The organism is Pseudomonas sp. MT92 (genome assembly GCF_058792515.1).
In genome coordinates, this window is the sequence record NZ_JBXAFA010000021.1 from 56,278 (window position 1) to 98,738 (window position 42,461).

The window sequence follows — 42,461 nt, forward strand, 5'->3', positions numbered from 1 at the left end:
TGGCGGTCAGTGACGGTGCGTTGAAGAAAACCTATGAAGACTGGTTCGTCGATATCCAGAGCGCAGCGCGGGGCTTGCAATGCCTTGGGCTGCAACGCGGTGATCGACTGCTGGTTGCGATGCAGAACCGTTGGCAGATGGCGACCCTGCATTGGGCCTGTCAGTTTGCGGGCGTCGTCATGACCCCGTTGAACTGGCGTTCGACTGCCGATGAGCTGGGCTACTGCATCGAAGATGCGCAAATCCGCGCACTGGCTTACGACGACGCGACCGTGGCCGCGGTGGCCGGTTGCAGCGCCGCCACCAGGCTGCCTCGGATCGCCGCGGGACTCCGTGCCGCCGACACCGACCTGAGTTTCGAGGAACTGTGTTCGCAGACCCCCTCCGGCATCATTTTGCAGGCCGACGCCGAAGATTTTTCACTGCTGCTGTACACCTCCGGAACCACCAGCAAGCCCAAGGGCGTGCCCCGTCGGCACCGTAGTGAACGCGCCGCGGCGGTTGCCCACGTCGCGCAAAACCTCTACCGCCAGAGCGAGTGCACGCTGGGTGTCATGCCGCTTTACCACACCATGGGCGTGCGTTCGTTGCTGTCCATGGCGCTGATCGACGGGCATTTCGTCTGTGTGCCGAAGTTCGACGTGGAGGCCACGCTGCAGGCCATCGAGCGGGAAAAGGTCAGCAATCTGTACCTGGTGCCGACGCTCTACCACATGCTCATCGAACACCCGGCCTTTGCCCGCGAGCGAGTAGCCAGTGTGGAGAAAATCGGCTTTGCCGGCGCGCCGATGAGCGACGGCTTGATGCGTCGCGTCGAACAGGCGTTCCAGCCGCAATTGTTCGTCAATCATTACGGCAGCTCGGAAATCTACACCTTCACCATCGACCAGCAGGCCAGTCGCAAACCCGGCTCGTCAGGGCGCAGTGCAATGAACCAGCGAGTGCGCGTGGTGCCGATCGATGCTGAAACGGTGGACGTGCAGGCCAACCCATTGGAGGAGGGCCAGATCATCGCCGACCTGGCGAGCGACGAGGCGTTCGAAGGCTACCTGAACCGCCCTGAAGCGAACGCCAAGGCATTGCGTGACGGCTGGTATTTCACCGGTGACATCGGCTACTTCGATCTGGAGGGCGATCTGTTCGTCACGGGTCGCGTCGATGATTTGATCATCACCGGTGGCGAAAACGTCAGCCCGGCGGAAATCGAAAACATGCTCTCGCTGCACCCGGCGGTGGAAGAAGTGGTGGTCGTGGGTCTGCCGGACGAGCAGTGGGGCAAGATCATTGCTGCGTTCATCAAGCCGCGCGCCGAGGTTTCGGAATGCGACCTCGATGCCCATTGCATCGCTTCGGGCCTGGCCAAGTTCAAGCGGCCACGGCGCTATCAGTTCATCGATCAGATTCCCAAATCTCCAGTTGGCAAGGTGCTGCGGCGCGTGCTGCTGGCCCAATTTCAGGAACAGGCCTTGAAGGCCATCAGCTAATCACCCAGAGGACACTCCCATGCAACAACAAGCGATCCAGCAATTTCTCGACACTCGGTTCGATGGCTTCCAGGTTGAAGTCGATGTGTCCCGCGAGCGCGCCGACATCATCCTCGACCGGGCGCCGTTGAACGTCATTTCCATGGGCCAGCGCGATCAACTGCGCCTGGTCTTCGAAGCCCTCGATGCACACAAGGATGTGCGGGTCATCGTGCTGCGCTCGGTGGGTGAACACTTCTCCAGCGGCGGCGACATCAAGGGCTTCCTCGAAGCGTCGCCGGAGCACGTTTCGAAGCTGGCCTGGAACGTCGCGGCACCGGCACGTTGCGAAAAACCGGTGATCGTTGCCAACCGTGGCTACACCTTCGGCGTCGGTTTCGAACTGTCCCTGGCCTGCGATTTCCGCATTGCTTCGCAAACCACGCGCTACGCCTTGCCTGAGCAGAACCTGGGGCAGATCCCGGGCTCGGGTGGCTCCGCACGCCTGCAGAAAATCATCGGTATCACCCGCACCAAACACATGGTGATGCGCGCCAAACGCATCACCGGCGACCAGGCTTATGCCTGGGGTATCGCGACCGAGGTTGTGCCGGATACCGAACTGGAAAGCACCGTCGATGCGCTGGTCGATGAACTGCGGCGCTTCTCGCCGTTGGCTCAGCGCACGGCGAAAAAACTGATCAATGACAACGAAGACGCGCCGCTGACCGTCGCGATCGAAATGGAAGGCCACTGCTACAGCCGTCTGCGCAGTTCCAAGGACTTCAAGGAAGGCGTCGAAGCGTTTCACAGCAAGCGTGTGGCCGTGTTCACCGGCGAGTAAATGCGTACCGGCGAGCAGGTCCGGGAGCATGCCGGCAACGGCGTGCGCCCCTACGGAGCAGGGCCTGCCGCCCCTTCACTGAGACTGATAGGGCGCATCAATATTCGTTAATGGAAAACCTGTTGCGGGGCTCTTAGGGTGAGATCGGCTGCACCGAAATCCGTCCAATAAATATAAAAATCGGAGTTCCACTTATGGCTTCTAGCTGGCTGGTATTAACCATCGTGGCCGCCTACATGGTGGTCTTGGCGTTGATCAGTTTCTGGGTTCGACGCTCTACACAAAGCGCGAAAAACTTCACCACCGGAGGCAAGGACTTCCCGGCGGTGCTGATCGGTTTTCTGATGATGTCCGAGTTCATTGGCACTACCGCGAGCATTGGTACGGCTCAGGCGGGTTACACCTATGGCATTTCCGCTGCCTGGAACATCGCCGCCCTGGGCGTCGGTTTCGTGATCTTCTCCATGCTGTTGGCGAAGAAGTACAAGGACCTCGGCGAGAACACCATTTCCGGGGCGCTGGCCCGCACTTACGGCGAGCCGGTACGCTTCGCCACGTCAGTGATCATGATCTGCGCGCTGTCGATCGTTGCGGTCTCGATCTACGCCAGCGGTGGGGCAGTGCTCGCGACCTTGCTGGGCATCGAGCGGACGTCGGCGATCATCATCGTCGGTATTGTTTCGGTGCTGTACGTCGGCATCGGCGGCATGCGTTCGGTGATCTATACCAACGTCTTGCACGCGATAATGATGTACGCCGGGATTATCCTCGCCCTGGGTTTTGCCTTGAGCAAGGTTGGCGGCATGGGCGAGTTGGTGGCGCGACTGCCAGCGCCGATGTTCGAAGTCGACAACGTCGGTTGGCCGAAGATTTTCGCCTGGCTGGTGGCCGGTATCGGCGCGACGTTCGCCACCCAGTACGTGGTGCAGGCAGTGAATACCGTCAGTGACGGGCGCAAGGCCCAACATGCGAGTTTCTACTGTGCATTGATGTTGATTCCCTACGGCCTGATCGCTGCGATGGTGGGGATGTGCAGCGCGGTGTTGTTTCCGCAGATTCCTTCGTTGCAGGCCTTTCCGCAAATCCTCGGGCACATGCACGAATGGATGGCCGGGATCGTCGTCGCAGGACTGGCCGGGGCGCTGTTCGGCACCATGGCCGCGCTCACCATGGGCATCGCCACATTGTTGCTCAAGGACTTCTATCAGCCGTTCTTCAACCCCCGAGGGGATGATCGCAAGAATCTCAACTTTGCCCGGACCGCGACCATCGTCGCCGGCCTGCTGCCCATCACACTGGCGCTGTACGCCTCCGACGTTCTGGTGGTGACCTTCCTCGCCAAGGCCTTGCGCGCTTCACTCGCGGTGCTGGTGCTGATGGTGTTTTACGCGCCGACATTCGGCACGCGGCAGGGTGCGTTCATCAGCATCATCGCGTCACTGATCATCACCATCGGCTGGTTCCTGATGGGCAATCCCTATGGCATCGACAACGCCTACATCGCACTGGCCACGCCGCTCGTGATCATGACCCTGAGCCATTTGCTGCGCGGTGGCAAACCCGAACATGCCGACAGCACCAGGCCCGTCGGTGCGAGCACTACCGGAAACTGAATCCCGACGATTCAAACGGGCATGCCATCGGGGTGACCGGGCATGCCACCAAAACAATAATGACGAGGTAAGGCCATGCAGCCTGTGACTCTTTCCACCCCCGAAGCCGACAGGGCCGGGGACCTGCCAGCAGGCGCCAGCCTGCGTGGCTGGCTCGACCATTTGCAGCGCCGGCAGCGTTTGACAATGATACGTCCCGGCGTGGACCTGCGTTTCGGCGTTGCAGCGATTGCCAATCGTCTGGACGGCAAGAGCGCTTCACTGTTCCCCCAGCCGGGCGGCCATTCGATCGCGGTGGTGTCCGGTCTGTTGTCCGACCGGCAGTGGATGGCCGAGGCCATGGGCGTGGAGTCCGCTGAAGTGTTGGCGCGTTTCGAGGCGGCCAGCCTCAATCCCCTGCCGTGGCGCGAAGTCAGTGATGCAGTTTGTCAGCAAGTGGTGCATCGCGAGATCGACCTGAATCGACTGCTGCCAATTCCCACCCACAACGAGCACGACAGCGGCCCTTACATCACTGCTGGCCTGTTGATTACCCGCAACCCGCGCACCGGGGTGCAGAACGTTTCGATTCACCGTTTGCAGGTGAGCAGCCCAAATCGCCTGGGCGCGCTGCTGCTGCCACGCCATGCGCTGGCCTTCTTTCAGGAAGTCGAGGCGCTGGGTGAGGATCTGGAGGTGGCGGTGGTCATTGGGGCTGATCCGCTGACCTTGCTGGCATCCCAGGCCATCGTGCCCATCGATCACGACGAACTGGAAATTGCCGGTGCGCTGCATGGCCGTCCGCTGGCAGTAACGCGTTGTGTGACCAACCAGATTCGCGTACCTGCCGACGCCGAGATCGTCATCGAGGGCCGGCTGCTGGCCAAGGCGCGGGAGATGGAGGGCCCGTTCGGCGAGTTTCCGCAGTACTACGGCGAGCGCGCCGAACGCCATGTGATCGAAGTCGACGCCGTAACCCATCGTCACGACCCGATCTTTCACACCATCGTCGGCGGCGGCCTGGAACACTTGCTGCTCGGCGGCATCCCGCGCGAAGCGACCATGCTTGCGCACTTGCGCCGCAGCTTTCCGTGCGTGCGTGACGTGCACCTGAGCAAGGGCGGAGTGTGTCGTTATCACCTTTATGTGCAGATCGACAAACGCTCCGAAGGCGAGGGCAAGAACGTCATCCTCGGCGCGCTGGGCGGTCACTACGACATCAAGCACGTCACCGTGGTGGATATGGATGTGGACATTCATGACCCCATCGAAGTCGAGTGGGCTATTGCCACCCGTTTCCAGGCCGACCGCGACCTGGTGCTGATCCATGAATCCCAGGGCTCGAAACTCGATCCGTCCACCCGCGACGGTGTCGGCTCGAAGATGGGCTACGACGCCACGGTGCCGCTGTCGGCACCGACCATGCGCTTCAAGCGAATCCAGGTGCCGGGCCAACAGGAAGTCGAGCTCGACAAGGTGGCGCACGTGGCGCCGCAGGACTGGCAGTGCGTGCTCCAGAAGCACGATTGAACCCGGAGGTCGCTGGTGTTCAGCGGCCTGTTCCCGATAGTTCCAACCAGCTCAAGACACGTCTTGTGTGAGGCAATCATGACCACGACAACAACAACTGCACCGCCAACCAGCGCCGCTACCGATACACCGCAGATTCCACCGGGCAAGGCCTTGCTTGCGGCATTTGCCTCGACATTCGGCTGGGCGCTGGATTTGTTTGACCTGTTCATTCTGCTCTACGTGGCGCCGATCATCGGCCGTATGTTCTTCCCCTCGGACACCCCGACACTGTCGCTGGCCGCGGTGTATGCCTCGTTCGCCGTGGCCTTGCTGGTACGTCCGCTGGGCTCGGCGATCTTCGGCGCGTATGCCGACAAACACGGCCGCAAGCGTGCGTTGATGGTGTCGATGGTCGGCGTCGGTATTTCCACGGCACTGTTTGGCGCCTTGCCGACCATTCACCAGGTCGGGGTGTTGGCCCCGATACTGTTTTTGATCTTGCGGATCATTCAGGGCGTTTTCGTTGGCGGCATCGTCGCTTCCACTCACACCATCGGCACCGAATCCATCTCGCCGCGCTATCGCGGCTTGATGTCCGGGTTGATCGGTGGCGCCGGTGCCGGCATGGGCGCGCTGTTGGCGTCATTCACTTATCTGGTGTTGTCGGAGATCTTTCCCGGGGAGGAATTTGACGTCTGGGGCTGGCGCTTCATGTTCTTCTGCGGCTTGCTCAGCACGTTCTTCGGTCTGGTGATGTTCCGTTACCTGGAAGAAACCCCGGTCTGGCAGCAACTGCAACAAGCGCGCAAAACCAAGGGGCCGGCGGTGGTGGCCGTGTCGCCACTCAAGCGTCTGTTCGGTCGCGAGTACCGCGGCGTGATGCTGGTCAACCTGCTGATTACGTTCGGCGGCGGGGCTACGTATTACCTGGCGTGCGGTTATCTGCCGACCTTGCTCAACGTGGTCGCCAAAGTACCCCATACGCAGACTTCGCAGCTGCTCATGTACGGGTCGGTGGCAACCATTGTCGGAGCACTGGCCTTCGGCTACCTGAGTGACCTGATCGGCCGCAAGAAGACCTTCATGCTGCTGGGTGTGCTCAATCTGGTGAGCTTGCCGATGATGTTCCTCGGTGTCGCCGAGCCGGGTTCGCTGGCCCGCACTGCGCTGTATTGCGTGGGCATTGCCTTCATGGGCGGGGCGATCATCGCGCCGATCCTGATCTTCCTCAACGAACGCTTTGCCACCGAGCTGCGTGCCAGCGGCACCGGGTTGTCCTGGAACATCGGCTTCGCCCTCGGCGGAACCATGCCGACTTTTGTGTCCCTGTTCAGCAGCAGCCCGGCTCAAATCCCCATGGTGCTGGCGATGTTCGCTGCCGGCCTGTCGGTGATCTACCTGATCGGCAGCGTGGTGATTCCGGAAACCCAAGGCAACTTCAAGTAAAGGAAAACGCAATGAGCAGATTGAAGGGAAAAGTCGCGATCATTACCGGTGCCGCGCAAGGCATCGGTGCCACGTATGCCCAGGCCCTGGCGGCCGAGGGCGCGAAGGTGGTGCTTTGCGATTTGAAGGCGCCTGATGACACCGCTGCCGCGATCCGCAACAAGGGCGGTACGGCCCTGGCAATCGCTTGCGACGTGACCGACGGTGCCGCGGTTCAAGCCATGGTCGAGGAAGCCGTGGCGCAGTTCAGCGGTGTGCACGTACTGATCAACAACGCGGCGTTGTTTGCCACCCTGGAACTCAAACCGTTCGAGCAGACCAGCTCGGCGGAATGGGACCGGATCATGGCGGTCAACGTGCGCGGTTCTTTCGAGTGCGCGAAGGCGGTCATGCCGGTGATGCGCCGTCAGGGCTACGGCAAGATCGTCAACATTGCCTCGGCAACGGCGTTCAAAGGCGCGCCGATGATGGCGGCGTATGTCGCGTCGAAGGGCGCGGTGATTGCCCTGACTCGCTCGATTGCGCGGGAAGTCGGCGACGCCGGCATCCGCTGCAACTGCCTGGCGCCCGGCCTGACCATGAGCGCCAACGTCCAGGCCAATGCCGCCTGGGCCGGGGATATCGTGCGCAACAACATTGCCAGCCGTTGCATCAAGCGCGAAGCGGTGCCGCAGGATCTGATCGGCGCGCTGCTGTTTCTGTCCAGCACCGACAGTGATTTCATGAGCGGCCAGACCATTGTGGTCGACGGCGGTTCGGTGACCCATTGATTCAAGGAGGACTCATGCAAAGCCAACACTTCATCGATGGACAATGGACCGCTACGGATCGTTGGACCGACAGTCTCGACCCGGCAAACGGTGAGCTGATCGGACGCTTTGCCGACGGCGGCGAGGCCGAAGCTGAAGCGGCGGTGGCCGCCGCCGCCCGTGCCTTCAACGACCCGCAGTGGGCGCAGAATCCACGCCTGCGTCAGCAGCTATTGCTGGAGTGGGCTGCCGGCCTGACAGCGCGTCAGGAACAGCTCGCGCAGTTGCTGACCCGCGAGAACGGCAAGGCATTGGCGCAGTCCCGAGGAGAGATCGGCGGGGCGATTTCCGAGATTCTTTATTACGCCGGCCTGGCCCGGCACAACCCGGGGCACATGCTCGAAGTGGCACCCGGTGAGTTCTCCAGCATGCTGCGCGAACCCGCCGGAGTGGCGGGGCTGATCATTCCGTGGAATGCCCCGGCGGTGCTGCTTGTTCGTGCTCTGGCGCCGGCGATCGCGGCGGGTTGCACGGTGGTGATCAAACCCGCGCCACAAACCGCGCTGTTCAACGCGGCGATGCTCGAACCGCTGTTCGCGTTGCCGGGCCTGCCGGCAGGGGCGGTCAATCTGTTCACCGAGAGCGGGCATGCCGGGGCAGCGCATCTGGTGGCTTCGCCGCGGGTGGATGTGCTCAGCTTCACGGGCTCGACCGCTACCGGCCAGCGCATCATGCGCGACTGCGCGGCGACCATGAAAAAGCTCTCTCTGGAACTGGGTGGGAAGTCCTGCTGCCTGGTCTTTGAAGATGCCAATATTGCCGCCATCGCGCCGAAACTGGCCGCGGCAGCCACCATTATCTCTGGCCAGCAATGCACTGCCGCCCGACGCGTGCTGGTGCATGCCAGCCGCTTCGCCGAAATGAAAACCGCGCTGAGCGCCGCACTGGGGCGGATCCGCCTGGGCAATGGCCTCGATCCAGCGACGAACATGGGACCGCTGATCGACTGGCAATCCCGGGACAACGTCGAGCGACGCATCGGCGAGGCACTGGACAGCTGTGACGAAGTGCTGCTGGCCGGTGGTCGCCCGCAGGGTGAACTGGGCAATGGTGCATTCCTCGCGCCGTCGCTGATCGCCCATCGCGATAGCAGCGCGTTCTTTTGTCAGGAAGAAATTTTCGGCCCGTTGCTGGTGCTGGAGTCCTTCGAAGATGAAGCCGAGGCAGTAGCGCGCGCCAACCATACCGAGTTCGGTCTGTCCGCGAGTGTCTGGACCGGGCAGGGCGCTCGCGCCTGGCGTGTCGCTCGGGCACTGCGCAACGGTACGGTGTGGCTCAACGACCACAACAAATTGTTCGCCGAGGCGGAAACCGGTGGCTACCGCAAGAGCGGCCTGGGGCGCTTGCATGGCGTCGATGCGCTGCTGGATTTCAGCGAGCTCAAACACATTTATCAGAACGTCGGCACGCTCGGTTGAGCGCGCACGCGAGGGTGACTATGGAGCTGCGCCATCTGAAGTATTTCACCTGCCTCTATGAAGAGGGCTCCGTCACCCGGGCTGCACAGCGCTTGAATATCGTGCAACCGGCGTTGTCGATGCAGATCGCCAGGCTTGAGGAAGAGCTCGGGCAGACGTTGTTCGAGCGCAGCTCCAAGGGCATGGCGCCGACCGAGGCCGCAGATCAGGCTTATCGCTTGTTCATGCCGATTCTTGGCCAGCTGCTGGCGGCGCGGCAGGCCCTGATCGACCGTAGCGGCCAGATTGGCGGACGCATCAGCGCCGGGCTGATCGCGTCTGCCGCCAACAACGCGTTGGCGAGCACGCTGGCGCATTTCGTCGAGCATCAGCCACAGGTTGAATTGAGCGTCACCTCGGGCTACAGCCAGGAATTGATCGCGAAGGTCCTGACCGGCGTGCTGGATTTCGCGGTCATCAACCAAAGCTTTCAGCATGAGCACCTGATCGGCCACGACATCTTCGATGAGGAGCTACTGGTCGCCACCGGTGCAGCCAATCGCCTCAACGGAGCGTTGCCCTTGCCGTTGGCCAGTCTGGCGGGATTCAAACTGGTGCTGCCCTCGCGTCGTCACGGGTTGCGCAGGGTGATTGACCAGCACCTTGCTGCCCAGGGCATTGAAGTCACCCCGCAGTTGGAGGTGGACGATCTGGCGGTCATCGAGGACTTCTTGCGTCGCAGCGACTGGGTCAGCGTGCTGCCGGCAACCATCCTGCATCGCGGATTGCACGAAGGCGCGTTGCGCGCCTATCCGCTGGCCGCGCCAGGAATCAGCCGGCGCATGGTCTGTGTGCACGACGCCCGTCGACCATTGACCCCGGCGGCAATGCTGTTCATCGAGATGATCGGCAAAACCATGACCACCGCACTCGACACCATCCATTTCTACAAAGAAGGTCCGATAGAGGAAGGCAACCATGGGCACTCCCGGTAATAGCCGGCCGCAGCGGCTGATCGTAGGAATTTCCGGTGCCTCAGGCGCCGTCTATGGCGTGCGTCTGTTGGAGCTGTTGCGCGACACGCCGATTGAAACCCATCTGGTGGTCAGCAAATCGGCGCTGATTACTTTGGCCCATGAAACCGATATGTCCTGGTCCCGGATCAAGACCCTTGCGGACGTCAGCTACGTCAATCAGGACATTGGCGCGGCAATCGCCAGTGGCTCGTTCAAAACCATGGGCATGATCATCGCGCCGTGTTCGATACGCAGCTTGTCGGAGATTGCCAGCGGCGTGACTTCAACACTGCTGACTCGCGCCGCCGACGTGGTGCTCAAGGAACGCCGGCGCCTCGTGCTGATGGTTCGCGAGACGCCACTGCACCGCAATCACCTGCGCAGCATGACCGAGTTGGCCGAACTCGGTGCAGTGATCGCGCCGCCAGTGCCAGCGTTCTATGCCAAGCCGACCAGCCTGGAAGACATGATCGATCACACCGTTGGCAGGGTGCTGGATATGTTCGATATCGAACTGGGTGTCGTCCGTCGCTGGCGTGAACGGCCGGAGCGCGTAGCAACGCTGGATGAGGTGGTCGATGGTTGAGTCACGTTCGGTACATTCAGGCGGGGAGGCGCTCCAGGAATTCGCAGACCAGCTCCAAGGTCCGCTCGGTCGCTTCGGTCTGGGGAAAGTGCCGGCAGTCATCCAGCAACACACAGCGGCAGGGCCCAGGCACCTGTCGCTGGATGACCACCAGTTGCTCGGGCGTGGCGTAGAGGTCTTCGCGACCCTGAATGACCAGCAGCGGCTTTTCGATATAAGCCAACTGCGCTCCAAGATCGTCCAGGGAAAAGTCCGGGTGCAACCAGCTGTCGCTCCAACCGTGAAAAGCGCCGTCGACATTGGTCCCATGGTGGCGTGCCAGGCGTTCGCGCAAGTCACCCTGATGCCACACCTCGGTGGTGTGGCGAATGCCATCGAGGCTCTCGGTCTCGACAATCACGTGAGGCGCCAGTGCAATGCTGCCCAACACCCTTGGATCGTTGGCGGCGGCATAGGCGAGGACGATGGATGCACCGTCACTGTGACCGAGCAAGACCACGTGCGGCAGTTGCAGGGCATCGAGCAATTGCCGCAGTTCACGTGGACCGTCGCTGCTCAGGTAGTTCAGCGGACGCGGCAGGGTTACCGGGCTCGATTGCCCATAACCCTGACGGCTGTAGGTGACCACACCGCAACCGCTGGCCTGGGCCAGACGCAGGGGGAAGTCTTTCCATTGGTCGGCGCTGCCGAGGCCTTCGTGCAACAGCACAAGCGTCGGTCGCGATGGGTCAGCCGCAGGCAGGTGGCGGTATTCCAGACGCAGCGGCCCAAGTTGCAAAAATTGTTGTGGCGACATGTTGAATCAACGATTGGACAAGGTTGCTCGCAGGTTACCGTAAACGTAACCCTGCAGGCAGCACCACGCTTTGCTTGAGGTATAAAACATGCGTCATCTCGATGTTCAGGTGATCGACCAGGCACTGCAATGGGCTCGCGCCGGGCAGGCCCAGTGGCTGTGCACGGTGCTCTCCACCTATGGCTCTGCGCCGCGTGCGCCGGGTGCCATGCTGGTGACCAATGGCACGGGCGAACACGTCGGCTCGCTGTCGGGTGGCTGCGTCGAAGAGGAATTTCTCGAAAGCCTGGCGCGGGGTGAATTACGCGAACCGGCGCAGATCGTCAGCTATGGCGACAGCGTCGAGCAACGCCACCGTCTGCGATTGCCCTGTGGCGGCGTGCTGATTGTGCTGGTCGAGCACCGCGCTGCCAGTCTCGAATGGATCGCGCACCTGGAGAGCCTGCAAGCGGCGTTACTGGGTCAGCGGCGTCTGCTGCGTCACATCGAGCTGAGCAACGGTGCCTTGCGCCTGGACGCAGACACCGGGCACGGCAGCGAGCGGGTGCAAATCGTCGACGAAAGGGTGCGCATCAGTGTTGGCCCGGCGCTACGACTGATTCTGGCAGGACTCTCGCCGGTCGCTGAAGTTTGCGCCAGTTTCGCCCGAGCCATCGGCTGCGAAGTTATCGCCTGCGACCCCCGGGAAGAGATGCTGCATGTACATCTCGAAGGCGTGGAGATGCAGCGTGTACTGCCCTCGATGTTTATCGCCGCCGGAGGTTGCCACGCAGCGACCGCGGTGGTGGCGCTGACTCATGATCCGCGAATCGATGATCTGGCGCTGATGGAAGCGGTTCACACCCCGGCGTTTTACATCGGCGCCATGGGCTCTCAGGCAACCTCGGCCAAGCGCGCCGAGCGGCTCAAACGCATCGGTGGTCTGACGGATGAACAGATTGCCCGTTTGCACATGCCCATCGGCCTCGATCTGGGCAGCAAGGCCCCGGCGGAAATCGCTCTGGCGGTGGTGGCCGATATCCTGCGCGTCTATCACGGGAAAGAACGCCATGCCCTGTAAGGCGGTTTTTCCGATGAGCGTAGGGGCTGCGAAAGTCGAGGTAGACGCTCGGTCATTCGCGCGCGATAGTGGCCAGCAAAGTGCTGAACCATTGAGTGATCGTCGGGTCCGGAAACACATGGACGCCTCGATAATCCTTCATGGTGGCCGATAACAATATCGCTTCAAGCGAGCGGAGGAATCTGATGTCGATTGCCCAACGGGTTTTCCACGGCAGGTTTGGCCGGGTCGCCTTGCTGGACATGGATCGTTCGCTGGTTACCCACACCCATTCCGAATGCCATGTGCTGGTCAAAGTGTCCGGCGAGGACACTTACTTCAACGTCAACGGGCGGCGGGTGCCGCTCAGCGATCGCACGGCGGTGCTGGTCAACGCCTGGGAGCCGCATTTCTACGATCCGCAGCCGGGTGCCGCTGCCACTGTAATCCTGGCGCTCTACATCGAGCCCGCCTGGCTGGCCACTGCCCAGCAGTCGCTGGCGCTCAGCGGTCGGCCGGACTTTTTTGCCCAGTCGTGCATCGAGCTGTCGAGCCGTAATCGCACCTTGGCCGACATCCTGGTCGCCGAAGCCCATGGCTGCGGGATCGTGCCGAAAGAACGCATGGAGTTCATGCTGTTCGACTTCCTGATCGAACTGATCGAGGACTTTTCCAGCTGGCGGCATTTGTCGCTATTGGGGGCGCCGAGTTCAGGTGAGTTCCGGGACGCGCGCGTGCGCCGTGGCACCGCCTGGTTGCTTGAGCACCTCGATGATCCACACCCGATCGACAACGCCGCGCGGGCTTGTGGTCTGTCCCGGGCGCACTTCTTTGCGCTGTTCAAGAAAGATACCGGCATGACGCCGACCCTGTTGCTTAACGACGCGCGCATGCGCCGGGCTTTTGCCTGGCTGGAGCGTGAGCGCAGTGGAACCTTGGGCCTGTTGTCGGAGAACCTCGGGTTCTCCGAGCAAGGTCATTTCACGCGGTTTTTTCAGCAACACATCGGCGCCTCTCCCAGCCAGTATCGGAGGGTAGTGGATAGCTATGCGGGGGTTTGAATATCGCCTCAGCTGAATCCTGGTCTGCTCAGGTTCTTTCCTGAAATTCAGACTCCAAGGCAAACTTGCAGACGGCAGCGCAAAACTCCATCGCTCAAGGCAAGGCATTCCCCGTGCCTTTCTCCCACACTCGGCTCTAATGCCAGGGGCCGGGTGTGGTTGGCAAAAGCGTTGGCTATGTCTATAGCCGCTTAACCATCCCCGGTCACAATACTGAAAAATGGCTGGACTCGAGAAAATAAAGACTTTTTACGTATAAATGGTTCCTTAAAATAATATTGGACCAGTATTAGTCGACGACTTAGATTCACATTACAAGAAAAGCAAGAACGTGAGTTGAAAATAATATGGCTAATGATGCGATTCTGGAAACTGTTGGTTTGACCAAAGAGTTCAAAGGATTTACCGCTGTTGAAAATGTCAACTTGCGTGTGAAGCGTGGCTCAATTCATGCCCTGATCGGTCCCAACGGTGCCGGAAAGACGACATGTTTTAACTTGCTCACCAAGTTTCTCGATCCTACCCAAGGGACTATTCGCTTCAACGGCCAGGACATCACTCGTGAGCACCCAGCTGCAGTAGCGCGCAGAGGGATGATTCGATCTTTCCAGATATCGGCAGTCTTTCCTCGCCTTACCGTGCGAGAAAACATCTATATTCCGCTACAGCGAAGCCTGGGGACTTCCTTCCATTTCTGGAAGTCGCGCGCTGCACTTGCCGCTCTTGACGATAGAGCGATGGAGTTGCTCGCCCAAGTGGGATTGGAGTCATTCGCCGATCTAGTAGCAATGGAACTGTCCTATGGCCGCAAGCGCGCGCTGGAAATAGCCACCACTTTAGCGCTGGACCCTGAGTTGATGTTGCTCGATGAACCCACCCAAGGCATGGGGCATGAAGACGTCGATTGGGTCATGGAGCTGATCAAGAATGTCGCCGCCAACCGCACTGTCCTGATGGTCGAGCATAACATGAAGGTTGTAGAGGGGATTTGCGACACTATCACGGTACTTGCTCGCGGCAGTGTGCTCGCCGAGGGCAGTTATTCTGAAGTTTCAGTCAATCCACTCGTGGTCGAAGCCTATATGGGGAGTGCCGACAGTGAGCTGCACTCTCCAGGGAGCCATTGATATGACCAATGCTACCGAATACATGCGAGTTGCCAACTTGCAAGCCTTCTACGGTGAGTCTCATGTTCTCCATGGCATTGACTTCACTGTGAAACAGGGTGAATGCGTTACTTTATTAGGTCGCAATGGCGCAGGCCGCACCACCACCTTGCGAGCCATTATGGGGCTCACGGGGAAGCGCCAGGGTTCGATCATAATAGATGGTACTGAGACCATTGATCTTTCGCCCCATAAGATTGCGCGCCTGGGTGTGGGTTATTGCCCAGAGGAAAGAGGCATCTATGCCAGTCTTTCCTGTGAGGAAAATCTGCTGTTGCTGCCGCGTTTGGGAAACAATGGAATGTGCCTGGAGGAAATCTATGAGATGTTCCCCAACCTCTACGAGCGTCGTCACAGCCAAGGTACCCGCATGTCGGGTGGTGAACAGCAAATGCTTGCCCTGGCCCGAGTCCTGCGCACTGGTGCACGCCTTCTACTGCTTGACGAGATATCCGAGGGACTTGCACCGGTCATCGTCCAGCGGCTCGCCGAAATCATCCGCCAGCTCAAGAGCAAGGGCTTCACAATCCTTCTGGTCGAACAGAATTCACGTTTTGCCGCCCCCCTCGCGGATCGCATGTATATCGTCGAGCACGGCAAGATTATCGCTGAGATTCACCAGCACGAAGTTGGGCAAAAAAGCGATCTGCTTCAAGAATATTTAGGGATCTAATATCGGCTAAAGCACTTGTCTGGTTTAGACGGTTCCAACGGCGAGCCAAGGGATTTAAAGCCTGCAACCCCTACAACGCACCTTCTGGGTACAAGGCTGAAGCGTGTGGCTCTATAAGTATTCCAGGCTCTTCGGCGAATATCCTACTAATAACAAATCGTCAGGATAAACAATATGGCAACATTCTTCGACGTTCCGTTGTCGGCCTTGATGGGCCAACTTATGCTAGGGCTGGTTAACGGCTCGTTTTACGCGATCCTCAGCCTGGGCCTGGCAGTTATATTTGGCATGCTTCGCATCATCAATTTCGCGCACGGTGCGTTTTTCATGATGGGTGCCTTTTTTTCATGGATGTGTCTCAATTATTTTGGCGTCAACTATTGGTGGTCATTGTTGCTTGTACCACTCATGGTGGGGATTGTCGGCGTTGTGATCGAACGCGCTCTGCTGCAGTGGTTGTATAAGCTCGATCATCTATACGGTTTATTGTTGACGTTTGGATTGGCGCTCATCATCGAGGGCGTTTTCCGTAATGAATTTGGTGTTTCAGGTCAACCCTACGCAGTCCCTGAAGCACTGAAAGGGGCAATGAATCTGGGTTTCATGTTTCTACCCGTCTACCGAGGCTGGGTGATTGTTGCCTCGCTTGCCGTATGCGCCCTGACGTGGTTCATGATCGAAAGGACACGCTTGGGGTCATACTTGCGTGCTGCCACGGAAAACCCGGCATTGACCCAAGCCTTCGGCATTAATGTACCTGTCATGGTGATGCTGACTTATGGTTTCGGCGTCGCGCTGGCCAGTTTTGCCGGGGTGCTGGCTGCGCCAGTATTACAAGTCAGTCCCATGATGGGCTCGCAGTTGATTATTGTGGTGTTTGCGGTAGTGGTGATTGGCGGGATGGGCTCAATTTTTGGCGCCATTATTACCGGTCTTTCCCTCGGCGTAATTGAGGGTTTGGCCAAACTGTTCTATCCGGAAGTTTCCGCAACCATTGTTTTTATTATCATGGCGATCGTCCTGTTATTTCGGCCGGCCGGTCTATTTGGGAGGGCTGAGTAACATGTCATCGAGAACGCGACTATTAGGCTGTATCCTTCTGCTCATCTGCGGCGCTATTGTCCCCTTCGCCATATACCCGATACTGGCCATGAAGGTGCTTTGTTTTGCGCTGTTTGCCTGTGCATTCAATCTTTTGCTTGGCTATACCGGCTTGCTTTCGTTCGGTCATGCCGTCTTTTTCGGCGCAGCTGCTTATGTGAGCGCCTACAGCATCAAGGTGTGGGGCTTCCCGCCCGAGCTGGGGATCCTCACAGCGGTTGTGGCTGCCGCCGTGCTGGGGTTGGGATTCGGCCTGTTGGCGATACGGTGCTCAGGCATCTACTTTGCGATGATCACATTGGCGTTGGCGCAGATGATGTATTTCGTCTTCCTGCAATCTCCGTTCACCGGAGGGGAGGACGGTTTACAAGGTGTGGAGCGCGGGCTGTTATTTGGGTTTATCGACCTCAGCAACGACGTAAATCTGTACTACCTGGTGTTTGCCATCTTTGTTTTTGGCTTCTGGTTGATTCATCGCGTTATCCAGTCTCCTTTTGGCCAGATTCTCAAAGCCATTCGAGAAAACGAGTCGAGGGTGATTTCCCTGGGCTATCAGGCAGCCCGATACAAATTGTTGGCCTTCGTTCTTTCGGCTGCTCTGGCGGGGCTCGCTGGCGGTACCAAAGCCGTGGTGTTTCAGTTCGCGACCTTGAGCGACGCCCATTGGCAGACCTCGGGCGAAGTAGTGCTGATGACCCTGCTCGGAGGCCTGGGCACCGTCTTCGGCCCACTGATAGGGGCCGCCATCGTTGTGACTCTGCAGAACGCATTGGCCGATAAGGTGGGCGCGCTCTTGCCAGTCATCATGGGCGTCATTTTCATCGTTTGCGTGCTGCTCTTTCGCCGCGGTATTGCCGGGGAGTTTGCGGCTTTCTACCAAAGCAGGCTGGCGGCAAGGCGCGCTGATGCAAACCGCCGAAAGTCTCTTGGGGCCTCTCGCAAAGGGGGCGGTTCAAGGGGAGCGGATGATTCGGCGAGGGAGGCGAACCCGTGATGCGGATGTCGAGCATTCAACTTCGAAAAATATAAAAAACACCGTACTAAACACCCGAATGAAAGAGTAGGAGAAAATAATAATGATCAAACAACTGAATACTCATCTGCGCAAGATCTGCTTCGGGCTGCTGGTAGCCGCTCCGGCCGTGCAAGCCCAGGTTTCAGATGGTGTAGTGCGTATCGGCGTATTGAATGATTTGTCAGGTACCTATGCCGGGCTTTCCGGTCCGGGCTCGGTGTGGGCGGCAAAGCAGGCGGTGGCCGACTTCGAGCCTGAAAAACATGGCCTGAAGGTCGAGGTCGTGGCGGCTGATCACCAGAACAAGCCAGATGTAGGGGCCAGTGTGGCCCGTCGTTGGTTCGATGTGGATAAGGTGGATGTGATCGTCGACGTGCCGACTTCGTCGGTCATCCTGGCCGTCAATGAAGTGGTGAGGGAAAAAAACAAGGTGCTCCTGGTATCTGGTGGCGGCAGTTCCGATCTGACCGGTAAGGCGTGCAGCCCGAACACCATTCATTGGACCTACGACACATGGGCGCTTGCCAACGGTACCGGTAAAGCGGTGGTGGGGAGTGGCGGCAAAAGCTGGTTTTTCATGACGGCGGATTACGCCTTTGGTCACGCATTGGAACGTGATACGGCGTCAGTCGTTGAAAAAAGTGGCGGAACAGTGACGGGCAAGGTTCGCCATCCGTTCCCGGGCACCGATTTTTCGTCTTACTTGTTGCAGGCCCAGGCTTCCGGGGCGCAGATAATCGGGTTGGCAAATGCCGGTGGGGACACCATTGTCGCCGTCAAGCAAGCGTCTGAATTTGGCATCACCGCCGGTGGCCAGAAGCTAGCCGGTTTGTTGGTGTTCATTAGCGACGTGCAAGCGTTGGGCCTGGAGGCGGCACAAGGGTTGATGCTGACGGCTGCCTGGTACTGGGACATGAATGACGCGAGCCGTGAATTCGGTAGAGCATTCGCTGCTGCCAACGGCGGGAAATTTCCGACAATGGCGCAGGCTGGTGTTTACTCCGCCGTCACGAACTATCTGCGAGCAGTTGCCGTCAACAATGACGATGGGAATGGTGCCGAAGTAGTCGCCCGGATGAAGGCGGTCAAAACCGAGGATAAGCTCTTCGGCGAGGGAAGTATTCGTGCCGATGGTCGCAAGATCCACCCACTCTATCTCTTCGAAGTGAAAAAGCCCTCCGAGTCCAAGTACCCTGGCGACTATTATAAGTTGCTGTCAACAATACCTGCCGAAGAAGCATTTCGGCCGATGTCCGCAGGCGGTTGCTCGCTTGTTACTTTGAAATAAGCACTGGGGTTTCAAACCGGTCGAGCATTGGCTTGGCCGGTTTAGAACAAAGGGAGAGCTATAGTGCTATTCGCGGTAGCGATATTGGGTGGCTGGATATAAGAGTTAAAACATTTTCCTTGCAAGTTATGGCGCCACAGAGGGCGCCTTGTCAATTATTAAAGTCGCTCGTGCTCGAAGGCCGTCATCACTTCTTTTGCGGTATCAATAAACGACTGCAATAGCGGCGAAGTGTTACTGCTGCGCCATCCAAGCATCACTTTTACCAAGGGCATCTGCCCCTGAATAGGCCGGTATGTAAGGTGCTCAAGGTGAATGCGTTGAACAGAACTCGGTACCAGGGCCAGGCCTACGCCTGAGCTGACGAGGCCCAGGCAGGCATAAATCTGGCCGACCTCCAGTGCCGCGTTGGGTGTGAAACCTGCTTCCGCGCAAAGGCGATAAATCATGGTATGAAAATCGGGAGCCAGTTTGGGCGCGTACAGGACAAAGCGCTCGGTGGCGCACTGACTCAGCGCCACGCTGTCCTGGGACGCCAGCGGGTGGTGCTCCGGGATCGCAAGTACGAAGGGTTCTGTCAGCAGCGTCTCGGTGCTGATTCCGTCGAATTGCGATGTGGGGCGCATGAAGGCGATATCGACATCACCTCGCAGGAGCGCATCGGCCTGGTCCACCACAGGGAACCAGCGCAGGACCACTTCCACATCCGGGAAGCGTTCGCAAAAGGCGCGGTAAATCGGCGGCAGCAGGGTATAGGACATATGTTCGAAGAAGCCCACGGCCAGCGTGCCAATCTCTCCGCGTTCGGCACGTTGAGCCTCCAGTGCCGCGACATCCGTGGCCCGAAGAATCTGCTTGGCATGAATATAAAATACCTGGCCGGCATCTGTAAGTTGCACATGGCGCTTGGTCCGTTGAAATAGCGTTACGCCGAGCTCCTCTTCTAATTGACGAATCTGTTGACTAAGAGGCGGCTGGGCAATGTGCAGTCGTATAGCGGCCTGAGTGAAACTCAGCTCCTCCGCAACTGCAATAAAATAGCGCATGTGCCGCAGATTCATATTAATACCTTTTTAATATTATTCTTGATCAAATTATATATTGGAAGTCTCGGAAGTCAACTCGTAACATGTTTTTCGTGGCCTCAGGGCAGTGGGTCAATACATTAACTCGGCTCTTCTCGGAAGACATTTTCTGCCATTGCCGAACGGCGCAACTATAGGAGAGATAAGTTGGATAACAAGATTCTCAAGCGCGCAATCGATAGAGTGTTGACACGCATTGACGCGACCCTCGATCAGCCCGGCCAAGGGTTTCCCCATTACGCCGACCAAACCACTGGTGAATGGACTCGTAGTCCGGCAGGTGACTGGACGGGAGGATTTTGGGTGGGCATGCTTTGGCTTGCCGCCTGGCATACAAAAGAGCCGCGTTACCACGAACAAGCGCGGATCTGGGCCGAACGCCTTGGGCCACGCGCTTCATCCAAATCGGCGTTCAAGGGCTTTCTCTTCTGGTATGGCACCGAGCTGGGCGCTGAGCTTCTGAACGACGAAACGGCGCGCAATTTGTCGTTGGCAGGCACTCGCGGGTTGCTCGACATGTACAACCCCCAAGCGCAATTGATTCCCTTGGGCAAAGAGGCCGAGGAGGCCTCGGATGTCGGCAGCAACGAGGCAAACATCGATGCGCTGCCAGGGCCGGTTCCTTTATTGATCAAGCATGCGGCAGCGCTTGACTCCCTCGAGATTGCTCGCAATCACCTTCGCCAACATATCGCGCTGTGCGTGCGCGATGACGGATCTGTCTGTCAGTCCGCCAGTTTCGATCCGCAAACCGGGGCATTACTGCGCCGTTACACCCACAAGGGCATTCACGGCGAAAGCACGTGGACTCGTGCCCAGGCGTGGGCGATGGTTTCCCTCGCTCAGGCCCTCAATCGCGGAGAAATGGAATTCCGAGACGTCGCCATTCAGGTTGCTGACTGGTGGTTGGAACATCAGCCCAAAGACCATGTGGCGTACTGGGACTTCGATGATCCGGCAATTCCCGATACCAGTCGCGACACCTCGGGTGCTGCCATCGCCGCCGCCGCATTGTTAAAGCTTGCAGTCTGCCTGCCGGAAAGACGTGAGCGTTATCGGCAGTCCGCAGAGGCGATCGTTGAGGCATTGGTGCTGCGCTATCAGACCCCGGTCGATGCCAGCGACTCCCGTCCCGTCGGCATCCTCACCCAGGGTTGTTTCAATCGAAAGCTCGGTGTCGCAATGGAAAACGAGCTGATCTGGGGTGACTACTTTCTTTTCGAAGCCCTGTTGGTGCTCGACGGTCGCCTGGCTTCCGAGCGGGTATGAGCACACAAATCAGTCACAAGGAGACAGCCATGCCTGAGTTCAATAGTCCTCATCGCGGAGAGGTTTCGTCCCTCATCGGCACGCAGACCAGCTACACCCGCACAGTCAGTGAATACGATATCTACGCGTTTGCCGGGATCAGCGGTGACAACCATCCCAATCATGTCGACGAGGAGTATTGCAAGCGCGTCGGCTTGGGCGCTCGGGTGGCCCAGGGGGCAATGTTGGTGGGTTACATCGCTGGCGCCGTCACCAAGTACCTGGGGCTGATCGACCGTCCGGCCGTTTCCTACGGATACGACCGGGTACGTTTCACCAAGTCCGTATTCATAGGTGACACCTTGACCGTGAGCTACCGCATCGCCCGTGCCGATGATGAGAAGAAGCGGCTTTGGGCAGAGGCAGTGCTGACCAACCAGCACGGCGACACCGTGTGCGTCGGCACCCACATCATTCACTTCCAAGAGTAACGCCCTCGGCACTCATAAAAACAAGAGGAGAGTGTAATGACCAAAATATGCTCGGCTGCCGAGGCCGTGGCCGATATTCAGTCTGGCCAGACGGTTGGCTGTGTCGGTGTTATCGGATGGCTCACGCCGGATACCTTGCTGCAGGCGCTGGCGCAGCGTTTCGAGGAGAGTGCCTCGCCCCGGGATCTGACTTTTTTCTTTCCGGTCAGCGTTGGCGACGCGATGGACATCCGCGGGATGGATCATGTCGCGATAGAAGGCTTGATGAAGCGCGTCATCTCGGGCAACTACATCAATACGCTGGATCCGAAGACCGGAAAACGTCCGCAAATGATGCGCTTGATCCGCGAGAACAAGGTCGAAGCCTATTGCTGGCCCATCGGCGCGACCATGCATTGGCTCCGGGAAGTGGCGCGCCGCGGTCCGGGTTACCTCACGCGCATCGGCCTGGGTAGTTACATCGACCCGCGCCAGCAAGGGGGTAAATATACGGCGTGCGCTGAGGAAGATCTGGTCAAGCTGGTGGAGTTCGAAGGCCAGGAATATCTGTTTTATCCTGCTCGACCAGTGGACGTAGCCTTGCTGCGCGCAAGCAGTGCCGATGAGTACGGCAACCTCAGCTTCGAAGACGAGCCGATCACTTCCAGCGCCTTGGCCATGGCGCTCGCGGTAAAGGCCTGTGGCGGCACAGTGATCGCGCAGGTCCGCAAGATCGTCCCCCGCCAGGCGCGGCCGGTGCACGCTGTGCGTGTTCCCGGCGAACTGGTGGATCGTGTTGTCGTTGCCCCTCAAGCCATGATGACCACCGAGGTCGTGTATGACGACAGCTACCTGGGGGGGCAGCTCTTTCCTGGTGCCTCCACGGCAGTACTGCCGGCCGGTGCCGACAAGATTATCGCCCGGCGGGCGGCTTGCGAGATTCGTCCGGGCGTGCCGAGCATCTTTGGCTTCGGCGCATCTTCCGATATCCCGGGCGTGATGATGGAAGATGGCGCCTTCGAAGGCGACGGACTCCTGCGTCACCGCTTTACGACAGAGCACGGTCCGTTCGGTGGCATCGTCATGAGCGGCTGGCAGTTCTCCGCCAATAAGTATCCGGAGGCGCTGCTCGATGGCCCGGCCCAGTTCGACTTCATCAATGGCGGCAACTGCAAGGTCGCAGCGCTGGCGTTCGCCCAGTTCGATGAAAACGGCAACGTCAACGTCAGCCGATTCGGCGCTGCGAACCCGGGGCCTGGCGGGTTCATCGATATCGCCTACAACGCTGAAACCTTGATTTTCACCGGCACCTTCACGACCGGTGGGCTGGAGGTGGCGTACGAGGGCGGCGAGTTGCGCATCGTGCGTGAAGGATCGGTACGCAAGTTCGCCCGCCAGGTGCAGGAAATTACCTATCCGGTGCGCCTCAACGTCGCCACCCGTGGCCAGCGCGCCATGCTCATTACCGAGCGGGCGGTGTTTGCCATCGAGCCCGATGGGCTGGTGCTGATGGAAATCGCTCCCGGGATCGACCTGCAAAGCCAGGTACTCGATCTGATGGACTATGCCCCGGTGCGCATAGCCAACCCCTTGCCCCTGATGAATGCGGCCGTGTTCAAGTCCTGAGCACGCCATCGTCGCGCCAATAAACGAGGAGATTCCACGCTATGGCTGTTATCAACTATTTGACCACCATCCAATTCGAACAGGGCGCAATCGAGCTATTGCCGTCCGAGCTTGACCGCCTGGGCATACGGCGGCCCTTGATCGTCACCGACCAGGGCGTGCGCGCTGCCGGGCTGCTTGATCGCGTACTCGGGACCCTGGCCTCGCCTCCCGCCGCGATCTTCGACGAGACGCCAGCCAATCCCACCGAGGAGGCGGTCATCGCCGCTGCTGCGATGTTCAAGGACAATGACTGCGATGGCATCGTTGCCCTGGGTGGCGGATCGCCGATCGATCTGGGCAAAGCGACGGCGCTTCTGGCCACCCATCCTGCGCCGCTGCAGCAGTATTCGGTGGTGGATGGCGGTGTCGGGCGAATCACCGATAAAGTCGCGCCACTGGTGGCGATTCCCACGACGGCAGGGACCGGCAGCGAAGTAGGGCGGGCCGGCGTTATCGTGATGAAGTCCGGGCGCAAGCTTGGCCTGTTGAGTCCTTATCTGCTGCCTAAAGTGGCCATTTGCGACCCGGATCTGACGCTGGGCCTGCCGCCGATGTTGACAGCGGCTACCGGCATGGATGCGATCGCCCACTGCATCGAGACCTTCCTGGCGCCTGCCATCAACCCACCGGCCGAGGCCATCGCCCTTGATGGTTTGCGTCGGGGCATGGCCAATATCGAGCGCGCGACGATCGATGGCAGTGACCGGGAGGCGCGCTGGAACATGATGATGGCGGCGACTGAAGGCGCGATGGCGTTTCAGAAAGGACTGGGAGCGGTGCATGCCCTGTCCCATCCCCTGGGGGCCGTGCCCGGAATTTCCTTGCACCATGGCACCCTCAATGCGGTGCTGCTGCCGGCAGTGATGCGTTTCAACCGGCCAGCCGTCGGTGCCAAGTACGAGGCGTTGGCCCAAGCGATGGGACTGAGTGCAGGCGTCGCCCCGGATGAAGCCATTGCCCGGTTGACCGCCCGCCTGGGCCTGCCCGTGAGTCTTGGCGCGATGGGCCTGAACCGGGCTGCGCTGCCTGAGATTGCCCAGGCCGCCCTCAAAGACCACTGCCACGCCACCAACCCCCGTCCTGCCACCGCAGAGGACTACCTGCGGATGCTCGAGGAGTCTTATTGATGAATGAGCAACATGTAATGATTCGCGATGCCGTCAGGCGGTTCGCCGAGCAGGAGATTGCACCGGTCTCCGAACGCCTTTGGGAGCAGCAGGAGTTTGCCTATCAGGTCTGGAAGCAGGCCGGAGAGTTGGGCTTCCTCGGCCTTCCCTACCCGGAGGAGCACGGTGGCGGTGGCGGGGACTGGCTTGGCTTTACCATTGTGCTGGAGGAAATCGCCCGGGTAGACGCGGCTGTGGCATCGTCCATGATGGCCAATTCCACGCCCGCCAGCCTGATCAACAACTATGGCACTCCTGCGCAGAAGGAGCGTTACTTGCGCCCCATCATCGACGGGACGCAGGTCGGCTGCATTGGGCTGACCGAGCCGAATGCAGGCTCGGACGCCGCCAATATCCAGACCCGTGCCGTTCTGCGAGACGGTCAATGGATCATCAATGGTTCCAAGACCTTCATCACCAATTCGGGTACCGACATCACCGGTCCGATCGTGATCGCAGCCGTTACCGGCACGAGGGACGACGGGCGCAAGGAAATCTCCAACTTTATCCTGCCGTCCGATACCGACGGTTTCAGTCTGGGGCGCAAGTTGCAGAAGATCGGTTGGCGCGGATCGACCACTTATGAACTGTTCTTCGAAGATTGCGTGCTGCCGGCCGACCATCTACTCGGCGAACAAGGCGCGGGGCTCAAGCAGACCCTTGGCAACATAAGCACCGGGCGCATCCTGATCGGTGCGCTGGGGCTGGGTATTCTGCAAGGCTCCATGGAGCGCTCGGTCGCCTACCTGAAGGATCGCAGCGCCTTCGGCAAGCGACTCGAACATTTTCAGGCGCTGCAGTTCAAGGTCGCCGACATGGCCACCCATGCCCACGCCGCCCGCCTGATGCTCTACGACGCGGCCTCGCGCAAGGATGCCGGTTTGTCATGTGATGTCGAGGCGTCCATGGCCAAGCTCTTCGCTACCGAGAGGGCGATGGAGGCGGCTCACCAGGCGATCCAGATCCATGGCGGTAACGGCATCATGACTGAATACCCGGTCGCACGCGCTTTCGGCGACGCCAAGGTATTGGAGATCGTCGAAGGCACTTCCGAAATCCAACGCATGATCATTTCCAGGCAAGTGCTGAGCTAAACGCGTCCTGCAGCCTGTGCCGGTTCCGTTGGGGAGCCGGTCGTTCAGCTTTCTTCGGGGAAAATCAGCATGCCAGGCTCCAATCCTTATGACCTCGGCCTTGAGCAAAGTCCGGTCAACTACCGGCCTCTCACGCCGCTGGGCTTCATAGCCCGCACCGCCCAGGTATATCCGCAGCGGTTGGCGGTTATCCATGGTGCGCGTCGATACAACTGGTCCGAGACTTACGACCGGGTCTGCCGCCTGTCATCTGCGCTCAAGGCCGCGGGCATTGGCCGTGGCGATACGGTGGTATTGATCGCCGCCAACACCCCGGAGATGATCGAGGCGCATTTCGGCGTACCGATGTGTGGCGCGGTCTTGTGCACGGTCAACACCCGGCTCGATCCTGCGGCAATCGCCTACATCCTGATGCATTGCGAAGCCCGGCTCGTGATCAGCGACACCGAATACGCGAGCGCCGTCGGCCAGGCGCTGGCACTTTTGGAGCACCGGCCAAGGGTGATCGACATCGATGACAGCGAGGGGCCGGGCGGCGAGCGTCTGGGTGAGCTCGACTACGAGGCGTTCATCGGCGCGGCTTCTACAGACGAGCATTGGCAGGAACCTGTGGACGAGTGGCAGCCGATTGCCCTGAACTACACCTCGGGCACCACAGGGCGTCCCAAGGGGGTGGTTTATCACCATCGGGGGGCTTATCTGGCGGCGCTTTCAAATATGCTCGACTGGCAAATGCCGCGGCACTCCATCTTCTTGTGGACCCTGCCCATGTTCCATTGCAATGGCTGGGGCTTCGTCTGGACCATGGCGGTCAACGCCGGCACTCACGTGTGTCTTCGCCGCTGTGAACCGCAACGCGTGCTGTCGATGATTCGACAACACGGTGTTACCCATTACTGCGGCGCGCCAGTGGTGCACGCCATGCTGGCCCATGCGCCAAAGGAGTGGAAAGTCGGGATCAGCCACCGTGTTCATGGCCTGATCGGTGGCGCTCCGCCCCAACTGCCGGTGATTGCGGCGTTGCATCGAATGGGCATCGATCTTTTGCAGATATACGGTCTGACAGAGGTCTACGGTCCCGCTGTGGTATGTGCCGAGCACCAGGAATGGAGCGAGCTTTCCACCGACTTGCTGACCGAACGCAAAGGTCGACAAGGGGTGCGTTATACGGCTCAGGAAGATATGGCGGTCCTGGACCCCGAGGACTTCACGCCGGTGCCGCGCGATGGCCGCAGCATTGGCGAAGTGATGTTCCGCGGCAACATGACGATGATGGGCTACCTGAAAGATCCGCAGGGCACCGCCGAGGCCTTTTCGGGTGGCTGGTTTCATTCCGGCGATCTTGCCGTGGTGCATGAGGACGGCTACATCCAGATCAGAGACAGGGCTAAGGACATCATCATTTCAGGTGGTGAGAACATCAGTTCGGTCGAGGTCGAGGAAGTGCTTTACCGCCATCCGGCTGTCCGTACCGCGGCGGTGGTTGCCATGCCCCATGCCAAGTGGGGCGAGACCCCCTGTGCCTTTGTCGAGACGAGCCCTGACGCGAGCATCGGCGAAGCGGAACTCATCGCCCATTGCCGTTCCTGCCTGGCCCATTACAAGGTGCCGACGCGGGTCATCGTGGGGGGCTTGAGCAAGACGGCAACTGGCAAGGTGCGCAAAGTCGAACTGCGTGAACATGCCTTGCGGCTGGCTACCAGAGATGCGGCCATCCCGATCGATTGAAGGACGTTCGAGACTGAAATTCCGGTTTCCGTAGGCCTGTTCGGGCTTGCGCGATGTTGTGCAAAAAAAATTCAACTGGATGCCTCATCCAGGTCGAGTGACGTTGCAGACGCGGACAGTGTCGGCGGCGATCACGACGGCCCGGTGGTTTCGGTATCCCTGCCTTTTGAGCGAGGAGACACCCATGAAAATTCTCGGCCATAACTACACTGGCGGTACACGTCGCGGTGAAAGCGGCGTCTATCTGCACAGCTACGATGCGACCTCTGGCGAGCGGTTACCCTATGACTTCGTCCAAGCGAGCCCCGCCGAAGTCGATGCGGCTGCCCTGGCCGCCGCTTCGGCTTATCCCACCTTTCGTGCACTGCCGGCTGTCAAGCGTGCGGCGTTTCTCGACGCTATTGCCGACGAACTGGATGCACTGGGTGATGACTTCGTTTCCCTGGTAACCCGCGAAACCGCGCTGCCTGCCGGCCGTATCCAGGGTGAGCGTGGCCGTACCAGCGGCCAGATGCGGCTGTTTGCAAACGTGTTGCGCCGTGGCGATTTCTACGGTGCCCGTATCGACCTGGCGCAACCCGATCGCAAGCCGCTGCCGCGTGTCGATCTGCGTCAGTGCAAGATGGGCGTTGGCCCGGTGGCTGTATTCGGTGCCAGCAACTTCCCGCTGGCATTCTCCACGGCAGGCGGTGATACCGCCGCCGCCCTGGCTGCCGGTTGTCCGGTGGTGCTCAAGGCGCACAGTGGCCACATGGCGACCGCCGAATGCGTGGCCGATGCCATCATCCGTGCCGCGGAACGGACCGGCATGCCCAAAGGCGTGTTCAACATGATCTACGGCGCAGGCGTCGGCGAGGCACTGGTTAAACACCCGGCGATCCAGGCCGTTGGTTTCACCGGCTCGCTCAAAGGCGGTCGCGCGCTGTGCGACATGGCTGCGGCGAGGCCGCAGCCGATTCCGGTGTTCGCCGAGATGTCCAGCATCAACCCGGTTCTGGTGCTACCCGAAGCGCTCAAGCAGCGTGGTGCCAGCGTGGCCAACGAGCTGGCCGCTTCGGTGGTCATGGGCTGTGGCCAGTTCTGCACCAACCCCGGCCTGGTGATCGGCATTCGCTCGCCAGAGTTCTCCAGCTTTATTGAAAAACTCGCCGGCTTGATGGGCGATCAGCCAGTGCAAACCATGCTCAATGCCGGCACCCTGCGCAGCTACGAGAAGGGGCTGGCGGCACTGCATGCGCACAAGGCCATCAAGCATCTGGGGGGCCAGGCACAGGAAGGTAAGCAAGCCAGGCCGCAGTTGTTCCAAGCCGATGTCAGCCTGCTGCTGGAAGGCGACGAGTTACTCCAGGAAGAGGTTTTCGGCCCGACCACCGTCCTGGTCGAAGTGGCTGACAAGGCCGAGTTGATCAAGGCGCTGCATGGCCTGCACGGTCAGCTCACCGCGACCCTGATTGCCGAGCCAGACGACCTGGCTGCATTCGCCGAACTGGTGCCGGTGCTCGAGCAGAAGGCCGGCCGGTTGCTGCTCAACGGCTATCCGACCGGCGTCGAGGTGTGCGACGCCATGGTGCATGGCGGGCCTTATCCCGCCACCTCGGATGCGCGCGGCACCTCCGTCGGCACGCTGGCCATCGACCGCTTCCTGCGCCCGGTGTGCTACCAGAACTACCCGGACGCACTACTGCCGCAGGCGTTGAGAAATGCCAACCCGCTGGGCATTCAGCGTCTGCTGAACGGTTGCAGTACCACCCAGGCGATATAAGGCCTCATCCGCAGATGCTGATGCCTGTCGGTTCGCCGGGTATCTCGACGCCGTGCCGTTTGGGATCGCCAATTACCTACCTAATAAGAAGAGAGAGCTATGCACGTACTTCGTCCCACCCAAGTTTTTCTGCTGTCCGGCCTTACTGGGGCTTTCGGCGTTTGTTCATCCGCTTCGGCTGAGTTCCTTGCGGACAGCAAGGCCAGTCTGGACATGCGCAATTTCTATATGAACCGAGACTTCCGCCAGCCAGCGGCCCCACAAAACAAGGGCGAGGAGTGGGCGCAAGGCTTCCTGTTGCGCTACGAATCCGGCTACACCGAAGGACCGGTGGGCGTGGGGGTCGATGCGCTTGGTCTGCTCGGCATCAAGCTGGATTCGAGCCCGGATCGCGCGGGCGCCACCGGTCTGCTACCGCGTGGCACCGAGTCGAGGACGGCACCCGATGACAACAGCGAGCTTGGCCTGACTGCCAAGCTCCGGGTTTCCAAGTCCACCCTCAAGGCAGGGACCCTGATTCCCAAGCTGCCGGTATTGCAGCCCAACGATACACGGCTGCTGCCGCAGACCTTCCAGGGTGGCTGGCTGAACTCGACGGACCTCGCGGGTCTGACCTTCGACGCCGGTCGGCTCACCCAGGTGAACCAGCGCGACTCGACCAACCGCGAAGACATGACAGTCATGAAAGGCCCCAGGCGCAACATCGTGACCGGGGCGAGGGCCACCACCGACCAGTTCGACTTTCTCGGTGGCAATTACATGTGGAGCAAGACGCTGAGTACTGGCTACCACTACGCGCAGTTGGACGACCTGTACAAGCAGCACTTTCTGACGGTGATGCATGTGTTGCCCATTGCCGAGGGGCAGGCGCTGAAATCCGATCTGCGTTGGGCCCGTTCGACCGATGACGGCAGCAGCAATGTCGACAACCAAATGCTCGGCGCCATGTTTACCTATTCACTGGGCGCACACGCCTTCGGTCTCAGCTACCAGAAAATGAGCGGCGACACCGGTTTCGCCAACGTTCAGGGCACCGATCCGTACCTGGTCAACCTGCTGCAAATCAACGATTTCGGCAATCAGGACGAGCGCTCCCTGCAAGCCCGTTACGACTTCAACTTCGCCGGCCTCGGCATTCCCGGCCTGACCTTTATGACCCGTTATGCAAAAGGCGACCAGGTCGACCTGGGAGTAGCTTCGGGAACCGGCAAGGAGTGGGAGCGTAATACCGACATCGGCTATGTGATCCAGAGTGGCGCGCTGAAAAATGTCGGCATCAAATGGCGCAACGCGACTTATCGCTCGAGCTTTGCCAGTGAAATTGACGAGAATCGCCTGATCGTCAGCTACAGCCTCCCGCTCTGGTAAGGCTGTTGCGTCGATGTCCATGCCGGGCGCCGTTCTGGCAAAAGGGTAGATTCACGAGTCAGGAACTCCCGAGCAGATCTTCGACCGTCCGAAAAAAAGCTGAACGGCAGACTTTTTACGCTCGGTGCTCTGAAGATCAGGCTCTTGCAATGAGAGCGGCGAATCCGCGGTTATCGGCTGATGCCGTAACCGCGGTCGTGGCGTGCCGGATGTGTTTGATGCCTAAAAGCAAAACGTGGAGCGCAGCACCAGTATTTGCGAGTTGTTGCCGCCGGCGCTTTTGATCGCGGAACCGATGTCTTAGAACAAATAGTCGGAGTCAACGAAAACGTTAGCGGTCGGGGTCCAATTGGCGTTGGCCTGATACAGGGTGACCAAGCGTTTTCCGCTGCTGGTGGTTGTTCCGGGGGCTGCGAAAGTCGAGGTAGACGCTCGGTCATTCGCGCGCGATAGTGGCCAGCCAACATTGAGAGATCGCCGGGGTCTAGAAACAGATAGGCGCCGCGATTATTCTTCATTGTGGCCGATAACAACATCGCTTCAAGCGAGCGGAGGAATCTGATGTCCATAGCCCAACGGGTTTTCCACGGCAGGTTTGGCCGGGTCGCCTTGCTGAATATGGATCGTTCGCTGGTTACCCACACCCATTCCGAATGCCATGTGCTGGTCAAGGTGTCCGGCGAAGACACTTATTTCAACGTCAACGGTCGGCGGGTTCCACTCAGCGATCGCACGGCGGTGCTGGTCAACGCCTGGGAGCCGCATTTCTACGATCCGCAGCCAGGCGCCGGTGCCACCGTAATCCTAGCGCTTTACATCGAGCCCGCTTGGCTGGCCACTGCTCAGCAGTCGCTGGCACTCAGCGCCCGACCTGATTTTTTTGCCCAGTCGTGCATCGAATTGAAGAGCCGTAATCGCACCTTGGCCGACATCCTGGTCGCCGAAGCCCATGGCTGCGGGATCGTGCCGAAGGAGCGCATGGAATTCATGCTGTTCGACTTCCTGATTGAACTGATCGAGGACTTTTCCAGCTGGCGGCATTTATCGCTACTCGGTGCGCTGAACTCAGCTGAGTTCCGTGACGCGCGCGTGCGTCGTGGCACCGCATGGTTGCTTGAGCACCTCGATGATCCGAACCCGATCGACAACGCCGCGCGGGCTTGTGGTCTGTCGCGGGCGCACTTCTTTGCGCTGTTCAAAAAAGATACCGGCCTGACGCCGACCCTGCTGCTTAACGATGCGCGCATGCGGCGGGCTTTTGCCTGGCTGGAACGTGAGCGCAGTGGAACGTTGGGCCTGTTGTCGGAGAACCTCGGGTTCTCCGAGCAAGGTCATTTCACACGGTTTTTCCGTCAGCACATCGGAGCTTCACCCAGCCAGTATCGGCGCGTAGTGGATTGTTATACGACGGCTTGAACCGAGAGGAGGGCGGGGGGTATTGGGCAATACTCCCGCCGATGAAGTTAGTCTTTCATCTTGAAATTGCCGGTTTTTATAGACGACCAAACTTGTAGAGTCTATTAATTGTCGAGAGAATCATAGATCTCTTTCATGCGTTCTTCGCGCATCAACTCAAGTTCTTCTTTGGTTTCAGCTACCCACTGCAGGATAAAATCCCAGCAATCGCAGTCGTGAGCATCCGCTTCTGTTTCAAAAGCTTCTTTCAGAAATTTAAGGCGATATTCTTCTGGCGAGATCCTGCAGTTTTCAGCGAGGCTGTAATTCAGCTCGCTGAGTTCAAGCTGAATCCATAGATTGGCGTCCAGGAATTTCTTCAGGGCAAGTTCGGCTCTAAGTTCTTTTGCGATCATGAATGCTCTCTTGTGGCATGCAATAAGTAGCTGGTTGTTCAAGGTCGGCCCAGCGCTAAATTGGACTATGTCAATTTCCTGCCGTCATCCATCCTCGAACGCCATGACTTTCACTCAGCTCTTTCACGACTCGAGCCGCGTCCTGCTTATGTTTATATGGGCCTATGACGACAAAGTTGTTTTCTTTACGCGCTACCGGCAACTCCAGTTGCTGAATGGCTTTTAGTGCGCGATGGCGGCTGGGCGTATTCAATGCGATTTCGATCACCCAAAGGCCGAATGAAGGCGTGGCTGGAGCTGCGTTTTTAGCGTGGAAAATGTAGCCGCCGCACGTCAAGCACGTGCGTTCCAGCGTGATTAGCGAGCCTGGTACGGTGCCAAAGACATGCCATTGCGGATCATCGGTTCTTTTGCGGGCGAAGATTGCCAAGAGCAGGCCGGTAAAGGCAATCAGCCCGCTCAGGATGATTGTCCATATGCGTGCCTGTGCGGGTAAAGAGGACAGCGTAAGTACTGGTGTTTCGTCTGGCTTTTCGTACAAAAACTGTACGGCGTCAGCCTCCGTTGAGTCGGGTGTGCGGGATTCGTTTTTTGCAAGGGGCGTGAGTTCGTCGGGAAGATTTGTACTGATCTCTGTCGCAACTTTATTAGCAATGTCGTCAAATTCGTGCTCGAAGTCTGTCACTTTTTGCTGGATGTATGAATTGTCGACGTTATTTTCACAAGTTGGTCCTGTGGACGTGTAGATCCATAGTAGAGCTGATAGTTGCCATAAAACGTTAGTTGCCAGTAAGCCCATGCTAAGCTTTCGCACGGCGCCCTCTCCAAATCAAGTGAATAGTTATTTGTGCCATTTCTTTTTATAAAGAAAGGTTTTATTTCTGATCCTGAGATGGTCTGAGTTCTCGAGCGCGTCAGTGTGCCCAAGCGCCAAAATTAGTTGGCTGCTTTTTGTTGTTTTAAAGAACATCGGGCGTGCACTTTATAGACTACTGATTCACGAAAAAGGCTCAGATAGTCGAAAAAAACCATATCAGAATGGGAGAGGTTAATCCTATGAAATACTTGTATTTAAGATAAATATCGTGGCCAAAGTGCCTTGTGGAAAACCGCGAAGGATCTGCATTCGCCACTTATGTGATGAACACTCAAAATTCAAAAGTTATAGAGCCCGGTCGCTATCCATAAAGTCATCAAAGTCGTCGAACATGACCGGAATTGTGTCGGGTCCCAGCCCCTTAAATCAGACGCAAAGACAAATTTCCAGACTTCGGCGCAAAACTCCATCTCCCCAGGCAAGGCGCTCCCTGCGCCTTTCACACACACTTGGCTCTAGCGCTCTCGCGCTGTAAAACAACAAGGAGCCACGAAAAATGACCAGATTCCCACCTGCTATCGAAAGGCAGACCTGCCATATCGGCGCCCTCCGGGTACGCTACATGCGACGATCATCCGTTCACCTCATGCTCATGTGCAGATCACCTCGGTGGTTTTTTCCAACCCGCTGCCATGGAGCAGGATGTTCAGAAGAATAAAATGGCGTGCCAATTATCGGGTTAGTTGAAATTGACTAAGTACTGGTCCTTCGTGTGCGTTGCGTTGACCTCTAAGATTTTGCGTTGCTTCTATTACTTTAAAATAACAAAGGGAGCGCTATACAATTGAGTAGAAAAAAAATTGCTGCAAGTTCGGTGTTTCTTGGTATCACCCTGAGTGCACAGGCGCATGCTGACTTTCTAAGTGATAGCAAGGCCACCTTGGGGATGAGGAACTTCTACTTCAATAACGACAACCGCGATGGCACTGCCGCCCCTTCCAAAACCGAAGAATGGGCGCAGGGTTTCATGTTGGACTTCAAATCGGGTTATACCGATGGCATGGTTGGCTTTGGTGTCGATGGCCTGGGATTGCTGGGGGTTACCCTGGACAGCGGCAAAGGACGGCATGTCGGCAGCACCATGATGCCTTCTGACAGTGACAACCGTGCCGTCGACGAGTGGAGCCGGGTGGGGCTGACCGGAAAAGTCAAAATGTCGAAAACTGAACTTCGCTACGGCACCTTGATTCCGAAACTCCCAATTCTGGTTGCCAACGATGGGCGCGTACTTCCACAAACCTTCGAGGGCGGTCAAATCACCTCGAGCGAGTTCAAGGGGCTGACCTTGACTGGAGGTCGGATCGAACATGCGACAGGGCGTGGTTCAAGCGATCAGACGGGGTTGGCCGTTGCTGGTGGTACGCGTGAGAGCAATCAGTTTGACTTCGCCGGGGGCGATTGGAACGTCACCAAGGATCTGACAGCTCAGTACTACTACGCAAACCTCGATAACTACTATACGCAGCATTTTTTTGGATTGATTCACACCCTTGCGCTCTCGGACAATCAGTCCCTTAAAACCGACCTGCGCTACTTCAAAACTGACTCGTCAGGTGCAAATAGCTCCGGTACGTCAGGCTACAGAATTAATGGCTACACCAAAAACGGTGATGGAGAGATCGACAACCGTACCTGGAGTGCCGCGTTGATTTACACGCTGGGTGGCCACGCGATTACTGCGGGGTACCAAAGTGTGTCGGATGGCAGCAACTTCACTCAACTCAATCAGGGCAGCCTGATAGACAAGGGCGCCGGTGGAGCAAGCCTGTATCTGTATACCGACCGTCTGATCCAAACGTTCACCCGCGCAGGCGAGCGCACAGCTTTCGGTCAGTATGCTTACGACTTTGCCGCTCTGGGAGTTCCTGGCCTGAAAGGCTCGGTCATGTACCTCTCCGGCGATAATATTAAAACTACGTCCGGCGACAACCAAAAGGAATGGGAAAGAGACATTAGCCTGGACTACGTCCTTCAGTCCGGAGCGCTTAAAGGTGTCGGGTTCGGCTGGCGTAACGGCAAGTCCAACAGCGAAGCGGCTCGTAACGTAGATCAGAACCGAGTTTTTGTAAGCTATAGCATTCCGCTTCTCTAACGAGTGTCATGAGGACGAATAGCCGCTTTCAGTCCGGCCACGCTGAGGAAGGCACCCGATAACACGGGTGCTTCTGTGCAGGATTATCCGCCCGACGCTCAGGACATTAGGTAGGTGGTGCAGCCGGTTTGATTTATTTTGTCTACGCCCTCTTAGAAGCCTTCCAGCACGATCTTGCCCTTCGCCTTGCCGCTTTCCAGCAGAGCATGGGCTCGACGAAGATTTTCTACGCTGATGCGCCCGTAGTTGTCGCCAACGGTGGTGCGCAAGTCGCCCCTATCAACGCGCCGCGCAATTTCGTTGAGGATGTTGTGCTGCTCCTGCATGTCCTCTGTCTCGTAAAGCGAGCGGGTGTACATCAGCTCCCAGTGCAACGACAGGCTCTTGCGCTTCATCGGTACGACGTCAAGCGTGGCCGGGTCATCGATCAGGCCCAGCCTGCCCTGAGGTTTCAGTGACTCGATAATTTGCTCGAAGTGCCGATCGGTCTGGGTCAGGCTGGCGACATAGCTGACTTGTGCGATACCGAAGCGTTTGAGCTCCTCGCTGAGTGGCTTGGTATGGTCAATGACATGATGCGCACCCAGCTCGGTGACCCAGGCCTGGGTTTCAGGGCGCGAAGCCGTACCAATGATCGTCAACCCGGTTAGCTGACGCGCCAGCTGAGTCAGGATTGAACCCACACCGCCTGCAGCGCCGATGATCAGCAGCGTTTCGCCCCGGTCGGTGGTATCGCGTGCAACACCCAGGCGATCAAAAAGTAATTCCCAAGCGGTCAAGGAAGTCAGTGGCAATGCCGCAGCCTGGCTGAAATCCAGCGACTGGGGCATTGAACCGACGATACGCTCGTCCACCAGTTGCAGCTCACTGTTGCTGCCCGGGCGGATCAGCGATCCGGCGTACCAGACCCTGTCGCCGGGCTTGAATAGCGTCACGTCGCTGCCGACCGACTTGACCACGCCGGCAGCGTCCCAACCGAGGATACGCGGCTGGCTTTCGTCCTCGTGCGGTACGTATCCCTGCCGCACCTTGGTATCGACAGGATTGACCGATACGGCCTTTACCTCTACGAGCAAGTCGCGCGGCCCCGGCACTGGCTCGGGTATATCGATCTCCACCAAGGCGTCGGGATGTTCAATAGGCAGGCATTTGAAGTGTGCAATGGCTTTCATTCGAAGCTCCTCAGGAGATGCGATACATTTTCGTGATGGTGAGCTTTTCAGCAGCACGTTCGATGAAAGGGAGCGCTGTCTGAAAATGCGGTGTCGCTTCGTGAGCAGTCAGCGCCGCTTCGTCCCGCCACTGCTCGATCATGTGGAAAGTGCGAGCCTGCTCGGCATCACGGTGGAAATCGTACTGGATGCAGTCCGCTTCGCTTCGGCTTGGGCCTTGCAGGCCCTGCAGCGTCTGCTCGAGCTCGACTTCGAAGCCGGCCTTGGCGACCAAGGTGGCAATCAGTGTCAGAGGGGTGGTCATCAAACCTCCTGTCTGTGTGCGATATGAAGAGGGAGCATTGGCTGGCACGGGTGTATCGAAGATGTCCATGCCGGCCATGCGGCCAAAAACCTGAATCCGGGTGAGAGCGCGACAACAATCTTGCCAACTTGGGCATTCGACCAAGTTGATAGCCCTAAGGCCACGCGAGCGCTCTCGCTCCGGCGGGATCACCTGTAGCGTTCAAGCCAATGGGCATAGGGAGCGGGCAAGGTCCAGGCAGCACGCTCTACACCCAGCGCCTGGGCGGCTGAATAGGACCAGTTAGGATTGCCCAGGTGCGCCCGGCCAATCATCGCCAGGTCCAGTTGACCACTTCTCACCGCTTCTTCGGCGACGCTCGGCGTGCCGAAGCCCCATGCCGAGGCCACCGCAATCCCCGTCTCGCGCCGTACCCGCTGGGTAACTTCGCCCATGAATCCGGGGGCCCAAGGAATGTTGGATTCAGGGATGGTGAACCCGATACTGACGCTGAGCAAGTCCAATCCACCGTCCTTGAAACGACGTGTCAGTTCGATAGCCTCTGACAAGGTCTGCTCGTCCCGGCCGTCGTATTCGATGACACCCAGGCGAGCGGTGAGCGGCAAGTGCTCTGGCCATACTTCGCGAACCGCCGCCAGTGTTTCCAGCAGAAAGCGGCTACGGTTATCGAAGTTTCCGCCGTAGGCGTCGTCACGAAGGTTGGAGTGTTCAGAGAGGAATGACTGGGCCAGATAGCCATGGGCGAAATGCAGCTCCAGCCACTCGAAGCCGGCCTCACGTGCACGGCGAGCGGCTGAGACAAAATCCTCGCGCACCCGGGCGATATCCTCCAGCGTCATGGCTTTGGGCAGCCTGGCGAGATGAGCGCCAAAGGCAACAGCCGACGGGGCGATGGTCTGCCAGCCACGCGCATCATCCTCGCCGATATGATCGTCACCTTCCCAAGGGCGGTTCGCACTGGCCTTGCGCCCCGCGTGGGCAATCTGGATACCTGGCACTGCGCCGGCAGCCTTGATCGATTGCACCACCGGCACGAAGGCGCGGGCGAGCTCATCATTCCAGATACCAGCGCAGCCAGGCGTGATCCGTCCTTCGGGGGACACGGCGGTCGCCTCGACGACCACCAGTCCCGCCCCGCCCCGCGCGAGGGTGGCATAGTGCACAGTGTGCCAGTCGTTGATCAGGCCATCATCAGCCGAGTACATGCACATGGGGGGAATCGCGATCCGGTTGCGAAGGGAAATATCCTTGAGCGTGAAAGGTTGGAACAGCGCAGACATCAGGTTTTTCTCCGAAGTTTATATTTCCGTTGTTCGATAATATTCGAACTATTGGCATAGAGCAAACCCGTGTATGATTCGCTCATGCGCCCCTTCAAACACCTTCCTCTCAGCGAATTCGTTCTTGAGCGTCTGTTTTACGCCTTGAGCGACCCTGTGCGCCTGGAGATTGTCCGGCGTCTCGCCGAGCTGGGAGAGGCCAGCTGTGGCGAGCTGGACGGTGGCCGTGCGAAGTCCACCATGTCCCACCATTTCCGGGTGCTGCGAGATGCCGGACTGGTTCAAACCCAGACCATCGGCACGACCCACATGAACTCGTTGCGTAGGGAAGACTTGAGTCACCGTTTTCCGGGCCTGCTGGAAACGATCCTGTCCCAGTACGACGAAAAAGGAAGATGAGGCTCACGGGTGTTTTTCCACCCAACTCTTTCAGCGCGCGCTCTGCGCAAAAACACGCGGATCTGAGAAGCAGTTGACCAGGTGGTCGTACACCAGCCTCACTCTCGGTGCCACGGGCCCTGATTGCGGGCGATACATGATCAATTCGGAAGGCGGCGGGGCATCGTGTTGCATGACCTCGACCAGTCGCCCTTCAGACAGATAGGGTTCTGCCAGATAACCGGGCATTTGCCCAAAGGCGATTCCCGCCAGAACAATCTCTCGCTCGGTTTCTGGATCGTCGCAGGTAAATGCCGGGGAGGCAGGCAGGAACGCTTGCCCCTCGGCAAGCACCCACGGCCAGGGGCGACCGTTGTTGCGATCGATCAGCATCGACAAGGGCAAGCGTTTCAGATCCTCGATGTTGCCAGGACGTTGCACGGTGTTGAGGAGTGACGGCGCTGCAACGATTTTCAGGGCGACATGGGCCACCGTTCTGGCGATATAGCGCCGATCCCGCACAGCTCCGACACGAATACCGATGTCAATCTTGTTGGCCACCGCGTCGGTGAGCTGGTCATCCAGGCTCAGGTCGATGCTCAGGCCGGGATTCTCCCGCATCAGCGGTTTCAGAAACTCAATCAGATACAGCTTGCCAATGGCGTGGGGGGCCGTGATGCCGACGACGCCTTTTGCCTCCTGTTTACTGTTGGCGATAAACAACTGATCCACCCGTTCCAGGGTTTCCCGGGCTTGCAAGGCGAGTTTGGCACCAAAAGCGGTGACGTGAACCTGCCGCGTGCTGCGGTGGAACAACAGCTCCCCAAGCGTGCGCTCCAGTTCTTTGATGGCGCGTGTCACGGTCTGCGGAGAGGTGCCGAGGCGGGTGGCTGCATCGCGAAACGTGGTCGATTGCGCCGCCACCGAAAAGATCCGAATCAGCTCCATGCGATTGAGCATTGGCGTCAACTCCCGTTCCAGAAAATGGAATTCTCAAATCCGAACTCTTCCATTTTCTGACGAATAAAACCAGCGCAGACTGCACTCATCAACCCAAACAGGTCTCAACAGGAGCGCTGAACATGAGTAAAAACATCCAGGGTAAAGTGGTCGTTATCACCGGTGCGAGTAGCGGTCTGGGCGAAGCAACGGCGCGTCATCTGGCAGCGCTCGGCGCCCATGTAGTGCTTGGCGCCCGTCGCCAGGATCGTCTGGACGCGATTGTCCGGGAGATCGCCGCAGCAGGCGGCAAGGCGATTGCCCATCCGATCGATGTCACAAACAAAGAGGACTTGTCTGCGCTGGTCGCCAAGGCTGTAGAGGCATTCGGTCGCATCGATGTGATGATCAACAATGCAGGGCTGATGGCGATCTCTCCGATTTCGCAGCTGCGCGTCGAAGAGTGGGATCGCATGATCGACATCAACATCAAGGGCGTGTTGTATGGCATCGCGGCCGCGTTGCCGCTTTTCGAACAACAGGCCAGCGGTCACTTCATCAACATCTCTTCGGTTGCCGGCATCAAGGTGTTCAGCCCCGGTGGATCGGTGTACAGCGGTACCAAATTTGCGGTGCGCGCTATTTCCGATGGCCTGCGTCATGAAGTCGGCGGGAATATTCGCACGACGACCATCGAGCCGGGCGCGGTGGATTCCGAGCTCAAGTTCGGCAGCGGGCACCAGCCGAGCGCCGAGGTCGTTGGCGAGTTTTACAAGAAGGCCATCCCGGCTGATTCGGTTGCACGGGCCATCGCTTACGCGATCGAGCAACCTGCCGATGTCGATATCAACGAGATTGTTCTGCGTCCGACGGCGCAAGACTTCTGATAGTTAACCTGTGCCGTTTGTGCCCTTGCGCAAAAGCACGGGCGCGAGCGACTAAGCTTTAGCACTATTGAATACTTCGAATGTCTGGCCTGGAGCCAAACTTCCACGCAAGCCAACCAATATCGGTGATATCAACCCGTTTGTTTTTACCGTGAAGGCGGGAAGCTTTACCGCCGCGGCGATTACACTGGGCATGGACCCGCATTGTTCGCTTGGAGGACCGGATGGGCGCACGGTTGCTCAATCGCACGACGCGCAAACTGAGCCTGACAAACGAGGGGCAGATTGCGTATGAGCGCTGGCGGCAGATTATCGAGGATCTTGATGAGGTCGAGGTGACCATGGTCCGGGCCGTGGGCGGCCGACCGGTACCTTTAAACTCACGGTCCCGCTGTCCTTTGGTCAGCGCCATGTCCTGCCGATCCTTGATGCCTATCTGAAGCAGTGGCCTGAGCTGCACGTGGAGTTGTGGTTTACCGATCGCTTTGTCGACGCCCTTTTTACCACAGATGTAGCCGACTCCTCATCCTTCCCAGGAGCGTCATCCCGTTTTTCAACGCCTGTTTCAACCAGAAGCACTCACTATCGGTCCGATTTTGCCGCTGGAAACCCATCCCGGCCGAGCGGCCCCGACCATGCGCGGTCATTTCGAGATGGCGCAACGCGTCGAAGCGCTGGACTTTGGTGCGCTCTGGATGCGTGACATTCTTTTCTACGATCCGGATTATGGCGACGTGGCGCAGATGTTCGAACCGCTGGGCCATCCACAGCCAGCCAAGCGCCTATGCCAACAGCCAGCCGATGATGGTCCTCACCGACACGGCCGTGTTCCCAATAATGTGAATATAAGCAGCTCGCATGTTGTGGTCACGGCTATCCACTTCAAGGTTGTTGTGAGCATGCTCCGTGAATTCGACGGTCCGTTCACTAGATGGCAGAGCAACGGCTACTTTTGAACCCATGCGGCTCCGGAATTTCGCTGGTGGTTTCCAGAAAGCCGGCTGTCTGCATAGTTAAACACTTGCCGCGAACCGTCCTGGCGTATCGTCGTAACAGTGACATAGCCGGCCGAGAGAATACCATTCATCCGGAAGTCACTGTTGATAGGGGGGGGTGAGCCTGTGAAAAGCTTACCATTGACTGGTCTAATCCCATTCAGTCTGGAATCTTCAGCATGCGAACTGTCGACATCCAGCAGGCAAGAATAAACCTGTCCCAGCGTTGATGAGGCTGTCAAAGGATGTCATTCCTGATTTCCAAGTCCGGCAGGCGGCTCTCCTCATCTGTTGTACGGAGTTGGTAATATCGGGCCGTGTTGGCAACGGGTGCCACCTTAGTTTGTAGGCTGGTTTCTACGGAGAGCGGCGGTGCAGTGGCGGTGAGTCGGGCGAGAACATTTAGGATGTGATCGGCACTCAGGGCGCCAGACAATCCTCGCAAGCGCCAATCGATTTCGCGCGTGCCGCGCTCAGCGCTTCACACAGGGGGACCGAAGGTCCCGACTCAAGCACCAGTTCTACCGCTACCAGCACCGGGTCGAGACCAGCGATGGGCACAGCAGCCAATACCTACGTCATAATTTGATCACCGTTGCTGTGATGTCTCAGGCCCCGCTTGAGAAGCCGCAACGGAGTGGGCAGATCAGCAAACGGCTTGCCATTGCACAGTGCACTGGGTTTGCGTTCGATGAGTGGGATGTAATGCTGCCAGTCAAAACTGACCTGATCTCGATCAAATAGGCACTCGTGGCTGGCAATCATCGTGTCATCGGCGATGACCCTGATCCGGGAGGGATATAGACGGCTGCTGACCCACTGGCCGACTCGCTCACACGGCACCGAATCGCGATTTCGTGCCACGCAGATCAGGCAGGTGCTGGAGACCCTTACGGTGTGCTCGACGTAGCCATCAAAGGCGGTCGGCATCCATTTCGACCCGCTCCAGCTCCAAAACGTCTGTAGTGGTCAACTAATCCCGGACACGACGTTAAGTTTTTCTTCGGCCCGAGCTGGCGCCAGCCCACCGTTGAATTGATGGGGGCGAATCCAGTTGTACCGATGCATTAAGAATTGGCTGATATCGCGCTGGGCTTCTTGAGCCGTTCGGTAACCCGTGGTCGGTATCCACTCCGTTTTCAAGCTGCGGAACACGCGCTCCATTGGCGCATTGTCCCAGCAATTTCCCCGGCGACTCATGCTCTGGCGCATGCGATAACGCCACAGCCGCTGGCGAAATAAACGACTCGCATACTGGGCGGATTCAACCGGTCGTCGCAACACCGGGTTGTTGAACAGATTTTAGATACTCATTCAGAGCTTCGACGGGTGT

36 protein-coding genes and 4 pseudogenes (1 of these 40 running past the window's edge) are annotated in these 42,461 nt (G+C 58.6%); 30 read left to right on the forward strand and 10 right to left on the reverse strand.

What is annotated here, in order from left to right:
• The 9 genes from AC1Q6D_RS29725 to AC1Q6D_RS29765 form a co-directional block, all read left to right on the forward strand.
• Positions 1 to 1,484, forward strand: partial view of an AMP-binding protein gene (locus tag AC1Q6D_RS29725; protein WP_103406136.1) — the 3' portion only. The gene continues 55 nt to the left of window position 1, outside the view; only the last 1,484 of its 1,539 coding nucleotides appear in the window; its start codon lies beyond the left edge, outside the window; its stop codon occupies positions 1,482 to 1,484.
• Positions 1,485 to 1,503: 19 nt separating this feature from the next.
• Positions 1,504 to 2,307: an enoyl-CoA hydratase/isomerase family protein gene (locus AC1Q6D_RS29730; RefSeq protein ID WP_103406135.1), complete on the forward strand. Its 804-nt coding sequence runs from the start codon at positions 1,504 to 1,506 to the stop codon at positions 2,305 to 2,307.
• Between the two features lie 194 nt (positions 2,308 to 2,501).
• The gene (locus AC1Q6D_RS29735) at positions 2,502 to 3,920 is read left to right on the forward strand and encodes a sodium:solute symporter family protein (protein ID WP_064676950.1); all 1,419 of its coding nucleotides are present in this window, start codon (positions 2,502 to 2,504) and stop codon (positions 3,918 to 3,920) included.
• Positions 3,921 to 3,995: 75 nt separating this feature from the next.
• Positions 3,996 to 5,429 (forward strand): UbiD family decarboxylase, encoded by a 1,434-nt coding sequence (locus AC1Q6D_RS29740; protein WP_103406134.1) that lies wholly within the window; start codon positions 3,996 to 3,998, stop codon positions 5,427 to 5,429.
• A gap of 75 nt (positions 5,430 to 5,504) precedes the next feature.
• The gene (locus tag AC1Q6D_RS29745; RefSeq protein WP_103406151.1) at positions 5,505 to 6,857 is read left to right on the forward strand and encodes an MFS transporter; all 1,353 of its coding nucleotides are present in this window, start codon (positions 5,505 to 5,507) and stop codon (positions 6,855 to 6,857) included.
• Positions 6,858 to 6,868: 11 nt separating this feature from the next.
• Positions 6,869 to 7,627, forward strand: a complete 759-nt coding sequence (locus tag AC1Q6D_RS29750) for an SDR family NAD(P)-dependent oxidoreductase (RefSeq protein ID WP_103406133.1) — start codon at positions 6,869 to 6,871, stop codon at positions 7,625 to 7,627.
• Positions 7,628 to 7,641: 14 nt separating this feature from the next.
• Entirely contained in the window at positions 7,642 to 9,084 is a 1,443-nt protein-coding gene (locus AC1Q6D_RS29755; protein ID WP_103406132.1) for an aldehyde dehydrogenase family protein, read from the forward strand.
• 20 nt (positions 9,085 to 9,104) lie between these two features.
• On the forward strand, positions 9,105 to 10,058 hold the full coding sequence (locus AC1Q6D_RS29760) for a LysR family transcriptional regulator (RefSeq protein WP_064676954.1): 954 nt from the start codon (positions 9,105 to 9,107) through the stop codon (positions 10,056 to 10,058).
• A complete protein-coding gene (locus AC1Q6D_RS29765) occupies positions 10,042 to 10,665 on the forward strand; it encodes a UbiX family flavin prenyltransferase (RefSeq protein WP_103406131.1) in 624 nt (207 codons plus the stop codon). The genes AC1Q6D_RS29760 and AC1Q6D_RS29765 overlap by 17 nt, the downstream gene beginning before the upstream one ends.
• A 16-nt stretch (positions 10,666 to 10,681) precedes the next feature.
• Here AC1Q6D_RS29765 and AC1Q6D_RS29770 read toward each other — a convergent pair whose 3' ends face one another.
• On the reverse strand, positions 10,682 to 11,461 hold the full coding sequence (locus tag AC1Q6D_RS29770) for an alpha/beta fold hydrolase (RefSeq protein ID WP_103406130.1): 780 nt from the start codon (positions 11,459 to 11,461) through the stop codon (positions 10,682 to 10,684).
• Positions 11,462 to 11,549: 88 nt separating this feature from the next.
• On the opposite strand from AC1Q6D_RS29770, the gene AC1Q6D_RS29775 reads away from it, so the two are divergent.
• The 7 genes and pseudogenes from AC1Q6D_RS29775 to AC1Q6D_RS29805 all read left to right on the forward strand — a co-directional run bounded on the left by AC1Q6D_RS29775 (position 11,550) and on the right by AC1Q6D_RS29805 (position 18,804).
• Positions 11,550 to 12,521, forward strand: a complete 972-nt coding sequence (locus tag AC1Q6D_RS29775; protein ID WP_103406129.1) for an XdhC family protein — start codon at positions 11,550 to 11,552, stop codon at positions 12,519 to 12,521.
• A 185-nt stretch (positions 12,522 to 12,706) separates the two neighbouring features.
• The gene (locus tag AC1Q6D_RS29780; protein WP_103406128.1) at positions 12,707 to 13,561 is read left to right on the forward strand and encodes a helix-turn-helix transcriptional regulator; all 855 of its coding nucleotides are present in this window, start codon (positions 12,707 to 12,709) and stop codon (positions 13,559 to 13,561) included.
• A gap of 347 nt (positions 13,562 to 13,908) precedes the next feature.
• Entirely contained in the window at positions 13,909 to 14,688 is a 780-nt protein-coding gene (locus AC1Q6D_RS29785) for an ABC transporter ATP-binding protein (protein ID WP_103406127.1), read from the forward strand.
• Between the two features lies 1 nt (position 14,689).
• Positions 14,690 to 15,400, forward strand: a complete 711-nt coding sequence (locus AC1Q6D_RS29790; protein WP_083348737.1) for an ABC transporter ATP-binding protein — start codon at positions 14,690 to 14,692, stop codon at positions 15,398 to 15,400.
• 174 nt (positions 15,401 to 15,574) lie between these two features.
• Entirely contained in the window at positions 15,575 to 16,462 is an 888-nt protein-coding gene (locus tag AC1Q6D_RS29795; protein ID WP_207291585.1) for a branched-chain amino acid ABC transporter permease, read from the forward strand.
• A 1-nt stretch (position 16,463) separates the two neighbouring features.
• Positions 16,464 to 17,360, forward strand: a pseudogene (locus tag AC1Q6D_RS29800) (branched-chain amino acid ABC transporter permease); the annotation flags it as partial.
• 217 nt (positions 17,361 to 17,577) lie between these two features.
• A complete protein-coding gene (locus AC1Q6D_RS29805; RefSeq protein WP_103406125.1) occupies positions 17,578 to 18,804 on the forward strand; it encodes an ABC transporter substrate-binding protein in 1,227 nt (408 codons plus the stop codon).
• A 158-nt stretch (positions 18,805 to 18,962) separates the two neighbouring features.
• Here AC1Q6D_RS29805 and AC1Q6D_RS29810 read toward each other — a convergent pair whose 3' ends face one another.
• Positions 18,963 to 19,865 carry a LysR substrate-binding domain-containing protein gene (locus tag AC1Q6D_RS29810; protein WP_103406124.1) on the reverse strand — a complete coding sequence of 301 codons (903 nt, stop codon included), beginning with the start codon at positions 19,863 to 19,865 and terminating at the stop codon, positions 18,963 to 18,965.
• 171 nt (positions 19,866 to 20,036) lie between these two features.
• Here AC1Q6D_RS29810 and AC1Q6D_RS29815 point away from each other — a divergent pair, with 171 nt between their 5' ends.
• From AC1Q6D_RS29815 to AC1Q6D_RS29855, 9 genes are all read left to right on the forward strand, one after another.
• Positions 20,037 to 21,158 carry a glycoside hydrolase family protein gene (locus tag AC1Q6D_RS29815; protein ID WP_103406123.1) on the forward strand — a complete coding sequence of 374 codons (1,122 nt, stop codon included), beginning with the start codon at positions 20,037 to 20,039 and terminating at the stop codon, positions 21,156 to 21,158.
• A gap of 29 nt (positions 21,159 to 21,187) precedes the next feature.
• On the forward strand, positions 21,188 to 21,628 hold the full coding sequence (locus tag AC1Q6D_RS29820) for a MaoC family dehydratase (RefSeq protein ID WP_103406122.1): 441 nt from the start codon (positions 21,188 to 21,190) through the stop codon (positions 21,626 to 21,628).
• Positions 21,629 to 21,664: 36 nt separating this feature from the next.
• Positions 21,665 to 23,233 carry an acyl CoA:acetate/3-ketoacid CoA transferase gene (locus AC1Q6D_RS29825; RefSeq protein ID WP_103406121.1) on the forward strand — a complete coding sequence of 523 codons (1,569 nt, stop codon included), beginning with the start codon at positions 21,665 to 21,667 and terminating at the stop codon, positions 23,231 to 23,233.
• Between the two features lie 41 nt (positions 23,234 to 23,274).
• Positions 23,275 to 24,402, forward strand: a complete 1,128-nt coding sequence (gene gbd / locus AC1Q6D_RS29830; protein WP_103406120.1) for a 4-hydroxybutyrate dehydrogenase — start codon at positions 23,275 to 23,277, stop codon at positions 24,400 to 24,402.
• Entirely contained in the window at positions 24,402 to 25,535 is a 1,134-nt protein-coding gene (locus AC1Q6D_RS29835; RefSeq protein WP_207291586.1) for an acyl-CoA dehydrogenase family protein, read from the forward strand. The genes gbd and AC1Q6D_RS29835 overlap by 1 nt, the downstream gene beginning before the upstream one ends.
• 69 nt (positions 25,536 to 25,604) lie before the next feature.
• Entirely contained in the window at positions 25,605 to 27,263 is a 1,659-nt protein-coding gene (locus AC1Q6D_RS29840) for an acyl-CoA synthetase (protein WP_103406119.1), read from the forward strand.
• Between the two features lie 184 nt (positions 27,264 to 27,447).
• A complete protein-coding gene (locus AC1Q6D_RS29845) occupies positions 27,448 to 29,025 on the forward strand; it encodes an aldehyde dehydrogenase (NADP(+)) (protein ID WP_103406118.1) in 1,578 nt (525 codons plus the stop codon).
• Between the two features lie 99 nt (positions 29,026 to 29,124).
• A complete protein-coding gene (locus tag AC1Q6D_RS29850) occupies positions 29,125 to 30,393 on the forward strand; it encodes an OprD family porin (RefSeq protein ID WP_103406117.1) in 1,269 nt (422 codons plus the stop codon).
• Between the two features lie 561 nt (positions 30,394 to 30,954).
• A complete protein-coding gene (locus tag AC1Q6D_RS29855) occupies positions 30,955 to 31,809 on the forward strand; it encodes an AraC family transcriptional regulator (RefSeq protein ID WP_103406116.1) in 855 nt (284 codons plus the stop codon).
• A 104-nt stretch (positions 31,810 to 31,913) separates the two neighbouring features.
• Here AC1Q6D_RS29855 and AC1Q6D_RS29860 read toward each other — a convergent pair whose 3' ends face one another.
• Positions 31,914 to 32,204 carry a DUF6388 family protein gene (locus tag AC1Q6D_RS29860; RefSeq protein WP_103406115.1) on the reverse strand — a complete coding sequence of 97 codons (291 nt, stop codon included), beginning with the start codon at positions 32,202 to 32,204 and terminating at the stop codon, positions 31,914 to 31,916.
• A 70-nt stretch (positions 32,205 to 32,274) separates the two neighbouring features.
• Entirely contained in the window at positions 32,275 to 33,003 is a 729-nt protein-coding gene (locus AC1Q6D_RS29865) for an SPOR domain-containing protein (RefSeq protein ID WP_219739195.1), read from the reverse strand.
• Between the two features lie 862 nt (positions 33,004 to 33,865).
• Between AC1Q6D_RS29865 and AC1Q6D_RS29870 the strand changes: the two genes are divergently transcribed.
• Positions 33,866 to 35,173, forward strand: a complete 1,308-nt coding sequence (locus AC1Q6D_RS29870; RefSeq protein WP_103406113.1) for an OprD family porin — start codon at positions 33,866 to 33,868, stop codon at positions 35,171 to 35,173.
• Positions 35,174 to 35,325: 152 nt separating this feature from the next.
• Here the strand turns inward: AC1Q6D_RS29870 and AC1Q6D_RS29875 are convergent, their stop codons facing one another.
• The 3 genes from AC1Q6D_RS29875 to AC1Q6D_RS29885 all read right to left on the reverse strand — a co-directional run bounded on the left by AC1Q6D_RS29875 (position 35,326) and on the right by AC1Q6D_RS29885 (position 37,929).
• A complete protein-coding gene (locus AC1Q6D_RS29875; protein WP_103406112.1) occupies positions 35,326 to 36,345 on the reverse strand; it encodes a zinc-binding alcohol dehydrogenase family protein in 1,020 nt (339 codons plus the stop codon).
• 10 nt (positions 36,346 to 36,355) lie between these two features.
• Entirely contained in the window at positions 36,356 to 36,727 is a 372-nt protein-coding gene (locus AC1Q6D_RS29880; protein WP_256590366.1) for a putative quinol monooxygenase, read from the reverse strand.
• Between the two features lie 110 nt (positions 36,728 to 36,837).
• Positions 36,838 to 37,929, reverse strand: a complete 1,092-nt coding sequence (locus AC1Q6D_RS29885; RefSeq protein WP_103406110.1) for an NADH:flavin oxidoreductase/NADH oxidase — start codon at positions 37,927 to 37,929, stop codon at positions 36,838 to 36,840.
• An 84-nt stretch (positions 37,930 to 38,013) separates the two neighbouring features.
• Here AC1Q6D_RS29885 and AC1Q6D_RS29890 point away from each other — a divergent pair, with 84 nt between their 5' ends.
• On the forward strand, positions 38,014 to 38,328 hold the full coding sequence (locus AC1Q6D_RS29890) for an ArsR/SmtB family transcription factor (protein ID WP_017737778.1): 315 nt from the start codon (positions 38,014 to 38,016) through the stop codon (positions 38,326 to 38,328).
• Positions 38,329 to 38,358: 30 nt separating this feature from the next.
• Here the strand turns inward: AC1Q6D_RS29890 and AC1Q6D_RS29895 are convergent, their stop codons facing one another.
• Positions 38,359 to 39,267 carry a LysR family transcriptional regulator gene (locus AC1Q6D_RS29895; protein ID WP_103406109.1) on the reverse strand — a complete coding sequence of 303 codons (909 nt, stop codon included), beginning with the start codon at positions 39,265 to 39,267 and terminating at the stop codon, positions 38,359 to 38,361.
• Between the two features lie 122 nt (positions 39,268 to 39,389).
• On the opposite strand from AC1Q6D_RS29895, the gene AC1Q6D_RS29900 reads away from it, so the two are divergent.
• The 3 genes and pseudogenes from AC1Q6D_RS29900 to AC1Q6D_RS29910 all read left to right on the forward strand — a co-directional run bounded on the left by AC1Q6D_RS29900 (position 39,390) and on the right by AC1Q6D_RS29910 (position 41,089).
• The gene (locus AC1Q6D_RS29900; RefSeq protein WP_017737776.1) at positions 39,390 to 40,133 is read left to right on the forward strand and encodes an SDR family oxidoreductase; all 744 of its coding nucleotides are present in this window, start codon (positions 39,390 to 39,392) and stop codon (positions 40,131 to 40,133) included.
• A gap of 67 nt (positions 40,134 to 40,200) precedes the next feature.
• Positions 40,201 to 40,692 (forward strand): annotated as a pseudogene (locus AC1Q6D_RS29905) (LysR family transcriptional regulator); the annotation flags it as partial.
• Between the two features lie 76 nt (positions 40,693 to 40,768).
• Entirely contained in the window at positions 40,769 to 41,089 is a 321-nt protein-coding gene (locus AC1Q6D_RS29910; RefSeq protein ID WP_017737775.1) for a hypothetical protein, read from the forward strand.
• Between the two features lie 277 nt (positions 41,090 to 41,366).
• Here AC1Q6D_RS29910 and AC1Q6D_RS29915 read toward each other — a convergent pair.
• Positions 41,367 to 42,101 (reverse strand): annotated as a pseudogene (locus AC1Q6D_RS29915) (Mu transposase domain-containing protein); the annotation flags it as partial.
• Positions 42,098 to 42,394: pseudogene (locus AC1Q6D_RS29920) on the reverse strand (integrase core domain-containing protein); the annotation flags it as partial. The pseudogenes AC1Q6D_RS29920 and AC1Q6D_RS29915, both read right to left, overlap by 4 nt.
• Between the last annotated feature and the right edge of the window lie 67 nt (positions 42,395 to 42,461).

Bases quoted from the DNA above. Each gene is read 5' to 3' on its own strand.
- AC1Q6D_RS29730 (WP_103406135.1), top strand. From the start codon at position 1,504: ATGCAACAACAAGCGATCCAGCAATTTCTCGACACTCGGTTCGATGGC.
- AC1Q6D_RS29735 (WP_064676950.1), top strand. From the start codon at position 2,502: ATGGCTTCTAGCTGGCTGGTATTAACCATCGTGGCCGCCTACATGGTG.
- AC1Q6D_RS29740 (WP_103406134.1), top strand. From the start codon at position 3,996: ATGCAGCCTGTGACTCTTTCCACCCCCGAAGCCGACAGGGCCGGGGAC.
- AC1Q6D_RS29750 (WP_103406133.1), top strand. From the start codon at position 6,869: ATGAGCAGATTGAAGGGAAAAGTCGCGATCATTACCGGTGCCGCGCAA.
- AC1Q6D_RS29755 (WP_103406132.1), top strand. From the start codon at position 7,642: ATGCAAAGCCAACACTTCATCGATGGACAATGGACCGCTACGGATCGT.
- AC1Q6D_RS29760 (WP_064676954.1), top strand. From the start codon at position 9,105: ATGGAGCTGCGCCATCTGAAGTATTTCACCTGCCTCTATGAAGAGGGC.
- AC1Q6D_RS29765 (WP_103406131.1), top strand. From the start codon at position 10,042: ATGGGCACTCCCGGTAATAGCCGGCCGCAGCGGCTGATCGTAGGAATT.
- AC1Q6D_RS29770 (WP_103406130.1), bottom strand. From the start codon at position 11,461: ATGTCGCCACAACAATTTTTGCAACTTGGGCCGCTGCGTCTGGAATAC.
- AC1Q6D_RS29775 (WP_103406129.1), top strand. From the start codon at position 11,550: ATGCGTCATCTCGATGTTCAGGTGATCGACCAGGCACTGCAATGGGCT.
- AC1Q6D_RS29780 (WP_103406128.1), top strand. From the start codon at position 12,707: ATGTCGATTGCCCAACGGGTTTTCCACGGCAGGTTTGGCCGGGTCGCC.
- AC1Q6D_RS29785 (WP_103406127.1), top strand. From the start codon at position 13,909: ATGGCTAATGATGCGATTCTGGAAACTGTTGGTTTGACCAAAGAGTTC.
- AC1Q6D_RS29790 (WP_083348737.1), top strand. From the start codon at position 14,690: ATGACCAATGCTACCGAATACATGCGAGTTGCCAACTTGCAAGCCTTC.
- AC1Q6D_RS29795 (WP_207291585.1), top strand. From the start codon at position 15,575: ATGGCAACATTCTTCGACGTTCCGTTGTCGGCCTTGATGGGCCAACTT.
- AC1Q6D_RS29805 (WP_103406125.1), top strand. From the start codon at position 17,578: ATGATCAAACAACTGAATACTCATCTGCGCAAGATCTGCTTCGGGCTG.
- AC1Q6D_RS29810 (WP_103406124.1), bottom strand. From the start codon at position 19,865: ATGAATCTGCGGCACATGCGCTATTTTATTGCAGTTGCGGAGGAGCTG.
- AC1Q6D_RS29820 (WP_103406122.1), top strand. From the start codon at position 21,188: ATGCCTGAGTTCAATAGTCCTCATCGCGGAGAGGTTTCGTCCCTCATC.
- AC1Q6D_RS29825 (WP_103406121.1), top strand. From the start codon at position 21,665: ATGACCAAAATATGCTCGGCTGCCGAGGCCGTGGCCGATATTCAGTCT.
- gbd (WP_103406120.1), top strand. From the start codon at position 23,275: ATGGCTGTTATCAACTATTTGACCACCATCCAATTCGAACAGGGCGCA.
- AC1Q6D_RS29835 (WP_207291586.1), top strand. From the start codon at position 24,402: ATGAATGAGCAACATGTAATGATTCGCGATGCCGTCAGGCGGTTCGCC.
- AC1Q6D_RS29840 (WP_103406119.1), top strand. From the start codon at position 25,605: ATGCCAGGCTCCAATCCTTATGACCTCGGCCTTGAGCAAAGTCCGGTC.
- AC1Q6D_RS29845 (WP_103406118.1), top strand. From the start codon at position 27,448: ATGAAAATTCTCGGCCATAACTACACTGGCGGTACACGTCGCGGTGAA.
- AC1Q6D_RS29850 (WP_103406117.1), top strand. From the start codon at position 29,125: ATGCACGTACTTCGTCCCACCCAAGTTTTTCTGCTGTCCGGCCTTACT.
- AC1Q6D_RS29855 (WP_103406116.1), top strand. From the start codon at position 30,955: ATGTCCATAGCCCAACGGGTTTTCCACGGCAGGTTTGGCCGGGTCGCC.
- AC1Q6D_RS29860 (WP_103406115.1), bottom strand. From the start codon at position 32,204: ATGATCGCAAAAGAACTTAGAGCCGAACTTGCCCTGAAGAAATTCCTG.
- AC1Q6D_RS29865 (WP_219739195.1), bottom strand. From the start codon at position 33,003: ATGGGCTTACTGGCAACTAACGTTTTATGGCAACTATCAGCTCTACTA.
- AC1Q6D_RS29875 (WP_103406112.1), bottom strand. From the start codon at position 36,345: ATGAAAGCCATTGCACACTTCAAATGCCTGCCTATTGAACATCCCGAC.
- AC1Q6D_RS29880 (WP_256590366.1), bottom strand. From the start codon at position 36,727: ATGGCCGGCATGGACATCTTCGATACACCCGTGCCAGCCAATGCTCCC.
- AC1Q6D_RS29885 (WP_103406110.1), bottom strand. From the start codon at position 37,929: ATGTCTGCGCTGTTCCAACCTTTCACGCTCAAGGATATTTCCCTTCGC.
- AC1Q6D_RS29890 (WP_017737778.1), top strand. From the start codon at position 38,014: ATGCGCCCCTTCAAACACCTTCCTCTCAGCGAATTCGTTCTTGAGCGT.
- AC1Q6D_RS29895 (WP_103406109.1), bottom strand. From the start codon at position 39,267: ATGCTCAATCGCATGGAGCTGATTCGGATCTTTTCGGTGGCGGCGCAA.
- AC1Q6D_RS29900 (WP_017737776.1), top strand. From the start codon at position 39,390: ATGAGTAAAAACATCCAGGGTAAAGTGGTCGTTATCACCGGTGCGAGT.
- AC1Q6D_RS29910 (WP_017737775.1), top strand. From the start codon at position 40,769: ATGCGCGGTCATTTCGAGATGGCGCAACGCGTCGAAGCGCTGGACTTT.